The following is a 56401-nucleotide window of genomic DNA, read 5'->3' as shown; positions in this document are numbered from 1 at the left end:
AACAAGGCATTACTTAATGACAGTGTTTGCACGGCAACGACCTATAAGTCCCAAAAAGGGAACGATAGGTCCCTTTTGGGGACTTATCAAGATAACCCATCATCCAGAACCAACCCCGCCCCCACCAACAACTCTTCCAGCGCCAGCAAATCCGGGACTTTTGCCACGTGTTCGGCGACCTGTACCGCGGCGTGTTCCAGCGAGCACAGCGGCACGTCAACATAGCTCAATTGGCTATCGAGCTTGTAGGCGCGTGGAATGCCTTGCACCAGCAAGGCGATGAAGTTGGACCGCAAGGAGCCGTCGCGGCCGGTGAAGAATACCTCAGGCCGCGCTGCGATGTAGTTTCCATCCCCAGTTCGGTGCCAAAGCAATGCACGCTCTCGACTCAGCCGCTTTCAATAGCCGGAATCAGGGTTGGATGAGGATTGAGCGTCCAGTTGCGGCAGATCTTGCCTTTGAGACCGAGGGATTCGCCGTAGGTCGGCAGGATCAGTTCGATGGCCGCGGTGTTGAAACCGATGCCGTGATTCAGGGAATGAACGTTGTGTTTTTCGTAGATTGCGCGAATCGCCATCATTGCCATGAGCACGAGCACAGGTTTGATGTGCCGTGGGTCGCGGGTGAACAGCGGTTCGATGTGGAACGGCTTGTCCGCCACGATCATGTGCAAGTCATGCAGCTTCGCCGGGGCAGCCTTGACCGGCGAGCGGGACAGAAAATCGGCCTGCTTCTGGTTGTTGCCCTCCAGCACCACACGGTCGCCAGGCAGGATCAATGCCTCCAGCGCCGCAACGATCTTGTCGGTGGGCAACACCACAGCGTCGGCCAGCCCCTTGACCAACGCCAGACGCCGTTGCTTTTCGCTGCGCCGCCGCGTCCATCGCGAGTCGGGGGATATTGTTGTTGTCATGACCACTCCACGGGTTCGCTGTCGTGGGAGTCACCTTAGGAGTGTTGGGTGGGGGGTATCAATCAAGCAGAGTGGTGGATTATTACGGTTAGGGTAATGAATCTAATTTGCTCAATAATTTGATAGGCCCAAGATCTATCTCCTACAATATCTAAGAACTATCAGAGTCAAAATCGTAGCAACCTCACTCCCGCACCCTCGCATCTAATCTAAACGAATAAGGTGATGATGAATGTCTAGAATGTCCACGTCTGAGCTCAGCCAAAACGACTTCTAGCTTATAAACATGCACCTTATAGTGTGAAAACTTATTAGAACTATTGCCCACCTGAACATACATCTCGGTTAAGAGCGGACGCTCATCATATTTTTTGTCATAGAATTTAACTTTCGTCTTCTTAACTACCGGATGCGCTGAACTACGTTTTTGTCTGGGCAGTTTTTCAAAGGCTCGTTCCTGTAGAGTTTTAAAATCACTGGTTTCTTTTGCATGTTTGGGGGAGGATGCTTCGGAAAACGAAGGTAAATCTCCTACAGCAGATGATCGTCGATTAGGGACTGGTGGGTCCGGCAAATCAAACGGCGCATGATTTTTGGAAACGTGGTTCGTCTCAGGAAAAAGTGGCTGCCCCACTTCACGCGTAGCTTTCGACATTTTAGTCACTTGCCGGGTAGTCCATTGATGCCACGGAATATTTCCCGTTGGGTCACTAAAATTAACAGGATCCCCCGAACAATAGGCGTACGAATTTAACCCACCATCACCAAACGGACTCAAACTATCCGGACTATTAAACCTCATAAACACAGGATTAAACGCCCGATAACCATTACCCAACAAATAATGCCCCGTGATCGTATCCGGCCGCTCACCATTAAAACCCAGCAAACTGGTAAAACCACTTTCTGCGCGACGATGACCATAAGGTGAATAAGCAATCGCAAGCGAACTCCCACCAACTGTGTCCATCACTGAACGCTGCTGATCAGTGGCCAACAAAGCAGTTTCCAGTGAATCGCCCAAACGTTTCTGTTGTGCCAATAACTGATCACCCTGCTGCACGATCGAACAGCGCGCCAAACCCTGAATCTCCGTGGCCAACCGGCTCTTGCAGTAAAAACGCTGAAGAGTGTCCGGCTTGGCCGAATTCAAGCCAATCAGACGATCCAGCGGATCATAGTGATAACAGCAGAGTAAAGTCTTGTTCTGCGAAGGCATTGGCTGGGCTCCTGCTGGTCCTTGATGCACGACATCCAGACTCGTAGTTCGCGTTGAGCTTGTCTACTAGCAGAACTGCTAGGTAGGCGGTTCGACGCTTCCAGCTCGAGGTGTCGAACCGCCTACATGGGGATTAATCGTCTTGGCAGCCGCACAGAACTTGTGGCGAGGGAGCTTGCTCCCGCTGGACTGCAAAGCAGTCCCAAAAACCCGTACCGCATTTTTTCAGACAAATCCCATGAATCGGTTTACGACCGCTGCGCGGCCGAGCGGGAGCAAGCTCCCTCGCCACAATTGATCGGTCCGGTCTGGATATCTAGGTCGGCTGCTCGGCCGTCTTCGCGGGCAAGCCCGGTTCCCATAGAATTTGTGTCAATCACAGTAAAGTGTTTCAACTCGGGAAAAGTGGGCTTGCCCCCGAAGGCGCCTGAGATCCCTCTCGAACCAACCCCGCCCCCACCAACAATTCTTCCAGCGCCAGCAGATCCGGGACTTTCGCCACGTGTTCGGCGACCTGTACCGCGGCGTGTTCCAGCGAGCACAGCGGTACGTCGACATAGCTCAACTGGCTGTCGAGCTTGTAGGAGCGTGGAATGCCTTGCACCAGCAAGGCAATGAACTTGAGGTGCGGGCGCCCGCCGAGGGCGTTGAGGACGACGATACGTGCGCGGTCGCCGATCACGGTTTTGTTGCCGCAGGCCGCTTCGAAACTCAACAGCGGGATTTGCCGCTCGCGCCAGGTCACCTGGCCCAGGTACCAGGCCGGCGAATCGAGGTCAAAGGCACCGGGCTGATAGTCAATCAGCTCGGCGACGGCGACATTGGGCAGGATCAGGTTGCGATCGGCCAAGGGCAGCAGCAGCCCGGTAAGGTTGCTGGTGCGGTGCTCAAGCATGGGTTTTGCTCCACAAGGCGATGCTGTCGAGCAACACCGATTCCTGGTACGGCTTGCCGAGGTAGTCGTTCACGCCGATAGCCATCGCCCGGTCGCGATGTTTCTGGCCGGTGCGCGAGGTGATCATGATGATCGGCAGGTGCTGCAACCGTGGATTGTTGCGCACCTGCATGGCCACTTCAAAACCATCCATGCGCGGCATTTCGATGTCCAGCAGCATCAGGTCAGGCATGTGCTCTTCGAGCAACAGCATGGCGTCGACGCCGTCCTTGGCGGTCAGCACGTTCATGCCGTGGCGTTCGAGCAGGCGGCTGGTGACCTTGCGCACGGTGACCGAATCGTCGACCACCAGGACCAGCATCGAACGCCGCGGCTCGGCCTCCGTGGCCGACTCCTGAATGACCCGCTGCGGCGACACCTGCGTCTGCATGGCGCGGATATGCGTCAGCAGGTCGAGAATCAGCACCACCCGGCCATCGCCAAGAATGGTCGCGCCGGACAACCCCTGCACCGCCGCGAACTGTGGGCCGAGACTTTTCACCACGATTTCCCGGGTGCCGGTTGTCGCATCGACCTGCACCGCGATACGTCGCTCGTTGCACTGCACCAGCAACACCGGCAACGGCAGGCTCTGGCCCAGCAGTTTCGGGCGGACGCTGGTCTTCAGCAGTTCACCGAGATAGCACAATTCATAACGTTGCCCGGCGTATTCGTATAACGGCGGATCGAGCTGGTAATAACCTTCCAGCTCAAAGGGCAGCACGCACACGATGCCTTCGATGGTGTTCAGCGGGATCGCGTATTGATCCTCGGCACACTGCACCATCAGCGCGCGGTTGACCGACACGGTGAACGGCAGCCGAATGCGAAAGTGCACGCCTTGCCCAGGTACAGAGTCGATGACCATCGAGCCACCGAGTTGCCGCACTTCTTCGTGAACCACATCCATGCCGACGCCACGCCCGGAGATCTGGGTGATTTTCTCGGCAGTGGAAAACCCTGGCTGCAGAATGAACTGCAACACGTCGCGATCGCTCATGTCACTGTCGGGAGCAAGCAAACCGCGCTTGATCGCCTTGCGCCGCACCGCGTCCAGCGGTACGCCGGCACCGTCGTCGCGGATGTCGAAAATGATGTCGCCACCCTCACGGGACAGGTCCAGGGTGATTCGACCTTGCTCGGGTTTACCGACCGCACGGCGGACTTCGGCGGATTCCAGGCCGTGGTCGACAGCATTGCGCAGCATGTGCTCAAGCGGTGCCGCCATGCGTTCCAGCACATTGCGGTCCATCTCGCCTTCGGCGTTCCCGACAATGAACTCGACGTCCTTGCCCAACTCGCTGGAGACCTGACGAACGATACGCTTCAAGCGCGGCAGCATCCGTTCGAACGGCACCATGCGTGTGCGCATCAAGCCTTCTTGCAGTTCGGTGTTGATCCGGCCTTGCTGTTGCAGCAGATTCTCTGCGTCGTGGTTGCAGCGCTCGAGAGTTTCCTTAAGGTCGAGCAAGTCGGAAGCCGACTCGAACAACGCCCGCGACAACTGCTGCAACTGCGAGTGACGATCCATTTCCAGCGGATCGAACTCTTCGTAGCCCAGACGTTCGGCCTCAACCTGCTGCCGGCTGAGAATCCGGCCCTGGGTTTCGGTGTCGAGCCGGCGCAACTGATCGCGCATGCGCTCGATAGTGGTTTCCATCTCGCTCAGGGCGACTTGCGCATCGTTGACTTGCTGCTCGATGCGACCGCGGAAGATCGAGGTTTCCCCGGCCAGGTTGACCAGATCGTCCAGCAGCTCGGCCGAGACCTTGACCATATCGGCGCCAGCATCAGGTTGCAGCGCGGCGGCCTCAGGCTTGGCCACCGGTGCAACTTCAACCACCGGAGCCGGCGTCGGGGCCTTGTCAGCCGTTGGGTGAGTGAAGGCCTTGATCGCGTCGATCAGGCTATCCGCTGGCAGCACCGGCTGACCGGCGCGGGTCGCATCGAGCATCTGCGCCAACCGGTCATGGCTGCGTTGCAACAGATCGAACAACGCCGGTAAGGCGTGCAGCAAGCCCGTCGACAACCCTTCGTAAAGAAATTCCAGCTCATGGGCCAGGTCGCCAATCGGGGCGATTTCGACCATTCGCGCGCCGCCCTTGAGGGTGTGCAGATCGCGCAGCAGGGTTTCCATTTCCTGACGGTTCTGTGGGTCCGCCTGCCAGCGCGACAGCGCCGCGCCCGAGCTGTCGATGATGTCGAAACCTTCCTCGAGGAAGATCTCCAGCAGTTCCGGATCGCTGCTCGCCGCATCATGCGCAGCCGCCGCTTCGACCCCATCGGCCATGCTGCCAGTGCATTGCCGAAATTGCTGGATCGCCTCGATCAGCGCACCCGAATCGCTCAATGGCTGATGGTTTTGCAACTGTTCGAGCAACACCGCGAGGCGGTCGTGGCTCTGTTGCAGCAACCTTCCCAATGCTGGCGAATGACTGAAGCGCCCGTCGACCAGACCTTCATAAAGGCTTTCAAGTTCGTGGGCCAGATCGCCGACCGGCCCAACCTCGGCCATCCGCGCGCCGCCCTTGAGGGTGTGCAAGTCGCGCTGCAACGACGACAGCGGCGTAGCGTTCTCCGGATCATTGAGCCAACGCTGCAAGGCCTGCCCGGCACTTTCGAGGATATCCACCGCCTCTTCGAGAAAGATCGAAACGATTTCATCGTCAATCGTCAACGCCTGCGCCTGTGCCAGCTCGCTGGTAGCGCTGCCCAGTTCGGTAATGCTCAGCGTGCGGCTGCCATCGCTGCGAATCAGCCCCATGGCCGACGGATCAAGGCCCTCATTGAGCAAATCACGCAGGGCCCGCACCCGCGCCGGTTGCGAGCCGACTTCCTGACCGGCGGCCAGTTCGTCGAGCATGTTGATCAGCGCTTCGTGAGCGCTTTGGGCCTCGTGGAAGAACCGTTCGTTGACCGCCAGGCTGCTTTCTTCCACCGCGCCATAGAGGTCGAGCAAGGCTTCGCACAGCTCATCCACCGGATGCAAATCGGCCAGGTGCGCGTTCTCGCCCAGGGTCGTCAATTCATCCAGCAGTGCGCTGAGTTCCTGCCGCTCGCCGGGGTGTTGCTGCCAGCGCTGCAACAGGTTTTCGGCGTCCAGCAGGATGTCCATGCCCTGGGCCAGGAATGTGTTGATCAGTTGCGGATCACGCTTGATCCGCAGCCCCGTATTCGGTGCATTGAGGATGGCGTCCAGGCGCTCGGCAAGCAGCGCCTGAGTGCGCCCGATCAAGTCTTCGGCGCCCATGATCGGCGTCAGCGGATCACTGTTCACTTGCTTGAGCCCACGCCGCAACAGGTCGCCGGCTTCGAGTAGCAGTTCGACTTCGTCCAGGTCCAGCGCAATCTGGTGCGCCTTGTACTCGCGGGCCAGATGATCGAGCGGTGCCGCCAGTTCGGCAATCGGCAACACACCCGCCATCGACGCGCTGCCCTTGAGGGTGTGCAGCGCACGCTGCAACTCATCACTGACCTGCAACGGCACGTGCTCGGCGGCCTGATCGAGAAAGCGGTCGAGGCTCTGGAGGTGGCTTTCAGCTTCGTTGCGGAAGATCTCCAGCAACTGCGGATCAAGCATCTCGCCATCCTGCGGCGCAGCGTCCGGCAGGGTTTCGTCACTCTTCGCCAGGGCATGGGCGCGGGCGGCCAGGCGGTCGACATCTTCGCGCTGACGCTGGGTGTTGGCGGCGAACTCGGCGATCAGCTCAGGAAGCAGTTGCAGCACGTCATCCAGCAGTTGATAAACCGGTTGAGCCGGTTCGACACTGCGCTCCAGCACCCGGTTGAGCAGATTCTCCAGCGCCCACGCCAATTCGCCCAACACCAAAGCGCGGACCATTCGCCCGCTGCCTTTCAAGGTGTGGAAAGCGCGACGCAACTCGCTCAGGACCGAGGTGCTTTCGGGGCTGGCCACCCAGCGCGGCAAGTATTCGCGCAGGATATCCAGGACTTCATCGGTCTCCTCGAGAAAAACTTCGTGCAGCTCGGCATCCACTGGTTCTTCATCGGCCGGCGGCGGCAGCAGGCTGCCCGGCGTGATCAGCGCGGGCGGATTGACGGCACGGGCCGGGCCGGCCAACACCTCTGCCAGCGACTGGGCGATCTGCGGGTTATCCAGCGCCGGCAGATCCGGCAGATCCGGCATCACGAACGCCAAGCTTGGGCTCAGCCCGTCTTCGAGCAGCGGCACAGGCACCTCGCCGGGGAAGTAACCCAGTGCTGCCAGGCTTTGCTCAGCGACATCGAGGATCTTTTCACCGGGCGCCTCGGGGTCTTCGCTCAAACGCTCCAGGTAATACTCGATGCTGGTTATGGCGTCGGCCAGGCTGTCGAGTTGCGGCCAATCGGGACGCGTCTGGTCTGCCAGCAGATGCTCGCGAATGAAACCGTTGCAGGCTTCCAGCAGGCTCGCCGCGCGGCTCAACGGAATCATCGCCAATGCGCCACGCACCTGAGTCAGCACGGCTGGAAGCGGCTGCAAGACCTGACGATCCCAATCGCTGTCGATGTAGTCGACGATCATGTCCTTGGCCTGTTGCAGGCAGATCCGCGCTTCCTTGATGACGATCTGGTGGATCTGCGTCAGGTCGGTAGTCGGCAACCGGCTCTCTTCGCGGTTTTCCTCGACGGTGCCAACCATTCCCGCCAGGGTCGCCTCGACATAAAGCAGGGCACCGGCGACATCCATCAGGATCGCGTCGTTCGGCTCGCGCTGGCCTTGGGCCAGGCTCAGGACCACCGCCAGTTGATCGATGATCACCTTGCGCGGTTGGCCGAAGCCGAGCACCGCCAGGGTATCGGCGATTTGCCGCAGTGGCGCCAGCAGGCTATCGAGGTCCGAGACTTGTTGACGGTCGCTGCGCACGAACAGGTCGAGGCGCTCCTTGACCCGCACCAGTTCTTCGCAGAGCGCGGCCAGTACCGAGCGCATCGCGTCGCGATCCGGGCCGGCCAGACGGGCGCGTTCTTCATCGACCATTGCACTGTCCGGCAATGCGTCGTCCAGGGCATAACGCTCTTTCATGGCTTGCATCTGCGCAGTGGGATGTTGTGCCTTGGCAATGTAGAACAGCAGGCTTTTGAGCAACTCAGGCGGTGCCGGCTGATTGATTTGCGAGATGCCGTGTTCGAGCAGGCGCTTGAGTTCCTTGTCAGCGTCCTTGAACAGGCTGCGCAGCGCCGGACTGTTGGCGACACTGCCGCTGAGCATGCCTTCGACCAGCGCCGAAGCGACTTGCCACAGCGACCCCAATGGCGCGCCGTCACACAGCGTTTCGAGGCGCGCAAAGACGTTCGCCAGATAGCCGAGATTGGTGGTGTCGTCCTGTTCGCCAAGCAACCCTACCAGCCCCATCTGCAACATTTGCCGCAATTTGCGCAGCACATTCGGCAGCTCGGACGGCTCAAGCATCGCCAGCGTATCGTCGTCCAATGCGGGAAGCGCTTGCCACTGCGGGCTGAACAGACTGGTTTCCGACAACAGGCTTTCACCACGGGCGCTACGCAGGTCGTTGATCAGCGGCAACACCACCAACGGCAAGTCACGACGGGCGCTGTGCACGCGGTCGAGGTAAATCGGCAGTTGGCCGAGGGCTTGTTGCAGCAGGCGAATGGCTTCATCGCGGTGGCTGACGCGGTTGTGCTGCAACGCCGCCGCGAGCTGCTCCATCTCTTCGGCGAGCAACGCCGCGCCGTAGAATTCGACCATCTGCAAACTGCCGTGAACCTGATGTATCCCCGCCAGGCACTCCTCGATCGCGTGCGCCGTCTGCGGTTCTTCGACCCGGTTGTCGAGGGCCATGCTTTCAAGGGCAATAAACGCCTGTTTCAACGTTTCGGCAATTTCGCCCTTGACCCATTCAAGGGCCACATAGTCATGCCGATCACCCATAACCACTCCCATCAAAATGCTTTTCCAGCAGACATCGTTCAAGCCTTGTCGGCGCTGCGCTCAGGCTCGGCCGGCAAGGTGAAGCCAGACACCGAACGCCGCAGCTGGCTGGCCATCTTCGCCAGGTTGCCGATGCTCTCGGCGGTGGCCGTGGAGCCCGACGAGGTCTGCGTGGTGATCTGCTGGATCACGTTCATCGTCAAGGATATCTGACCCGCCGAAGACGTCTGTTGCTGCGCCGCGTTGGAAATACTCTGGATCAACGCCGCGAGCGTTTTCGATACGCCTTCGATTTCTTCCAGGGCCACCCCCGCATCCTGCGCCAGTCGCGCGCCACGCACCACTTCGGTGGTGGTCTGCTCCATGGAAATCACCGCTTCATTGGTGTCAGTCTGGATCGCCCGCACCAGGGTTTCAATTTGCCGGGTGGCCGCCGACGAACGTTCCGCCAGCCGCTGGACTTCATCGGCAACCACCGCGAAACCGCGTCCGGCGTCACCGGCCATGGAGGCCTGGATGGCGGCGTTCAGCGCGAGAATGTTGGTCTGGTCGGCAATGTCGTCGATCAGGCTGACGATGTCGCCGATTTCCTGGGACGACTCGCCCAGACGCTTGATCCGCTTGGCCGTGTCCTGAATCTGCTCGCGGATATTGTCCATGCCGTGAATGGTGTTGTGCACCACCTCGTTGCCCTTATTGGCGATCTCCACCGAGCGCTCGGCAACGGCGGACGATTCGGCGGCATTGGCCGAGACCTGATCGATGGACTGGGCCATCTCGTTGATCGCCGTCGAGGCTTCGCAAATCTGCTGCGCCTGATGCTCCGAGGCCTGGGCCAGGTGCATCGCGGTCGCCTGGGTTTCCTGCACCGCAGCAGCAACCTGGCCGGCGGTCAGGTTGATGGTCGCGACCAGATCGCGCAGCTGATCGACCGAGTAATTGATCGAGTCGGCGATGGTCCCGGTGAAGTCTTCGGTCACCGATGCCGTGACCGTCAGGTCGCCATCGGCAAGGTCTTCGATCTCGTCGAGCAAGCGCATGATCGCGTTCTGGTTACGTTCGTTCTTCTCGGCAGTTTCCCGCAACTGGCGATTGGTTTCACGGACCATCACCAGGCCGATCAGGATGATTGAAGTCAGCGCCAGCAAGCCCAGCACGTAACCGCCGATGGTATCGGTCGAACGCCCGCCCACCATGTTTTCGAAGCCGTTGGCCAGGTGCGAGGCTTCATCGAGCAAGGTCTGCGACAAGTTGAAGATGTTGCCCGCCGACTCGCGGACCTTCAACAGTTCAGGCGAAGTTTCGAGGATCTCGTCGACCGAGCCCGAAACGAATTCGAACAGCTCGGCAATCTCGGTCAGCCGGGCACGGGCGTCCTGGTCTTCGACCTGGCTGATTTTCATCAGCGGATTGCCTTGAAGCATGCCGTTGAGCACCTGACCGAAGCGCGCGGCATCACGGCCAAAGGCATCGGCAGCCTGTTGGGCATTTTCGTCGCCGGCGAGCACCGTGTTGACCGCGCCCAGGATCCGTTCGGCCAGCAACGACTGGCGCTGAGCCATGGCGACCTGAGTAGCAGGTGCGCCGCGCTGGAGCAGGATTTCGACGACTTTTTCGTACTCGACCTGCAACTGCGGCACGGTCTCGGCCAGGGTCGCGGCGACCTGATGCAGCGACAGTACAGTCTGTTCACTGGAAAGGATCGCATCGGTATTTTTCAGCAGGCGCTCCCAGTCCAGCTGCACCGCTCGCATTTGCGCGTGTACCTCGTGGGGGGCTGGTGGCAGACCGGTGGTCGGGTCGCCTTTTTTCAGGTAACCCCAACGTTGGGCGAAGTCGTTACGCGAATCACTCAGCAGCTTGAACGCCGCCGCTTTGCCGGCCGCCGCTTCAGTGGCGTTTTTGGCAATGCGCTGGGACAGCACGCGCAGCTCTCCGGCGTGCCCAATGTATTGCTTGTCGTAGGAGGCCTGGGTATTGAGGTAGGCGAAGTTGGCGAACAGCAACACGATGAACACGATCAGCGCCATGAACAGCACAATGATCTGTGCACGACTGCGCGACCCTTCCGTAGCCTTGCCTGTATTTGCTTTTATCATCGATCCTCGCCCGTTCTGCCCAATTCAACTCTCGCCCTTGTAGGAGCAAGGCTTGCCCGCGATAGGAACGACGCGGTTTTGCAGGCTCACCGCGTAATCGTTCATCGCGGGCAAGCCTTGCTCCTACAGGGCTACACCGCTACATCCATGAACCGTGGGGACTGTGCCAGGGCAAACGGGCTGAAGACCTGCCAACGCTGCTCACGCTCGAACTGTCCCTTTATGAAAGCCCCCGCCGGGCCGTTCTGCGCGTCCAGTGACGCCGGCTCGAAACTGGCCTGGTTAAAGTGCTGCATGCCCAGCACCTCCTCGACCATCAATCCGACGAACACCTCTTTATACTCAACGACCAGTACACGCCGCTGCTTGCGCGGCGCAGACAATTCAACCCCGAGGAAACCGCACAGATCCATGACCGGCAACAGTCGTCCGCGCAGGTTGGCCACGCCCCTGACCCACGACTTGACCCCCGGCAGCTGAGTCAGTCGCGGCTCGTGCAACACCTCGCTGACCTCGCCCATCGGCGCCACGTACCAGCACTCGCCGAGGCGAAAGCCGATCCCGCTCCAGCCGTGGTTGCGGGTTTGCTGCGAAGGCAGGTCAGCCGCCAGCAGACGGCAGCGCTGATCGATCTGCAGCAGCAGTTCGAAGGCAGTCAGCGATTCGGCCATGGGTCGGCCGTCAGCCTGCCAGCACGTTGTTCAGGGTCTTGATCAGGGTGTCTTCTTCCACCGGCTTGGTGAGGTAGTCCCTGGCGCCCTGGCGGGTGCCCCAGACCTTGTCGGTTTCCTGATCCTTGGTGGTGATGATGATCACCGGGATGTGCCCGGTTTCCGGGTCTTTGGTCAGCTGGCGGGTGGCCTGGAAACCGTTGAGGCCGGGCATGACGATGTCCATCAGCACCGCGTCGGGTTTTTCCTGACGGGCCAGTGCCACGCCGTCTGCGCCGTTTTCGGCTTTCAACACTTCGTGACCGTGCTTTTCCAGCATGCCAGTCAGTTTGTACATTTCGGTCGGCGAATCATCGACGATCAGAATACGTGCCATGGTCTTCCCCATTCTTGTAGACGCCGGGCCCGCTGGCCGAGCGTCACTGTGCGTGTCTTACTGCGGCGAAACAACGGCAAAGCCCGGTACATGGGCCTGGATCGCGTTCAGCAGTTCTTCCTTGCTGAAAGGTTTGGTCAAAAACTGGTCGGAGCCGACGATGCGCCCCTTGGCCTTGTCGAACAACCCGTCCTTGGACGACAGCATAATCACTGGCGTGGACTTGAACGCGCTGTTGTTCTTGATCAAGGCGCAGGTCTGATAGCCATCCAGACGCGGCATCATGATGTCGACAAAGATGATGCCGGGATGATTGTCGGCAATCTTGGCCAGGGCATCGAAACCATCAATGGCCGTGATGACCTCACAGCCCACGTTTTTCAACAACGTTTCGGCGGTACGGCGAATCGTTTTCGAATCGTCGATCACCATGACCTTCAAGGCGCTGGAATGCTGTTCCATATCTGCTCTACCGTCGCCTTTGCGAATCAAATTGTCCGTTTGCAGCTTACCAAGGGCTCGAAACCCTTGATGTTCAAGGGCCAGAACGATATGGCAGCCTTTTTAGCACAGTCTCCAAATCCAATCTATCGAGCAACCCTCAAGGTGGTTTTTCCTTGACCGGGAACACACTCAGCGCCACTCTGACGCCACTTTTTCATGTCGCTTCGACCACCCAAATTTCGAGGAAAAACCCATGAGCGTTCGCGTCGGGATTGTCATGGACCCTATTGCCAGCATTTCCTATAAAAAGGATAGCTCGCTGGCCATGCTGTTGGCTGCCCAGGCGCGCGGCTGGACGCTGTTCTATATGGAACAGCGTGATCTGTACCAGGCCGAAGGTGAAGCCCGGGCGCGGATGCGTCCTTTGAAAGTCTTCGCCAACCCGCAAAAATGGTTTGAGCTGGAAGCCGAAACCGATGTGCCACTGAGCGATCTGGACGTGATCCTGATGCGCAAGGACCCGCCGTTCGACATGGAGTTCGTCTACTCCACCTACCTGCTGGAGCAAGCCGAGCGCGCTGGCGTACTGGTAGTCAACAAACCGCAGAGCCTGCGCGACTGCAACGAAAAACTGTTCGCCACGCTGTTCCCGCAGTGCACGCCGCCGACCGTAGTCAGCCGCCGTCCCGATGTATTGCGCGATTTCGCCGATCATCACGGCGATGTGATTCTCAAGCCGCTGGACGGCATGGGTGGTGCTTCGATCTTCCGTCACACCAAAGGCCATCCGAACCTCTCGGTCATCCTCGAAACCCTGACCCAGCACGGCAAACAGCAGATCATGGCCCAGGGTTACCTGCCGGCGATCAAGGACGGCGACAAGCGCATCCTGATGATCGATGGCGAACCGGTGGATTACTGCCTGGCGCGGATTCCCGCCGCTGGCGAAACTCGTGGCAACCTGGCCGCCGGTGGCCGTGGCGAAGCACGCCCGCTGACCGACAAGGACCGCTGGATCGCCGCACAGGTCGGCCCGACCCTGCGTGAAAAGGGCTTGCTGTTCGTCGGCCTCGACGTAATCGGCGAGCACCTGACCGAAATCAACGTCACCAGTCCGACCTGCATCCGCGAGATCGACAACGCTTTTGGCACGAACATCGGCGAAATGCTGATGGCTGCCATCGATCAGAAGCTTAAAGCGCGTTGATATAGAACACCCAAGTCACCACCAACATTGCGTTATCATGCGCGGCCTGTGAAAAACGCGATGTTGGTTTTCTTGTTATGACACTTCCGTCCGATCTGCCTCCCGAACTCGCCCACCGCGGCGTGCGCCCGGCCGATCGCCTCGGTTTTACCCTGTTTCTCGCGGCGCTGATTCACCTGGCCTTGCTGTTGGGCGTCGGGTTCACCTTTGTCGAACCCAAGCAGATCAGCAAAACCCTGGAAATCACCCTCGCTACCTTCAAAAGCGAAAAAAAGCCTGCCAAAGCCGACTTCCTCGCCCAGGAAAACCAGCAAGGCAGCGGCACCCTGGATAAGAAGGCGATCCCCAAGACCACCGAGATCGCACCATTCCAGGACAACAAGGTGCAAAAGGTCTCGCCCCCGCCGGCGGTCAAACCCCAGGTAGAGGAAGCCGCGCCGAAGGCCGCCGTGACGACCATCGCACCCGCGCCGAAGAAAGCCGCGACCAGGAAGCAAGAGGTCAAGGCCGAGCCGACGCCCAAGGCGGCGACACCGACATTCGACAGCTCGCAGCTGTCCAGCGACATCGCCAGTCTGGAAGCGGAACTGGCCAACGAACAACAGCTGTATGCCAAGCGCCCGCGTATCCACCGCCTGAGCGCCGCCTCGACCATGCGCGACAAGGGCGCCTGGTATAAGGACGAATGGCGCAAGAAGGTCGAGCGTATCGGCAACCTGAATTACCCGGAAGAAGCCCGGCGCAAGCAGATCTACGGCAATTTGCGACTGATGGTCTCGATCAACCACGACGGGTCGCTGTATGAAGTGCTGGTGCTGGAATCTTCCGGCCAGCCGCTGCTGGATCAAGCCGCGCAGCGCATCGTCCGCCTGGCCGCACCGTTTGCGCCGTTTACCGGCGACCTGTCGGATATCGACCGGCTGGAAATCATTCGCACGTGGAAATTTGCGCGCGGAGACAAGCTCTCCAGTAACTGACCGACGGATATCTATTGATTGATCCGACGCCATCGCGGGCAAGCCTTGCTCCTACAGGTCACCCTTGGACATGAAACCGTGCTCGCCCTGTAGGAGCAAGGCTTGCCCACGATGAGGCCCACAAGCGAACCCCTATCAAAAAGACGCCCACGCAACCATTTCCTACGCATCCCCAGCTTGTCAGTTTGCCCCTCCAACGCCACACTAGCGCCTATGAAGAACGTCAGCCCGAGCTACCTCAAGCATCACTTCCTGATCGCCATGCCTCACATGGCCGACCCGAACTTTGCGCACACCTTGACCTACATCGTCGAGCACACGGCCAATGGTGCCATGGGGTTGATCATCAACCGCCCACAAGACCTGAGCCTGGCGGACATTCTCGAGCAATTGCGCCCCGACATCGAACCCTCGCCGCTGTGCCAGCACGTGCCGATTTTCACTGGCGGCCCGGTGCAGACCGATCGCGGCTTTGTCCTGCACCCGATCGGCTCGACGTATCAGGCCACGGTCGAACTGGATGGCCTGGCGCTGTCCACTTCCCAGGACGTGCTGTTTGCCATCGCGGACGGTGTTGGCCCGAGCAAAAGCCTGATCGCCCTCGGTTACGCCGGCTGGGAAGCCGGGCAGCTGGAGACCGAGCTGGCCGACAATGCCTGGCTGACCTGCCCGTTCGATGCCGACATCCTGTTCAACACCAGCAGCGAACTGCGCCTGGAAGCAGCCGCCAAGCGCCTGGGCATCAACCTCAGCCTGCTAACCAGTCAGGCGGGACACGCCTGATGGCCCTGCGTCTGATTCTGGGTTTTGACTACGGCACCAAACAGATCGGCGTTGCGGTCGGCCAGGTGATTACCGGCCAGGCCCGTGAGCTCTGCACCTTGAAGGCGCAAAACGGCATTCCTGACTGGAATCAGGTCGAAGCCCTGATCAAGGAATGGAAACCCGACGCTGTGGTGGTCGGCCTCCCGCTGAACATGGATGGCACACCCAGTGACATGTGCTTGCGGGCCGAGAAGTTCGCCCGCCGCCTGAATGGCCGCTACAACCTGCCCTTCTATACCCACGATGAACGCCTGACCACCTTTGAGGCCAAAGGTGAACGGCGGGCACAGGGCGGGCAGAAAGGCAGTTACCGCGACAACCCGGTCGACGCCATCGCCGCCGCCCTGCTGCTGCAAGGCTGGCTCGACGAAAACGGGGCGTTGTTCGAATCCTGAAACAGCCGAATCCTGAAGAGGCGCCGCAGTGCCTCTCTTCGCTACAACCCGAGCCGCACTGTGCACGCAGCGTGCTCGGGCCCATGAAGGAGCAACCATGAGCCTGCCCAATCCCGCCGAACTGATCAGCCAAATGGCGGTCCGTCTTGACACCTATCTGGCCAAACGGGGCATCAGTGAACCGCGCTACATCGGCATTCGCACCGGTGGTGTATGGGTCGCCCAGGCCTTGCTCGAAGAGCTTGGCAGCGACGCGCCACTGGGCACGCTGGACGTTTCCTTCTACCGCGACGACTTCAGCCAGAGCGGCCTGCACCCGCAGGTTCGCCCTTCGGCGCTGCCGTTCGAAATCGAAGGCCAGCATCTGGTGCTGATCGACGACGTACTGATGAGCGGTCGGACCATCCGCGCCGCCATGAACGAACTCTTCGACTATGGCCGCCCGGCCAGCATCACCCTCGTGTGCTTGCTCGATCTGGATGCCGGCGAGCTGCCGATTCGTCCGAACGTGGTGGGCGCCACCCTGTCGCTGGCGGCCCACGAACGGGTCAAGCTGACCGGCCCCGACCCGCTGCAACTCGAACTGCAAGACCTCGCCCTTTAATTCGCCCTTTTAAAGAGTCCATTGCGATGACGCCTTTAGACACCAAGCGCCCGCTGCAGCTCAATGATCAGGGCCAGCTGCGCCACTTCCTCTCGCTCGACGGTCTGCGCCGCGAGCTGCTGACGGAAATCCTCGACACCGCCGACTCGTTCCTTGAAGTCGGCGCCCGGGCGGTCAAGAAAGTCCCGCTGCTGCGCGGCAAGACCGTGTGCAACGTGTTCTTCGAAAATTCCACCCGCACCCGTACCACCTTCGAACTGGCGGCCCAGCGGCTGTCGGCAGACGTGATCACCCTGAACGTGTCGACGTCGTCGGCGAGCAAGGGCGAAACCCTGCTCGACACCCTGCGCAACCTTGAAGCCATGGCCGCCGACATGTTCGTCGTGCGCCACGGCGACTCTGGCGCTGCGCACTTCATCGCCGAACATGTGTGCCCGCAGGTGGCGATCATCAACGGTGGTGACGGCCGTCACGCCCACCCGACCCAGGGCATGCTCGACATGCTGACCATCCGTCGGCACAAAGGCAGCTTTGAAAACCTTTCGGTGGCCATCGTCGGCGACATCCTGCACTCGCGGGTTGCACGCTCGAACATGCTCGCGCTGAAAACCCTCGGCTGCCCGGACATCCGCGTGATTGCGCCGAAAACCCTGCTGCCGATCGGTATCGAGCAGTACGGCGTGAAGGTCTACACCGACATGACCGAAGGCCTGAAGGACGTCGACGTGGTGATCATGCTGCGCCTGCAGCGTGAACGCATGACCGGCGGCCTGCTGCCGAGCGAGGGCGAGTTCTATCGCCTGTTCGGCCTGACCACTGCGCGCCTGGCCGGTGCCAAACCGGATGCCATCGTCATGCACCCGGGCCCGATAAACCGGGGCGTGGAGATCGAATCGGCGGTGGCCGACGGTCCGCACTCGGTGATTCTCAATCAGGTGACCTACGGGATCGCCATTCGTATGGCCGTGTTGTCCATGGCCATGAGCGGGCAGACTGCCCAGCGCCAATTCGAGCAGGAGAAGGCCCAGTGAAGCTCAGCATTCTCGGCGCCCGCGTCATCGATCCGAGCAGCGGTCTGGATCAAGTCACCGATATTCACATCGAAGCCTGCAAGATCGTCGCCATTGGCGCCGCTCCAGCCGGTTTCGTCGCTGTCGAGACCATTGAAGCCAAAGGTCTGGTGGTCGCTCCCGGCCTCGTCGACCTGAACGTCGCTCTGCGCGAGCCGGGTTACAGCCGCAAAGGCACGATTACCAGCGAAACCCGCGCCGCTGCGGCGGGCGGCGTCACCAGCCTGTGCTGCCCGCCACGGACCAAACCGGTGCTGGACACCTCTGCCGTGGCCGAACTGATCCTCGACCGCGCCCGCGAAGCCGGCAATGCCAAGGTCTTCCCGATTGGCGCCCTGAGCAAAGGTCTGGACGGCGAACAGCTGGCCGAGCTGATTGCCCTGCGCGATGCCGGTTGCATTGCTTTCGGCAACGGTCTGGAGAGTTTCCGCAACACCCGCACCCTGTGCCGGGCGCTGGAATACGCGGCAACATTCGACCTGACGGTGATCTTCCATTCGCAAGATCATGACCTGGCCGAAGGTGGCCTGGCTCACGAAGGCCCGACCGCGAGTTTCCTCGGCTTGCCGGGAATTCCCGAAACTGCTGAAACCGTGGCCCTGGCCCGCGACCTGCTGCTGGTCGAACAATCCGGCGTGCGGGCGCACTTCAGCCAGCTCACCAGCGCCCGTGGCGTGGCATTGATCGCTCAGGCTCAGGCCCGTGGCCTGCCGGTGACGGCCGATGTGGCGCTGTATCAGCTGATTCTCACCGACGAGGCGCTGATCGACTTCAACAGCCTGTATCACATCCAGCCGCCACTGCGCACCCGCGCTGACCGCGATGGCCTGCGTGCCGCCGTGAAGTCCGGGGTGGTTCAAGCCATCTCCAGCCATCATCAACCGCACGAGCGCGACGCCAAGCTGGCACCGTTCGGCGCAACCGAGCCGGGCATCAGCAGCGTTGAACTGCTACTGCCGCTGGCCTTGACGCTGGTGGAAGACGGCTTGCTCGATCTGCCAACGCTGCTGGCACGCCTGAGTGCCGGCCCGGCCGACGCCCTGCGCCTGCCAGTGGGCAAGCTGGCGGTGGGCGCTCCGGCGGACCTGGTGGTGTTCGATCCAGCCGCCTCCACCGTAGCCGGTGAGCACTGGCTGTCGAAGGGCGAAAACTGCCCGTTCCTCGGCCATAGCCTGCCAGGCGTGGTGCGCTACACCCTGATGGACGGACGGATCACCCACCAGGCGTGAGGCGCGTCACCTGTGGCGAGGGGGCTTGCCCCCGTCGGCCGGTCCGCGCTCGGGCGCAGCAGTCGCAAAACCAGCTAGTGGGTTCTATCTGAAAGAACTCGGCTGCTGATTTGGGGCTGCTTCGCAGCCCAACGGGGGAAAGCCCCCCCTCACCACATATTCAGCGGCTCTGCGCGTTACGAATCGAAATCTGGTCATTCAACGTCCAGAAGTCATACAGCCCCTCCCAACATCGCGAACCCACCCATCACCCCGTACACCCCCCGCCCTGAGCTACATGCCCTGATACAGGCAGATGCAAATAGCTCTGCCAACTAATACATCTCCGTAAGCCACTTCCTTAAACCCTGAGGAAATAGCCATCCAACAATCAGGGAAGCGCGGCATTCATGCAGATTGCCTGAAGGGAAACTCTGAAAAAGACTTCCAACTCTGGTGAAATACCCCCTCACACGAATCGACCGGTTGAGCCCCGATGAAACAGATGTCCTTCGCCGATGCCGAGTATGCCGGCAAACGTAAGCAAACCCGCCGTGAGCGCTTCCTGATCGAGATGGATCAAGTCGTGCCCTGGAAGGGGTTGATTGCCTTGATCGAACCGCATTATCCAAAGGGTGAAGGCGGTCGTCCGGCGTATCCGTTGCTGGCCATGTTGCGGGTTCATCTGATGCAGAACTGGTTCGGCTACAGCGATCCGGCGATGGAGGAATCGCTGTATGAAACGATGATCCTGCGTCAGTTTGCAGGGCTGCATCTGGATCGAATTCCTGACGAAACCACGATCCTCAACTTCCGCCGCTTGCTGGAGAAGCATGACCTGGCGGGCGGGATTTTGCAGGTTATCAACGGTTATCTGGGTGAGCGTGGATTGATGTTGCGCCACGGAACGATAGTGGATGCGACGATCATTCATGCCCCCAGCTCAACCAAGAATAAAGACAAGAAACGCGATCCCGAGATGCATCAGACCAAGAAAGGAAATCAGTACTATTTTGGAATGAAATCCCACATTGGCGTCGATGCGGATTCGGGCTTGGTTCATAGCGTGGTCGGTACTCCTGCCAACGTGGCGGACGTGACACAAGTGGATCAACTGCTTCATGGGGAAGAGGTTCACGTCTGTGGCGATGCCGGTTACACCGGGGTGCAGAAGCGCCCGGAACATCAGGATCGCAAGATGATCTGGTCGATTTCTGCACGGCCCAGTTCGTACAAAGAGCATGGCAAAGACACGGTGATCGGCAGTGCGCTACGCGGAATTGAGTATGCGAAAGCGCAAGTCAGAGCCAAGGTTGAGCACCCATTTCGAGTGATCAAGCGCCAGTTTGGCTATACGAAAGTGCGCTTTCGTGGTCTGACGAAAAACATCGCTCAACAGACGACGTTGTTCGCCTTGTCGAACTTGTGGATGGTGCGAAAACGATTGTTGAATGCAGGAGAGGTGCGCCTGTAATGCGGGCTAATCGCCCTGAAACAGCGCGATTAGAGGAAAAATCATGAATTAAAGAGTGGAAAGGTCTGCTTTTCGACCAAATCAGCGTTTTTTGAACCTCACGCAGAGAAGGCATCAAAAATCGGTGGGTACTTCAGAACTTCCGAAGCGGGCTTCATCACAAGCAGAAACAACCCACAAGGTTATTAGACGCAGATTTACAACTCATCAGTTAGTATTAAACCAGCAAAAGGAAAGCCAACTAAATACTGCCCTGAAAGCAGAGACTATAAAATGGAGTAACACATGAGAAACGGACTGACACTGCCTCCAATCGTCACCATGGGCACTACCGGAAATTCAGGTGGCTTTACTGTTGACCCCGGATTCCAATGGGGCAAGTTTGCAATAGCTGATTGGCAGGGAGTCGGAGAGGCCATCATCACCAGTGACGGCATGACTTACTCATTGCCACTATGCGATGGCTCCGCCATTTCCCCAGCTGAAATGGATATGTTTCACGCATGGCTAGAAATGAAAAGCGGCATAAAAGCTTTCACGTACGAATTAACAATGTTAGACAAAGCAATCAATAACAACGACGCTTTCAGCGCCATAAAAGACCTTTGGAAAATCACAGAGAGTGACAACTACCTATTAAACAAAGCGCCGAGCATCACTCATGCGTATTTTAAAAACAAACTCATGAATTTCAGCCTCGCCGACGCCTTTGCGGCACAACAGAAACTGAGTAACAAAGAAGCACTGATCAGGGCAGCGTCTACCGACCTATACGGCCTAATATACAAGAAATTGACTCCCGAGCTTTCGGGCGGAACATTCACACCAGTAAAGGCATTCACGCACTACCTATGGGGAGACGGTTCGAAACTCAGCGTTAACATCAACAATATCGGCCTGAACATAAGAGCCCATGAAATCCCGCTATTAGCTAACACAATAGCCAGCACGCGAGAGGCTGGAAGCTACCGCCTATCAGATCCAAAAGTAGCCTATGACACGCGACATGACAGTGCAATCACTGCTGCTTACTTAGGCCGAATAACTCTAAAAGCCGAAGGGGATTTTACGAGACACACAAACGGGTCCTGGACGTTTGACGGTGTTTTGAACGCTTATAATGATATTTATGATTTCAACGAAAGCAACCGTTCGACACTACTGGAGACCTTGACTTCGGCAGGCAGGGTACTTTCAGGAACAAGTTATGAAATTGAAATACCGGGCGAATACAGAATCCACTTAAGCGGAACTGGTTTTCAACCCAACTAATTCAAAACAAGCATACTATGCCACTTGCTTCCAGCACTCAAGAAGCCATTAACATGAACAAAAACCAAAATCACTTAAACTACATCTACCCGCTTCTTGTCCTGGTAACATCTGGCGCAGGCATAGCCACTATCATAAACAATCTTTCAGCAGGTGTTTATCCTATCCACCAAGACTCAATAGGCCTACCAATCGGCGCAATAATCCTTGTATGCCTGACGCTGGGAACAATGCACCTTCTACAACTACCCCACCGCATAAAAATGAAAAACGGCCACCCCGCAGGCGCTAGACTAAAAACACTTTCATTTATTTCAGGAGCAATATCCTTCCTCCTTCTAGCAGGCAGCATTGATTATTGGTACATGCCCGACCACATCATCATTGCACTATTTTACAGTTTCACCGCAATGGCCTATTTTGCTCTTCAAATACAATTATTGAAAAAACATCATCCGGCTTAAGCCGGAAAGATCGCAGCCTGCGGCAGCTACGCGCATCCTGTAGCTGGCGAAGCCTGCGATCTTTTGACGTGCTTAACGGCTCTGCGCGTTACGTACGGAAATCTGGTCATTCAACGTCCAGAAGTCATACAGCACCCCCAGAAAGAACAACCCGCCGGTCACCAGGTACAGCAGGCCCGTCAGCCACTTGCCTTGGTACATGCGGTGCAGACCGAACACGCCCAGGAAGGTCAGCAGGATCCAGGCAACGTTGTACTCGATAGGGCCGGCGGTAAAACGCAGGTCCGCTTCACGGTCCATGGCTGGGATCAGGAACAGGTCGATCAGCCAGCCAATGCCCAGCAACCCGAAGGTGAAAAACCAGATCGTACCGGTGACCGGTTTGCCGTAATAGAAGCGGTGAGAGCCGGTAAAACCGAAAATCCACAGCAGGTAACCGATCACCTTGCTGTGGGTGTCCTGGTGTGAAACATCCTGACGATAGGTGTTCATGGGTTCCCTCATTTGCCTCGATAGATAAATATTCTTGAATTCTTTGTGACTTTTTTACAGGCGACCGACGTGTGGCAAATGCTACCTCACCTCCCGTCAAAGCCTTGTAACACCTGACTTCTGTCCGACAATTGAGTCCATTTGCCGCTTCTTTGCTGCAGTTGACCCCCGGGTTGAATCGACCAACGGCCTCGGAAAGGACAAAAAAGCTGTTATAAAGTTGCGCGCTTACCTACATAGAGCCTTGCCTAATGCGTCCATTTTTCAAGACATGGCTAACCATTTGCCTATTAATGCCACTGGCCGCCCACGCCACCAATCGTGAGCAACGTCTTCCGAACGTTAATGGTTACACCCCAAAATCTCATGTTTCTGCCGTTACCAGCAAAAACAAACACCCGGTAAAAGGCCTGACTCATCTGAGCAAGGCCGACAGCAAACCGGTCCCGCCGATGGGGGCCAAACAAAGCAGCAATGTACTGAGCCGTGCGGTAAACGTGCTTGGCACTCCTTATCGTTGGGGCGGCAGCAGCCCAAGTAAAGGCTTCGATTGCAGCGGTCTGGTGAAATACGCCTTCAATGGCGTGGGTGCAGCTGATCTGCCACGTACCTCGAATGCCATGGCTGCCGGTCACGGACAGAAAGTCGATCGCAAGGACTTGAAGCCGGGCGACCTGATTTTCTTCAACATCAAGAGCCGCAAGGTCAACCACGTCGCCATTTACCTGGGCAACGACCGCTTCATCCACGCACCGCGTCGTGGCAAGTCGGTGACCATCGACACCCTGAAGAAACCGTACTGGGAAAGCCATTACGTGGTTGCCAAGCGGGTTGAAACGAAAGAATCGAAAGCCCTGCGCCTCGCTCAGCGCTGATCCGAAGCAAGTTCATTGTGGTGAGGGGGCAAGCCCCCTCACCACAGACCTGCACTCCCCCCTCAGAAATTATCCGGTGACCGTGCCCTCTCCCGCGCATGCTCACGACTGATCAGGCCTTTGTTCACCAGATCCCTCAAGCTCATATCCAGCGTCTGCATCCCCAACGAACCCCCGGTCTGAATCGATGAGTACATCTGCGCAATCTTGTCTTCGCGGATCAGGTTACGGATCGCCGAGGTGCCAAGCATGATTTCGTGGGCCGCCACCCGGCCACCGCCGATTTTCTTGATCAGCGTTTGGGAAATCACCGCCTGCAACGACTCCGAGAGCATCGAGCGCACCATCGACTTCTCATCGCCTGGAAACACGTCTACCACCCGGTCAATGGTTTTCGCCGCCGAGTTGGTGTGCAGGGTGCCGAAAACCAGATGCCCGGTCTCTGCCGCCGTCAGCGCCAGGCGGATGGTTTCCAGATCGCGCATCTCCCCCACCAGGATCACGTCTGGGTCCTCGCGCAATGCCGAACGCAATGCCGTAGCGAAACTGCGCGTATCGCGGTGCACTTCACGCTGATTGATCAGGCATTTGCGTGATTCATGGAGGAATTCGATGGGGTCTTCGATGGTGAGGATATGGTGATGCCGGTGGTTATTCAGGTAATCGATCATCGCCGCCTGGGTGGTCGACTTACCGGAACCTGTCGGCCCGGTGACCAGCACCAGCCCGCGCGAGACCTCGGCAATACGGCGAAACACATTCCCCATCCCCAGATCTTCCATGCTCTGGATTTTCGAGGGGATGGTCCGGAACACCGCGCCCGGACCGCGGTACTGATTGAACGCATTGACCCGAAAACGCGCCACACCCGGCGCCTCGAAGGAAAAGTCGGTCTCCAGCGCCTGCTCGAACTCCACCCGCTGCTTGTCGTTCATGATCGCGTAGATCAACTCGCGCACCTGCTTGTCATCCAGCGCTGGCAGGTTGATCCGCCGCACATCGCCATCCACCCGGATCATCGGCGGCAGTCCCGCCGACAGGTGCAAGTCGGAAGCCCCTTGTTTGGCGCTGAACGCCAGCAGTTCAGTGATATCCATAGCACTCCCCAATTCCAGTAGAATGCCGCGAACCTCAGACTGCCGGCGGCAAGTATCCCGGCCTGAAAAGTCGCCGAGCGATGATCAGGCAAGGCAAAAGTCGAGGAAGAAGCGGAGTTGACGTTAGTCAATGAGCATTCTGAGTTGACTTTTAACGCAGCATGATCGAGCACAGGCACTTTTAAGGCGGGATTGAATGTCCACGATAGCAGACAACATTGCGCAGGTAGCTGCGCGTATCCGCGCAGCGGAGCAAGCCGCGCAACGTGCCGAGCACAGCGTCCGCCTGCTGGCCGTGAGCAAGACCAAGCCCAGCGATGCCGTGCGTGAAGCCTACGCCGCCGGTGTGCACGACTTTGGCGAGAACTATCTGCAGGAGGCCTTGGGCAAACAGCTCGAGTTGACCGACCTGCCCTTGATCTGGCACTTCATTGGCCCCATTCAATCGAACAAGACGCGTGCTATCGCCGAGAACTTCGCTTGGGTGCATTCCGTGGATCGCTTGAAAATCGCACAACGCCTGTCCGAACAGCGTCCGGCCGAGCTGCCGCCCTTGAACATCTGCATTCAGGTCAATGTCAGCGGTGAAGCGAGCAAATCCGGTTGCACCCCGGCCGACCTGCCGGCGCTGGCCAGCGCTATCAGTGCGTTGCCACGGTTGAAACTGCGCGGATTGATGGCAATTCCCGAGCCGACCGAAGATCGCGCCGCTCAGGATGCGGCCTTTGCGACCGTGCAAAAGCTACAAGCCAGCCTGAATCTGCCACTCGACACACTTTCCATGGGCATGAGCCACGACCTGGAGTCGGCCATTGCCATGGGCGCCACCTGGGTTCGTATCGGTACGGCCCTGTTTGGTGCCCGCGACTACGGTCAGCCGTAACGTGGCTGACTTACCTCTCTATAAGGACCTGACATGAGCAAGACACGAATTGCCTTTATCGGTGCCGGAAACATGGCCGCCAGCCTGATCGGCGGCCTGCGCGCCAAAGGTCTGGACGCTGCACAGATCCGCGCCAGCGACCCGGGTGCTGAAACCCGCGCACGGGTAACTGCCGAACACGGTATCGAAACGTTCGCCGACAACGCCGACGCCATTCAAGGCGCAGACGTGGTCGTACTGGCGGTCAAACCCCAGGCGATGAAAGCCGTGTGTGAAGCACTGCGCCCAAGCCTGGCGCCGAATCAACTGGTGGTGTCGATTGCCGCGGGGATCACCTGCGCCAGCATGAACAACTGGCTCGGCGCTCAGCCGATCGTGCGTTGCATGCCCAACACCCCGGCGCTGCTGCGTCAGGGCGTCAGCGGTTTGTACGCCACGGCCCAAGTGACTGCCGAACAGCGTCAGCAGGCCCAGGAACTGCTGTCAGCCGTTGGCATCGCCCTGTGGCTGAACGAAGAACAGCAACTGGACGCAGTCACCGCCGTTTCAGGCAGTGGCCCCGCGTATTTCTTCCTGCTGATCGAAGCCATGACTGCTGCGGGCGAGAAACTTGGCCTGCCACGGGACATCGCCGCCCAGCTGACCCTGCAAACCGCGCTGGGCGCCGCGCACATGGCCGTCGCCAGTGACGTCGACGCCGCCGAGTTGCGCCGTCGCGTGACCTCGCCAGCAGGCACCACCGAAGCTGCGATCAAGACTTTCCAGGCCGGTGGCTTTGAAGCCCTGGTCGAAAAAGCATTGGGTGCTGCCGCACACCGCTCTGCCGAGATGGCCGAGCAACTGGGTCGCTAATCAGCTCTTACAAAGGAATCCATAATGCTCGGACTCAATGACGCTGCCATTTTCATCATTAAAACCTTGGGCAGCCTGTACCTGCTGATCGTGCTGCTGCGTTTTATCCTGCAATTGGTTCGGGCGAACTTTTACAACCCGCTCTGCCAGTTCATCGTGAAAGCCACTCAACCGCTGCTCAAGCCTCTGCGCCGGGTAATCCCGAGCATGTTCGGGCTGGACATGTCGTCACTGGTACTGGCGCTGATCGTGCAGATGCTGCTGATAGCCGTCATCCTGCTGCTCAAAGGCTTCCTGGTCGACGTGCTGCTGTTGGTGCCTTGGGCGCTGATCGCCATCTTCTCGCTGTTTTTGAATATTCTGTTCTACGCGATGATCATCAGCGTGATTCTGTCCTGGGTCGCCCCGGGGAGCCACAATCCGGGCGCAGAACTGGTCGCTCAGATTACTGAACCGGTACTCGCCCCATTCCGCCGTATCGTGCCGAACCTGGGTGGCCTCGATATCTCGCCAATCTTTGCGTTTATCGTGATCCAGTTGCTGCAAAGCTGGCTGATCCCACGCCTTGCGTACTTTGCCCTCATGCCGCAGGGACTGCTCGGGCTCATCTGATGAGCTACTTTCGCTGGGACGGGGATGATCTGATCCTCGACTGTCACCTGCAACCGGCGGCCCGCAGCGATGATTTCTGCGGGCTGCATGGCGATCGGCTGAAGATCCGTCTGACCGCCCCGCCGGTCGAAGGCAAGGCCAATGCCTATCTGATTGCGTTTCTGGCCAAGGCGTTTGGCGTGTCCAAGAGCCAGGTGAGCCTGATCAGCGGTGAGCTGAACCGGCAGAAGCGGGTTCGGATCAGCTCGCCGAAGAAGCTGCCGGAGTTGCCGGGGTTGCTGCGTCCAGCAGGCTGACCGCGTCATCGTTCATCGCGAGCAAGCTTTGCTCCTACGGGTCACGGGCTGTATGCAAATCCGCGACCGACACAAACGCTGTAGGAGCAAGGCTTGCCCGCGATGGCAGCACCTCGGTAGAACTGAATGAAATCAGGCCCGGCCTTTGCTTGCCGCTGGGGGCCCTGCTCATTAGACTTACGCCTCATTTCAACGAGAGCAGGGTCGATGCCAACTGCCTTTCCCGCCGATTCTGTTGGTCTGGTGACGCCGCAAGTGGCGCACTTCAGCGAGCCCCTGGCCCTTGCCTGCGGCCGCTCATTGCCAGCCTATGACCTGATCTATGAAACCTACGGCACGCTGAACGCCACGGCGACTAACGCCGTGCTGATTTGTCATGCCTTGTCCGGTCACCATCACGCTGCCGGTTATCACAGTCCCGAAGACCGCAAACCCGGTTGGTGGGACAGCTGTATCGGCCCGGGCAAACCGATCGACACTAACAAGTTCTTCGTGGTCAGCCTGAACAACCTCGGCGGCTGCAACGGCTCCACCGGCCCGAGCAGCATCAACCCGGACACCGGCAAACCGTTCGGCGCCGACTTCCCGGTGCTGACCGTGGAAGACTGGGTTCACAGCCAGGCGCGTCTGGCGGACCGGATCGGCATCAACCAGTGGGCCGCCGTGATCGGCGGCAGCCTGGGCGGCATGCAGGCGATGCAGTGGAGCATCACTTACCCTGATCGCATCCGTCACTGCCTGGCCATTGCCTCGGCGCCGAAACTGTCGGCGCAGAACATCGCCTTCAACGAAGTGGCGCGCCAGGCGATCCTCACCGACCCGGATTTCCATGGCGGTTCGTTCCAGGAAGCGGGCGTGATCCCCAAGCGCGGGCTGATGCTGGCGCGGATGGTCGGGCACATCACCTACCTGTCGGACGATTCCATGGGCGAGAAATTCGGCCGTGGCCTGAAGAGCGAAAAGCTCAACTACGACTTCCACAGCGTCGAGTTCCAGGTCGAAAGCTACCTGCGTTATCAGGGCGAAGAGTTCTCCGGGCGTTTTGATGCCAACACCTACCTGCTGATGACCAAAGCGCTGGACTACTTCGATCCGGCAGCGAACTTCGACGATAACCTGGCGAAAACCTTCGCCGGTGCCAAGGCCAAGTTCTGCGTGATGTCCTTCACCACCGACTGGCGCTTCTCCCCGGCCCGCTCGCGGGAACTGGTCGATGCGTTGATGGCGGCCAAGAAAGACGTTTGCTACCTGGAGATCGATGCTCCGCAAGGCCACGACGCCTTCCTGATTCCGATCCCGCGCTACTTGCAGGCGTTTCGCAATTACATGAACCGAATTTCGCTTTGAGGAAGACATGAGAGCCGATCTGGAAATCATCCAGGAATGGATCCCCGCCGGCAGCCGCGTGCTCGACCTCGGCTGCGGTGACGGCGAGCTGCTGACTTGGCTGCGCGATAACAAGCAAGTGACGGGCTACGGGCTGGAAAACGATGCGGACAACATCGCCGAATGCGTGGCCAAGGGCATCAACGTCATCGAGCAGGACCTGGACAAGGGCCTGGGCAACTTTGCCAGCAACAGTTTCGACATCGTGGTGATGACCCAGGCCCTGCAAGCCGTGCATTACCCGGACAAGATCCTCGACGAAATGCTGCGGGTCGGTCGCCAGTGCATCATCACCTTCCCCAACTTCGGTCACTGGCGCTGCCGCTGGTACCTGGCGAGCAAGGGCCGGATGCCGGTTTCGGAGTTTTTGCCGTACACCTGGTACAACACGCCGAACATCCACTTCTGCACCTTTGCAGACTTTGAGGCGCTGTGCCACGAACGTGAAGCCAAGGTCATCGATCGACTTGCCGTCGATCAACAACACCGACACGGGTGGGCCAGTAAGCTATGGCCTAATCTATTAGGTGAGATTGGCATCTACCGCGTCAGCAGTCCTGGCCTGCAGGATCACCAGGTAGCGGTTTAACGAGGTTTTTCGAGGAGAGCGATCATGGGTCGTCTAGCCCTGTTTCTATTAACAGCCTGCCTGAGCGTCAGCGCCATGGCCGCCGAAGCCATCAAAGGCGAGCGCCAGGAAATTTTCGGTGACGTGACGGTGCACTACAACACCTTCAATTCCACCTACCTGACGCCGGACATCGCCAAAAACGCCCAACTGATCCGCAGCAAGAATCAGGGCGTGATCAATGTGTCGGTGATCAAGGCCGGCCAACCGCTGATCGCCAATGTGACAGGCACAGTGAAAGACCTGACCAGCCAAAGCGTCCCGCTGAAGTTCAAACAGATCACCGAAACAGGTGCGATCTACTACATCGCCCAGTTCCCGGTGGATCAGCAGGAAGTCCGCACCTTCGAGATCAAGGTGCAGACCGGCGACAAGATCAACACCATCAATTTCAACCAAGAGCTCTTCCCCGGCGAATGATCAATTTCACGCAACTCGTATTGGCCAGCCATAACGCCGGCAAACTCAAAGAACTCCAGGCCATGCTCGGCGACTCGGTGCACCTGCGCTCGATTGGCGAGTTCAGCAGCGTCGAGCCTGAAGAAACCGGCCTGTCGTTCGTCGAAAACGCCATCCTCAAGGCCCGCAATGCCTCGCGCATTTCCGGTCTGCCGGCACTGGCCGATGATTCGGGGCTGGCGGTGGACTTCCTCGGTGGTGCGCCGGGTATCTACTCGGCGCGCTATGCCGATGGCCAAGGCGACACGGCGAACAACGCCAAGCTGCTCGACGTGCTGAAAGGCGTCCCCGAAGCTGAACGCAGTGCGCAGTTTGTGTGCGTGCTGGCGCTGGTACGCCACGCCGATGATCCGCTGCCGATTCTCTGCGAAGGCCTGTGGCACGGGCGCATCCTGACCGAAGCCAGCGGTGAACACGGTTTTGGCTACGATCCGCTGTTCTGGGTGCCGGAGCGCGAGTGCTCCAGTGCAGAATTGAGCCCGGCCGAAAAAAACCAGCTCAGCCACCGCGCCCGTGCAATGGATTTGCTGCGCCAACGCCTGAGCCTGAAATGACCCATGACTCATCCGCGTCGCCGCTGATATACGGCGGCGCGCAATCGCCTCGGGTGGCCCTGCCCGTGCTGCCGCCCCTGGCGCTGTACATCCACATTCCGTGGTGCGTACGCAAATGCCCTTATTGCGACTTCAACTCCCACACCGCAAGCCCCGTGCTGCCGGAAGAGGAGTACGTGGACGCCCTGCTGGCTGACCTCGATCAAGACTTGCACGCGGTTTACGGCCGCGAACTGAGCTCGATCTTCTTCGGTGGCGGCACGCCGAGCCTGTTCAGCGCGCAAGCGTTGGGCCGTTTGCTCAAAGGTGTGGAACAGAGAATCCCGTTTGCCAGCGATATCGAAATCACCCTGGAAGCCAACCCCGGGACCTTCGAACAGGAAAAGTTCGTCGCTTACCGCGCCCTGGGCATCAATCGCCTGTCGATCGGCATCCAGAGCTTCCAGCAAGAGAAGCTCAAGGCCCTGGGCCGGATCCACAACGGCGATGAAGCGATTCGTGCGGCTGGCATGGCCCGACAGGCCGGGTTCGATAACTTCAACCTGGACCTGATGCACGGTTTGCCCGATCAGTCCCTGGACGATGCACTGGACGACCTGCGTCAGGCCATCGCGCTGAAACCGACTCATCTGTCCTGGTATCAGCTGACGCTGGAGCCGAACACAGTGTTCTGGAACCAGCCACCGACTCTGCCGGAAGACGACACCCTGTGGGATATTCAGGAAGCCGGTCAGGCGCTGTTGGCCGAACACGGTTACGCCCAATACGAAGTGTCGGCCTATGCCCAACCTGGTCGCCCGGCGCGGCATAACCTCAATTACTGGAGCTTCGGCGACTTCATCGGCATCGGCGCCGGGGCTCACGGCAAGCTCAGCCATCCGGACGGACGCATTGTCCGCACCTGGAAGACCCGCTTGCCGAAGGACTACCTCAACCCGGCAAAAAGCTTTCAGGCGGGTGAGAAAGCCCTGACCAATGAAGAGCTGCCGTTCGAGTTTCTGATGAATGCCCTGCGTCTGACCGAGGGTGTCGAGGCGCGCCTGTATCCGGAACGCACCGGACTGACACTGGAAAGCCTTGCACAAGGCCGCCGTGAGGCCGAACAAAGTGGCTTGTTGCAGGTCGAACCGTCACGTCTGGCGGCGACGATGCGCGGACAACTATTCCTCAATGACTTGCTGCAGAATTTTCTGACTTAAGGAAATCGAATGGATTTGGTACTCGATCTGCTTGCCACCGTGTCCCGCTGGAGCCGTAGCAACCTGTCGGAAATCGCCTTGGCGCTGGTGGGCTGCCTGCTGGTGCTGTTTGGCGCCGATATCAAAGGCTGGATCGATCAACGCCTGGGCAGCATCGCCGGCGCCTTGCGCGTCCCGTTGATGGCCCTGGTGTGCATGATCGGCAGCGGCGCCGCACTGCTCTACGCCACGCCGTGGATTGTTCGCGGCCTGAGCCAGTTCAACAACTACAGCCTGGCGCCGGTGTTGCTGGTGGTGCTGGTGTTGATCGGCGTCGTCGCCGACCGCCGCTGACATTGCGTCAAGCACCAATCCTGTAGGAGCAAGGCTTGCCCGCGATGAACGATGACGCGGTGTACCTGTTACACCGCGGCGTATCCATCGCGGGCAAGCCTTGCTCCTACGGAGGCGTAGGTCAATCAGGACAGCTTTTCGAACTTCAAATCCCACACGCCATGCCCAAGACGTTCGCCGCGGCGTTCGAACTTGGTGATCGGACGCTCGGCCGGGCGCGGCACGCACTTGCCGTCTTCGGCGAGGTTGCGATAGCCCGGCGCGACGTTCATCACTTCCAGCATGTATTCAGCATACGGCTCCCAGTCGGTGGCCATATGCAGCACACCGCCGACTTTCAACTTGCTGCGTACCAACTCCGCGAACGACGCCTGAACAATGCGACGCTTGTGGTGACGACTCTTGTGCCACGGGTCCGGGAAAAACAGCATCAGGCGATCGAGGCTGTTATCGGCCACGCAACGGTTGAGCACTTCGATCGCATCGCAATCGTAGACCCGCAGATTGGTCAGGCCTTGAGTCAGTACGCCATTGAGCAACGCGCCGACACCTGGACGGTGTACTTCAACGCCAATGAAATCCTGATCCGGCGAAGCCGCGGCCATTTCCAGCAGCGAATGGCCCATGCCAAAACCGATTTCCAGCGAGCGCGGTGCCGAGCGACCGAACACCTGGTCAAAGTCCACCGGCGCGTCGGCCAACGGCAGGACGAACAGCGGCGTGCCTTGGTCCAGGCCGCGCTGCTGGCCTTCAGTCATGCGCCCGGCGCGCATCACGAAACTCTTGATGCGGCGGTGTTGGCGCTCTTCGCCTGCTTCCGTCTGGATAGGCGTGTCGTTCGATTCAGTCATCAATGGCTCTTACTTGATCAGACCATCCAGCGGCGAGGAAGCGCTGGCATAGAGTTTTTTCGGCATGCGCCCGGCGAGGTACGCCAGACGACCTGCAACAATGGCGTGTTTCATCGCTTCAGCCATCATGATCGGCTGTTGCGCGTGGGCGATGGCCGAGTTCATCAGCACCGCTTCGCAACCCAGTTCCATGGCAATGGTCGCGTCGGATGCCGTACCGACACCAGCATCCACCAGCACCGGGATCTTGGCTTCTTCGAGGATGATCTGCAGGTTGTACGGGTTGCAGATCCCCAGGCCCGTGCCGATCAGACCGGCCAGTGGCATGACGGCGATGCAGCCGATTTCCGCCAGTTGACGGGCAATGATCGGGTCATCGCTGGTGTAGACCATCACGTCGAAACCTTCCTTGACCAGCACTTCGGCGGCCTTGAGGGTTTCGATCACGTTAGGGAACAGGGTTTTCTGGTCCGCCAACACTTCCAGCTTCACCAGGTTGTGGCCGCCGAGCAGTTCACGGGCCAGGCGGCAAGTGCGCACAGCCTCGGTAGCGTCGAAGCACCCGGCAGTGTTCGGCAGGAAGGTGTAGCGATCCGGCGACAGGACTTCGAGCAGGTTCGGTTCGCCCGGGTTCTGGCCGAGGTTGGTGCGGCGCACGGCGAAGGTGACGATCTCGGCACCCGAGGCTTCGATGGCCAGGCGGGTTTCTTCCATGTCACGGTACTTGCCGGTACCTACCAGCAAACGCGACTGGTAAGTACGACCGGCCAGGACGAAAGGCTTGTCGCTGCGAACGTTGCTCATCGGAAATCCTCTGTTGGGGTGAGGCTCTTGCAGAATGCGTGTGGGGCGCGGAAATCGCCTGTGGGCTACTAGCCGCCGCCGATGGCGTGAACGACTTCGACCGAATCGCCGTCGTTCAGCGTTGTTTCAGCATGCTGGCTGCGCGGGACGATATCCAGGTTGAGTTCAACCGCCACCCGGCGTCCGGTCAGCTCCAGACGGGTCAGCAGGGCCGCAACGGTTTCACCGTCGGGCAGTTCAAGGGATTCGCCGTTCAACTGAATGCGCATGCCGAATGCCGCCATCATTTTTAGGGGCCAGCATTCTAGCCCGATCAGTCAGGTCGACCCAAGCCATTCGTCTTGAAATGGACCCTTAAGTCAGCTCAAGCGCCAGGCGGCTATCCCAAGGCACAGCCAACCCACGAGGAACGCCAGTCCGCCGAACGGCGTCACGATGCCCAGCTTGCTGACACCGGTCAGGGTCAGCAGGTACAGGCTGCCGGAAAACAACAGGATGCCGATGGCAAATGATACGCCGGCCCAGATGATCAAACGCCCGGGAATCTGCGCGGCCAGCAGTGCTACGCCCAACAGCGCCAGGGTGTGCACCAGTTGGTAGGTGACGCCGGTGTGGAAAATCGCCAGGTATTCGGCACTCAGGCGGTCTTTCAGGCCATGAGCGGCAAACGCGCCCAGCCCCACGCCGGTGAAGCCGAAGAAAGCGGCCAGCATCAGAAAGCCACGCAGCATGAGGAACTCCAGTCAGAATCATCGGGCAGGGTCTGTATAATGGCCCGCTCGACGGGTTCGGCCAAGCCATCTCTATGCTGCGTTTATTGTTCCGACGTTTTACAAAAGCCCTGCTCTGGTTCGCCGGTGGCAGCGTGTTGCTGGTGCTGGTGTTTCGCGTCGTTCCGCCTCCGGGGACGGCGCTGATGGTCGAGCGCAAGATCGAATCCTGGGTGGATGGCGAGCCTATCGACGTGCAGCGCAACTGGCAGCCGTGGGAAAACATTTCCGATGACCTGAAGGTCGCGGTAATGGCTGGCGAAGACCAGAAATTCCCCGAGCACTGGGGTTTTGACTTCGGCGCGATTCAGGCTGCACTGGCGCACAACGAACTTGGCGGCTCGGTCCGCGGCGCCAGCACCTTGAGCCAGCAAGTGTCGAAGAACCTGTTCCTGTGGTCCGGTCGTAGCTGGCTGCGCAAAGGGCTGGAGGCCTGGTTTACCGGTCTGATCGAAGTGTTCTGGCCCAAACAGCGGATTCTTGAGGTGTACCTCAACAGCGTGGAATGGGATGACGGCGTGTTTGGCGCCGAAGCGGCTGCACGGCATCACTTTGGCGTGAGCGCCCGGTCGCTGAGCCGTCAGCAAGCCAGTTTGCTGGCCGCCGTACTGCCAAACCCGCGAGTCTGGAGCGCCGGCCATCCGAGCCCTTATGTATTGCGACGCGCAAGCTGGATTCGGCAGCAAATGAGCCAGTTGGGTGGCGACAGCTACCTGACCGGACTCAACGCTTCGCGCCGGGCACCGTGGAACCAGTAGTCGATCACGACATCCTGAACACTGAAGCCTCCCCCTGTGGGAGCGAGCCTGCTCGCGATGACGGCTGATCATTTAACATCGATATCGACTGATCCGACGCTTTCGCGAGCAGGCTCGCTCCCACAGGGGCCGGTGTAAGGCAGGAATATAGGGCACAAACAAAAACGCCCCGATCAATGATCGGGGCGTTTTTTATTGCGTTACCGCTTAAGCAGCAATCGACAGCTTGAGCTTGTTCATCGCGCTCTTTTCGAGCTGGCGAATACGCTCGGCCGACACGTTGTACTTCTGCGCCAGGTCGTGCAGCGTGGCTTTTTCTTCTGCCAGCCAGCGCTGGTAGAGGATGTCGCGGCTGCGGTCGTCCAGCACTTCCAGCGCTTCGTGCAGGTTGTGGGTGGAGTTGTCAGTCCAGTCGGCATCTTCCAGTTGACGGGCCGGGTCGTACCGGTGGTCTTCCAGATAGTTGGCCGGCGACTGGAAAGCGCTGTCGTCGTCCGCTTCGGCGGCCGGGTCGAAGGCCATGTCGTGGCCGGTCAGGCGGCTTTCCATCTCGCGAACTTCCCGCGGCTCTACGCCGAGGCTTTCAGCTACGCGATGGACTTCCTCGTTGTTCAGCCACGCCAGACGTTTTTTCTGGCTGCGCAGGTTGAAGAACAGTTTGCGCTGGGCCTTGGTCGTGGCGACCTTGACGATGCGCCAGTTGCGCAGGATGAATTCGTGTATTTCAGCCTTGATCCAGTGCACCGCAAAGGACACCAGACGCACGCCCATTTCCGGGTTGAAACGCTTGACCGCTTTCATCAGGCCAACGTTGCCTTCCTGAATCAGGTCAGCCTGGGCCAGGCCGTAGCCGGAATAGCTACGGGCAATATGTACAACAAAACGCAGGTGGGCGAGCACCATCTGCCGAGCCGCCCCCAAATCCTGCTCATAGTAGAGACTCTCGGCCAGTTCACGCTCCTGCTCCGGTGTCAGCAATGGAATGCTGTTCACCGTGTGCACATAAGCCTCCAGGTTCGCGCCTGGGACCAGAGCATACGCAGGTTGCAAAGAAGTGGTCATACGAAAAAACCTCCGACGCACATAACTCGTGCAGTTCAGCACTGCGAAAAATTGACCGGGGACCGAAGGACAAGTTCCCCTACACGCTGAAAGGTCATACAAACAATAAGACACTACTTCGGTGCGAGTTCTCTCAAATGACGCGCTACCGCAATCCAAGCACCGATATACCCCAACAGCACTGCACCTAGCAAGAGTGACAGACCATCGGCAACCGGCACCCCGGCCAACGCGAAATTACTGCCATACAAGCCGGCCAGCCCAACCACTGCGTCGTTCAGCCAATTCAGGCCAAACGCCAGAACACCCCAGGAAAGAATCCCCGCACCGAAGCCATATAGCGCGCCCATGTACAGAAAAGGCCTGCGCACATAGCTGTCAGTGCCGCCGACCAGTTTAATCACTTCTATCTCTGTGCGGCGGTTTTCAATATGAAGACGAATGGTATTGCCTATCACCAAAAGTAATGCAGAAACCAGCAACACGGTCAGGCCGAAGACAAACCGCTCGCCCAGTTTGAGGATGGCCGCCAAACGCTCGACCCAGACTAGATCAAGTTGTGCCTGTTGTACCTTCGGCAATTCGGAAAGTTTTTGTCTTAATGCTTCAAGGGTCGCCTTGTCGACTTCCTTCGGAGTGACCAGCACCACACCAGGCAACGGATTCTGCGGCAGCTCCTTGAGCGCCTCGCCCAGACCGGACTGCTGCTGGAACTCTTCCAGCGCCTGTTCGCGGCTGATGTATTCGGCATCGGCTACACCCGGCATGCCTTTGATCTGTTCGCGCAGTTGCTCGCCTTCGTTGGCGCTGACATCGATCTGCAGGTACAGCGAGATCTGCGCCGCACGCTGCCAGGAGCCCCCCAGACGTTCGACGTTGTTCAGCAGCAACGACAGGCCCATCGGCAAACTCAGGGCAACCGCCATCACCAGACAGGTGAAGAAGCTGCCGATGGGCTGCTTGCCCAGACGCCGCAGGCTGTCCAGCAAACTGGCGCGGTGACTTTCGACCCAGGCGCGCAGCAAGGTGCCGAAATCCGGACCATCATCTTCGTCGCGCTTTTTCTTCTGTGGTTGCGGATCGGCGGCCTTCGGGGCCACGCGTTCGGAAACCTTCGGACTGCGTGTTGCACTCATACCCCGGCCTCCCCGTCGCCGATCAATCGGCCACGTTGCAAAGTCAGCATGCGATGACGCATGCGGGCGATCAGCGCCAAATCGTGACTGGCGATCAGCACGCTGGTGCCCAGACGATTGATGTCTTCGAAAACACCCATGATTTCTGCCGCCAGACGCGGGTCGAGGTTACCGGTCGGCTCGTCCGCCAGCAGCAAGGCCGGGCGATGGACGATGGCGCGGGCGATGCCGACGCGCTGTTGCTGACCGGTGGACAGATCGCCCGGATAGAGGTCGGTCTTGTCCGAGAGCGCCACGCGCTCCAGGGCCGAATCCACGCGCTTGGCGATTTCAGCCTTGGACAAGCCGAGAATCTGCAACGGCAAGGCGACGTTGTTGAACACCGTACGGTCGAACAGCAACTGGTGGTTCTGGAACACCACACCGATCTGCCGGCGCAGGTACGGGATCTGCGCGTTGCTGATGGTCGCCAGGTCCTGTCCGGCCAGCAGCAGTTTGCCGGTGGTCGGACGCTCCATCGCGAGCAACAGCCGCAGCAGGGTACTTTTACCGGCACCGGAGTGACCGGTGACAAACAAGAACTCGCCCCGACGGACTCGAAAGCTCAGCTCATGCAAGCCGACGTGACCGTTCGGATAGCGCTTACCGACCTGTTCGAAACGAATCATGAACGCTCCCGCTCGGCAAACAATGCCTGGACAAAGGGTTCTGCTTCAAAGGTACGCAAGTCATCGATGCCTTCACCGACACCGATGTAGCGAATCGGCAGACCAAACTGCTTGGCCAGGGCGAAAATCACCCCGCCCTTGGCCGTGCCATCGAGTTTGGTCAGGGCCAGGCCGGTCAGTTCGACCGTCTGGTTGAATTGCTTGGCCTGGTTGATGGCGTTCTGGCCAGTACCGGCGTCGAGCACCAGCAGCACCTCATGCGGCGCATCGGCGTCGAGTTTGCTGATCACCCGGCGAACCTTTTTCAGTTCTTCCATCAGGTTGTCTTTGGTGTGCAGGCGACCGGCGGTATCGGCGATCAACACGTCAATCCCACGGGCCTTGGCGGCCTGTACCGCATCGAAGATAACCGAAGCCGAGTCGGCGCCGGTGTGCTGAGCGATCACCGGGATCTTGTTGCGCTCGCCCCAGACCTGCAATTGCTCGACCGCCGCGGCACGGAAGGTATCACCGGCCGCGAGCATGACTTTCTTGCCTTCAAGTTGCAGCTTCTTCGCCAACTTACCAATGGTGGTGGTTTTGCCAGCGCCGTTGACGCCGACCACCAGAATCACGAACGGCTTGTTTTGCGAGGTGATTTTCAGCGGTTGCTCGACAGGCTTGAGCATGCTGGCAAGCTCGACCTGCAAGGATTTGTACAACGCATCGGCGTCGGCCAACTGCTTGCGCGCGACCTTCTGGGTCAGGCTCTGGATGATCACCGATGTAGCTTCGACGCCAACGTCAGCGGTCAGCAGGCGGGTTTCGATGTCTTCGAGCAGTTCGTCATCGATGATCTTCTTGCCGAGGAACAGGCTGGCCATGCCCTCGCCGATGCTGGCGCTGGTTTTTGACAGGCCTTGCTTGAGGCGGGCAAAGAAGCCGGCTTTGGTTTCTTCGGTGCGAGCCGGTTCGACTGCAACCGGTGCTGGCGGCGTTACCGGTGCCGCGACAACGGGTGCCGGCGCTGGGGCAGGCACAGGTTCTGGTGCCACAAATGCAGCAATCACCGGCTGAGGCAGATCAGGCTCATCAACCATCAGCTGTTCAGCCGTCGGATCGATGACCGGGACCGGCTCGACCACCAGCAGTTCTACCGCTTGCTGGACCACTGTCGGCGCTGGAATCGGTGGCGTGACATGCGGCGCCAGCTCGTTTTCGACCAGGGCCACCGGCTCTTCCGCCACCGGCAACGTCAACCACGGTTTGTGTACGACTTCTGGCGCGCGCGGAACTTCAGCGACTGGCGCAGGCGCTGGCTCGACAACCGGCTGCACTATCGGCTCGGCTGTCGGCAATGCGGCGGCGGCCGGCGCTTGCGCAACGGGCGCAGCTTCTATGACCGGCTCAGGCGCAACCTCAGGACGTGGCTGTGGCTGTTCGACGGCGGGTTCCTGCGGCTTTTTGCGCAGCCATCCGAACAGGCTTTTCTTCTCGCCAGCCGCAGCTGGGGTCTTCTTGTCGTCGTTGGAACCAAACATGGAGGACGGCTATCTCACGGTAGCGACGCGCCAATGGCGCCTCGGCAAATAAATATTCGATGCAGAACAGACTGCGTTTCACCCAGCTTGTTCACGCGCAACATTTTGTCGAAGTGCTCAACAGCACCTCAAGGATCGATTTCACGAAGGACTGAACTGGCAAAATCGGCGAAAAAGCGGAGTTTAGCTGATAAACAGAGGCTTTCCGCCGTGAACCCATACAACCTGATCAAGCACAAATGCCTGATAGGCGTGGCCGCCAGCAAAACGGACCGTTATCCTAGCACCCTCTCGCCCGCCGACGCTAAGACCAAGCGGGCAGCCCAACAGGTTTAAAAACGAATGAATGCTCTAGCCCGCCGCGCTGCAGGCCTGCTGCTCAGCACAGTTTGTCTGCCCCTTTCAGCTTTGGCTTCCGCCCCCCAACCGACCCACGAATTCACCCTCGACAACGGTCTCAAGGTCGTTGTGCGCGAGGATCATCGGGCACCCGTGGTGGTTTCCCAGATCTGGTACAAGGTTGGCTCCAGCTACGAAACCCCGGGCCAGACCGGTTTGTCCCACGCCCTGGAACACATGATGTTCAAGGGCAGCGAGAAAGTCGGCCCCGGCGAAGCGTCGTTGATCCTGCGCGACCTCGGCGCCGAAGAGAACGCCTTCACCAGTGACGACTACACCGCGTATTACCAGGTGCTGGCCCGTGATCGCCTGGGCGTGGCCTTTGAACTGGAAGCCGACCGCATGGCCAACCTGCGCCTGCCGGCCGACGAGTTCAGCCGCGAGATCGAAGTGATCAAGGAAGAGCGCCGCATGCGCACCGACGACAAGCCGATGGCCAAGGCTTACGAGCGCTTCAAGGCCATGGCCTACCCGGCCAGCGGCTACCACACGCCGACCATCGGCTGGATGGCCGACCTGGACCGCATGAAGGTCGAAGAACTGCGCCACTGGTACAAATCCTGGTACGTGCCGAACAACGCCACGCTGGTAGTGGTCGGTGACGTAACGTCGGACGAAGTCAAAGCCCTGGCTCAACGCTACTTCGGGCCGATCCCGAAGCGCGACGTGCCGCCAGCGAAAATCCCACTGGAACTGGCCGAGCCCGGCGAGCGCCAGATCACCCTGCATGTACAGACGCAATTGCCGAGCTTGATGCTGGCCTTCAACGTGCCAAGCATTGCCACCGCGCAAGACAAACGCTCGGTCAATGCCCTGCGGTTGATCGCGGCGTTGCTTGATGGCGGCTACAGCGCACGCATCTCGGCACAACTGGAGCGCGGCGAAGAACTGGTCTCCGGTGGTTCATCGAGCTACGACGCCTACACCCGCGGTGACAGCCTGTTTACCTTGTCGGCATCACCGAACACCCAGAAACACAAAACCATGGCCCAGGTCGAAGCCGGCCTGTGGAAACTGCTCGACCAACTGAAAACCACCGCGCCATCGGCTGATGAAGTTGAACGCGTACGCGCGCAAGTGATCGCCGGCCTGGTCTACCAGCGTGACTCGATCACCAGCCAGGCCACTGCCATTGGTCAGCTGGAAACCGTCGGTCTGTCATGGAAGTTGATGGACACCGAACTCGCCGAGCTGCAAAGCGTGACCCCGCAAGATATCCAGAACGCTGCCCGCACCTATTTCACTCGCGAACGTCTCAGCGTTGCGCATGTACTGCCACTGCCCGAGGAGACCGCTCATGAGTGAGAGTAAAAAACCACGCCTGGTCCTGATCGGCCTGGTACTCGTCGCACTGCTCGCTTCGCTCGGCTTTTACTTCAGCCGTTCGACCGATACCCATGCCAGCGAAGCCCTCGAGCAGGCCAAGGCCAGCAAAAAGCTGCAATCACTGGCCGAACTCGACGGTAAAGCGCCGAGCCACCGCTCGCTGGACGTGCAAACCTGGAAAACCGCCGAAGGCTCCAAGGTGCTGTTCGTCGCAGCCCCGGAGCTGCCGATGTTCGACATGCGCCTGATCTTCGCCGCCGGCAGCAGCCAGGACGGTGATACGCCAGGGCTGGCCGTACTGACCAATGCCATGCTCAACGAAGGCATCGCCGGCAAAGATGTCGGCAAGATCGCTGAAGGTTTCGAAAGCCTGGGCGCCGACTTCGGCAACGGCGCTTACAAGGACATGGCCGTCGCCTCGTTGCGCAGCCTGAGTGCTGTGGATAAACGCGAACCTGCGCTGAAGCTGTTCGCTGAAGTGGTCGGCAAACCGACGTTCCCGACCGACTCACTGGCGCGGATCAAGAACCAGTTGCTCGCCGGCTTCGAATACCAGAAACAGAACCCCGGCAAACTGGCGAACCTGGAGCTGATGAAGCGCCTGTATGGCAGCCACCCTTACGCGCACTCAAGCGACGGCAACGCGCAAAGTGTCCCACCGATTACCGTGGCGCAACTGCGGGCCTTCCACGAGAAAGCCTATGCAGCGGGCAACGTGGTGATTGCACTGGTGGGCGACTTGTCACGCAGCGAAGCCGAAGCGATTGCCGCACAGGTTTCTGCTGCACTGCCAAAAGGCCCGGCACTGGCGAAAATCGAGCAACCGGTTGAACCGAAAGCCAGCATCGGTCACATCGAGTTTCCGTCCAAGCAAACCAACCTGATGCTCGCGCAACTGGGCATCGACCGTGGCGATCCGGACTATGCAGCTATCTCCTTGGGCAACCAGATCCTCGGCGGCGGCGGCTTCGGCACCCGGCTGATGAGTGAAGTACGTGAAAAACGCGGCCTGACCTATGGCGTTTACTCCGGTTTCACACCGATGCAGGTCCGTGGCCCGTTCATGATCAACCTGCAAACCCGCGCCGAAATGAGCGAAGGCACCCTCAAACTGGTGCAGGACGTGCTCGCCGACTACTTGAAAACCGGCCCGACCCAGAAAGAACTCGACGACGCCAAGCGTGAACTGGCCGGCAGCTTCCCGCTGTCCAATGCCAGCAATGCCGATATCGTCGGCCAACTGGGTGCCATGGGCTTCTATGACTTGCCGCTGAGTTACCTTGAAGACTTCATGCGGCAGTCGCAAAGCCTGACCGTCGAGCAGGTCACCGCGGCAATGAACAAACACCTGAGCACGGACAAAATGGTCATCGTTTCTGCTGGCCCGACCGTACCGCAAAAGCCGTTACCGGCCCCCACTGACAAACCATCCGAGCAACCGCTCGGGGTTCCGGAGCATTAATGGCCAGTCCATCGCGTCCCAAGAAACCTGTTCATAACGTGCATAACGGCGTGAACCAATTGCGCATCATCGGCGGCGAATGGCGCAGCCGGCGCCTGAGCTTCCCGGACGCTCCGGGCCTGCGCCCGACGCCCGACCGCGTGCGTGAAACCCTGTTCAACTGGCTCGCACCATATGTGGCCGGGGCCAAAGTGCTCGACCCGTTTGCCGGCAGCGGCGCGCTGTTTCTTGAAGCGCTGTCCCGAGGCGCCGCCATGGGCCAGGCGCTGGACGCCAGCAGCCTGGCGGTTTCCAGCCTGAAGGAACATTTGGGAACGCTGCGTTGCACCGTCGGCCAGGTGCAAACCGCCGATGCCTTGCGCTACCTGGAAACCCAGCCAGCGATCGCCTACGACCTGGTGTTCCTCGACCCGCCGTTCAACCAGAACCTGTTGCCCGCCGTTTGCACGCTGCTTGAAGAACGCCAATGGCTCGCCGACAACGCGTGGATCTACACTGAAAGTGAAACCGCGCCATCGACCCTCGGTCTGCCAGGGGGGTGGCGCCTGCACCGGGAGCAAAAGTCCGGGCGGGTCTACTATGCGCTGTGGCACCGTATGGCAGAGATTGCCGGTTAATCCACCGGCCTGAACAAGGTACGTGCCGGGATCAACAACCCCAGGCACGCACCGCTGCATCGAGAACTACCGTGCCTACACCGCCTGATCGTTTCACCCCCGCCTTCGGCCTTGGCAACCCGCATCTGCAAACCTTGTGGGGACCGCTGTGGCGCAAAACCACTCATCTGGATCGACAACGCGAACGTCTGTGGCTCGACGACGGCGACTTCCTCGACCTCGACTGGCACGGGCCGCACAGCGCCGATGCACCCTTGGTGCTGGTGTTGCACGGCTTGACCGGTTCTTCGAACTCGCCCTATGTCGCCGGCCTGCAAAAAGCCCTGTTCGCCCGGGGTTGGGCCAGCGTGGCGCTGAACTGGCGCGGCTGTTCGGGCGAGCCGAATCTGTTGCCGCGCAGCTATCACTCCGGCGCCAGCGAAGACCTTGCGGCGGCGATCAACCATCTGCGAGCCACCCGCCCGTCGGCGCCGCTGTACGCGGTCGGCTATTCGCTGGGCGGCAATGTGCTGCTCAAGCACCTGGGGGAAACCGGCAGTGGCAGTCAGTTGCAGGCCGCGGTGGCGGTCTCGGTACCCTTTCGCCTGGATCAATGCGCCGACCGCATCGGCCAGGGACTCTCGAGGATCTATCAAGCGCACTTCATGCGCGAAATGCTCGCCTACATCAAGACCAAGCAACAGAAGTTTCTGCACGACGGCCACCACGAGGGCCTGGAGACCCTGGCCAGACTCGGGTCACTGGAGAACCTGCGCACTTTCTGGGATTTCGATGGCCGGGTAACTGCGCCACTGAACGGCTTCAAGGACGCACATGACTATTATCGCCGAGCCTCCAGCCGTTATTTTCTCGGTGAGATCCGCACGCCGACCCTGATCATTCAAGCGGCCGACGATCCTTTCGTATTTCTCCACAGCTTGCCGCACGCCAGCGAGTTATCGGACTCCACGCAGTTCGAGTTGCAGGCCAAGGGCGGGCATGTCGGCTTTGTCGACGGCACATTCCGCAACCCCGGCTACTACCTGGAACGACGCATCCCGCACTGGCTGACCAACACAGGCCGCGAGTAAGGTCATGGAGGCCACCCAATACCCATGTGGGAGCGAGCCTGCTCGCGATGGCGGACTGTCAGTCAACATCATTTGTGAATCTGACGGCCTCATCGTCGGAGCGCCGCCCGGAGCAGGCTCGCTCCCACAGGGGATTTGCGATTAGTCGCCGGTCGCGACGGCCCGCGCAGGATCGGTAATCCATTCGCTCCACGACCCGGCGTACAGCGAACCCAATGGATAACCGGCCAGGCACAGCGCAAACAGGTTATGGCACGCGGTCACGCCCGAGCCGCAATACGCCACCAGCTCGGTCGGCGAACGATCGCCCAGTTTCGCGGCAAAGCGCTGCTTGAGCTGATCGGCGGGAAGGAAACGCCCGTCGGCGCCCAGGTTGTCGGTGAACGCCGCGCATTGCGCGCCGGGAATGTGCCCGGCGACCGGGTCAATCGGCTCGACCTCGCCACGAAAACGCGGCAGACCCCGGGCATCAAGTAAGGTCAGGGTCGGTTGACCGAGGCGCTGTTGCAGTTTTTCGGCACTCACTAACAAGGTGTGGTCCGGCGCGCCGGTGAAGGAGCCACGGGTGATTGCCGGAGCATCCAGGCTCAGCGGTAAACCCGCCGCGTGCCAGGCCTTGAGGCCACCGTCGAGAATGAACACGCCGTCGCGCTTGCCCAGCCACGCCAGCAACCACCAGGCCCGCGCGGCATACATGCCGGGACCGTCGTCATACAAAACGATTTCGCTGTCGCTATTGATCCCCCAATCCTGCAAACGCTGAATCAAGTGGTGCGGCGTCGGCAATGGATGGCGACCGGTGACACCCTTGACCACGGGTCCGCTGAGGTCACGTTCGAGGTCCGCAAACGAGGCACCCTCGATATGCCCCAGGGCATAGCTGCGCTGGCCGTAATCCGGGTCTTCGAGGGCAAAACGACAATCCAGAATCACCAACCCGGCCTGAGCCTTTTTCTGGTCCAGGGCGTTCGGGCTGATCAGTTGCGCAATGGGCATAGCGGGCTCCTTTATGTCTTTGATCAATCCTACTGCACTTCTTCCAGGGCCTGGGCCAACGGCACGTAAAACTCCTCGAACAAGGCATTGACCGCCTCACGCGCTTGTTCCGTGACAAATCCTGCTTCCAGCACCAGCACCTGATACACGCCACGTTTAATGGCTTGCTCGCTGAGATGGTTGGAATTTTCCCGTGTGGTGCACAGAAAACGCACCCAGGACGTGAGGATGATCCAGGCATTGAGCGTCAGGGATTCGATCTGGACCTTGTCCATGCACAGGATGCCGGCGTCGACGAAGCCTGCGTAAATCGCCGTGCCCTGGATCAGGCAACGCTGGGAAAAACGCCGGTAGCGGGCAGCCAGTTCCACATCGTTGTCGAGCAAGTGCTCGAGGTCGCGGTGCAAAAACCGGTAACGCCACATGGCCGACAGCAGTTCCTGCAAGTAGAAGCGCTTGTCTTCAACGGTCGCGGCGCGGCCCTGGGGTGGGCGCAGGAAACTCTCTACCAGGGCTTCGTACTCATTGAACAACACGGCGATGATCGCCTGCTTGTTGGGGAAGTGGTAGTACAGGTTGCCCGGAGAAATCTCCATGTGCGCAGCGATATGGTTGGTACTGATGCTGCGTTCACCCTGTTGATTGAACAGCTCCAGGCTGTTCTGCACGATGCGCTCGCTGGTTTTTATTCGTGGGGCCATGGCTTGAGCTTTAATTCTTCAGTGCGTTGCCGGGCATCTTACGACCTATCCGCTGGCGGATAAATCATCGCTTCCCGAGGATGTCATTTGACTTTATAGAGCATAGACTCTAAAAACTTCCTCATTCTAAAAAAAACCGGAGCTACCATGCCCGCCGACATTGCCTACCTGCAAAGCTCCCAACAGCCATTGAGTGAGCTTCACGATCTGTTTGCCGCCCAGCGTCAGGCCTATGCAGCCCACCCGATGCCGCCGGCCGCGCAACGCCAGCAATGGCTCAAGGCACTGCGTGAGCTGTTGAGTGACGAGCGGCAGGCCTTGATCGACGCGATCAGCCAGGATTTCAGCAACCGTAGCGCCGATGAAACCCTGCTCGCCGAGCTGATGCCGAGCCTGCACGGCATTCAATACGCCAGCAAACACCTCAAAGGCTGGATGAAAGCGTCCCCGCGCAAGGTCGGCATCGCCTTTCAGCCGGCGGCGGCCAAGGTGGTTTATCAGCCGCTGGGCGTGGTCGGGGTCATCGTGCCGTGGAACTACCCGCTGTACCTGGCCATCGGCCCATTGGTCGGCGCGTTGTCGGCGGGCAACCGGGTGATGCTCAAACTCAGCGAATCCACCCCGGCCACCGGGCAACTGCTAAAAACGTTGCTGGCCAAAGTGTTCCCCGAAGACCTGGTGTGCGTGGTGTTGGGCGAAGCCGAAGTCGGCATGGCCTTTTCCAGGTTGCCCTTCGATCACCTGTTGTTCACTGGCGCCACCAGCATCGGCAAACATGTCATGCGTGCGGCGGCAGAGAACCTGACGCCGGTGACACTGGAATTGGGTGGCAAGTCTCCGGCAATCGTTTCCCACGATGTACCGCTCAAGGACGCCGCCGAACGTATTGCCTTCGGTAAAACCCTGAATGCCGGACAAACCTGTGTCGCGCCGGACTACGTGCTGGTGCCGGAAGAACGGGTCGGCTCCTTCGTCGAAGCCTATCGTCAGGCGGTTCGCGGGTTTTACCCGACACTCGCGGACAACCCGGACTACACCGCGATCATCAATGAGCGCCAATTGGCCCGGCTGCGCAGCTACCTCAGCGACGCCACCAGCAAGGGCGCGCTGCTGATCCCGGTCTTCGAGCAGGATCAGGACCGACGTATGAGCCATAGCCTGCTGCTGAATGTCAGCGACGAGATGATCGTGATGCAGGACGAAATCTTCGGCCCGGTGCTGCCGATCGTGCCTTACAAAAATCTGGACCAGGCGTTTGCCTACATCAACCAGCGGCCACGTCCGCTGGCGCTGTATTTCTTCGGCTACAACAAGGCCGAACAAAACCGCGTCCTCAACGAAACCCATTCCGGTGGCGTGTGCCTGAACGACACCTTGCTGCATGTTGCGCAAGACGACATGCCGTTTGGTGGCATCGGCGCTTCAGGCATGGGCCATTACCACGGCCACGAAGGCTTCCTGACGTTCAGCAAAGCCAAAGGCGTGCTGATCAAGCAGCGCTTCAACGCGGCGAAGCTGATTTATCCGCCTTACGGCAAGTCGATCCAGAAGCTGATTCAGAAGCTGTTCATCCGCTGACGCCTCATGACCGGGTAATCACAATAATGAACCCACGCCTGTCCGAATCCCCCGCGCTGACACGGCGCGGCCTGCTCAAATTCAGTCTCTGCGCCAGCGCCTTCCTGACCACAGCAGGCCTCGGCGCCAGCCTCAGCGGTTGCTCGGCCAGCACCCCGGCCAGCGGCTTCGCCATTTTGCGTGGCGGTGATTTGCCGTTCTTGCGTGCGCTGATCCCGGTGATGCTCGACGGCGCTGTGGCCGTCGAAAAACTCCCGGCCGCCCTCGAAGGCACTCTGCAATCGCTGGACCATGATCTCAATCACCTGTCGCCGGAAATGCTCAAGCTGACCCGACAACTGTTCGACGTGCTCGGCATGGCTATCACTCGCGGGCCACTGACCGGCATCTGGGGCCACTGGGAAAACGCCAGCAGCGACGACATTCGCCACTTCCTCCAGCGCTGGCAAAACAGCTCGCTGAGCCTGTTGCGCATGGGCCACAGCTCGATCCTGCAACTGGTGATGATGGCCTGGTACAAACGCGCTGAATCATGGACACGTTGCGGGTATCCAGGACCGCCCACCGTTTGAGACCGAGGTGCCCCTATCGCGAGCAGGCTCGCTCCCACAGGGGTTTGGCGATTCATGTGGGAGCAGCCGGGCGGCGTTCCGTTTGCTCGCGAAGGCGGTAGCCGCATCACCACCGATTCCAAAACAACAAGAGACCCCAAAGATGCCCGTACCCGATCCGTTCCGCGAAGGCCTGGCCCGTGGCTGGAAAACCTACAACGGCTCGCAACTGGCCAATGATCTGACACTGGAAGCCGACATTGCGATCATCGGCAGTGGCGCGGGTGGTGGCACTACCGCCGAAATCCTCAGCGCTGCCGGCTACAAGGTGCTGCTGATCGAAGAAGGCCCGCTCAAGACCAGCAGCGACTTCAAGATGCTCGAAGACCAGGCCTATTCCAGCCTTTATCAGGAAGGCATCGGCCGCATGAGCAAGGACGGCGCGATCACCATTCTGCAAGGCCGCGCAGTCGGCGGCACGACGCTGGTCAACTGGACCTCAAGTTTTCGCACCCCCGAGCCGACCCTCGAACACTGGGCCAGGGAACACGACGTCAAGGGCCACAGCCCGGCGGAAATGGCGCCCTGGTTCGAAAAAATGGAGCAGCGCCTCGGTGTCGCCCCGTGGATGGTGCCGCCCAATGCCAACAACGACGTGATCAAAAAAGGCTGTGAACAGCTCGGCTACAGCTGGCACGTGATCCCGCGCAACGTTCGCGGTTGCTGGAACCTCGGCTATTGCGGCATGGGCTGCCCGACCAACGCCAAGCAATCGATGATGGTCACCACCATTCCTGCGACCCTGGAAAAAGGCGGCGAGCTGCTCTATCTGGCCCGCGCCGAACACCTGCTGATCAAGGATGACAACGTCACCGGCCTGCACTGCGTGGCAATGGATGAGCGCTGCGTGGCGCCGACCGGGCGCAGCATCACCGTCAAGGCGCGGCACTATGTGCTGGCCGGCGGTGGCATCAACAGTCCGGCGCTGTTGCTGCGCTCAAACGCCCCGGATCCCCATGAACGCCTTGGCAAGCGGACCTTTCTGCATCTGGTGAACATGTCCGCCGGGCTGTTCGACAACGTGATCAATCCGTTTTACGGCGCGCCGCAGTCGATTTACTCCGACCACTTTCAATGGCTGGACGGCACCACCGGCAAAATGTCCTACAAGCTGGAAGTACCGCCGCTACACCCGGCGCTGGCAGCGACCTTGCTCGGTGGCTTTGGTGAAGAGAACGCTCGGCACATGCAACAATTGCCGCACACCCACGCGATGCTGGCCCTGCTGCGTGACGGCTTTCACCCGGACAGCCCTGGCGGCAGCGTCGAATTACGCGGCGATGGCTCACCGGTGCTCGATTACCAGGTTTCAGCCTATGCCTGGGATGGCATACGTCGAGCGTTCCACAGCATGGCCGAGATCCAGTTTGCCGGAGGCGCCAACGCGGTCATGCCGATGCACGCCGATGCGCGCTACGTGAAAACCCTCGCCGAGACACGCGCGCTGATCGACGGCCTGAGCCTTGAGCTTTACCGAACACGACTGGGCAGCGCCCATGTGATGGGCGGATGTGCCATGGGTGAAGACCCGAAAAACGCCGTCACCGACAGTCTCGGCCGTCATCATCAATTGAGTAATCTGTCGATCCATGATGGTTCCCTGTTCCCCACCAGCATTGGCGCCAACCCGCAATTGTCGGTCTATGGACTGACCGCGCAACTGGCGACAGCGCTGGCCATGCGTTTAAAAAAACCATGAAAAAACCCATAATTCGCATCGTCTATAGTGCTTTCTTTCCCCAAAGGCGACTTGGCCGACCGGGAAGGCTGCGATACCATCCGACTCCCCAACGGACTCCCGCCAGGACGACGCGATGAACCGAGTGTTGTACCCAGGTACCTTCGACCCTATTACCAAGGGCCATGGCGATCTGGTCGAACGCGCCTCGCGCCTGTTCGATCACGTGATCATCGCCGTCGCCGCCAGCCCGAAGAAAAACCCGCTATTCCCCCTGGAACAGCGTGTGGAGCTGGCCCGCGAGGTCACTAAACATCTACCGAACGTCGAAGTTGTCGGATTTTCGACGCTGCTGGCGCACTTTGCCAAAGAGCAGAACGCCAACGTGTTCCTGCGTGGCCTGCGTGCGGTGTCGGACTTCGAATATGAATTCCAGCTGGCCAACATGAACCGCCAGTTGGCCCCGGACGTGGAAAGCCTGTTTCTTACGCCGTCCGAGCGTTATTCGTTCATTTCTTCGACATTGGTCCGTGAAATTGCCGCCCTGGGCGGTGATATCGCCAAGTTCGTCCACCCTGTCGTGGCCGACGCGCTGACCCTGCGCTTCAAGAAGTAGGCGCGGCCGCAGATTCGGGCCGCGTTCGGACGATCTCTTGCAGTCCATCGCGGCCGCGTGCACTGCGCGCCTCAATACGGCACAATTGTATGCATTAGTTTTCAGATGCCTGGGCAGACTACCCCGGCAGGAGTCCCAATGTCCCTGATCATCACCGACGATTGCATCAACTGCGACGTCTGCGAACCCGAGTGCCCGAACGCCGCTATCTCCCAGGGCGAAGAAATCTATGTGATCGACCCGAACCTCTGCACCCAGTGCGTCGGCCACTACGACGAGCCACAGTGCCAGCAGGTTTGCCCGGTGGATTGCATACCGCTGGACGAAGCGCATCCAGAGACTCAAGAGCAGTTGATGGAGAAGTACCGCAAGCTTACCGGCAAGGCTTAAGTATTCGGTGTCCTTAAGGACGCCATCGCGGGCAAGCCTTGCTCCTACGGGTACGTGTGATCTGTAGGAGCAAGGCTTGCCCGCGATGCTTTTAAGCTACTGCTGCTGTTCAAACCCCTCCCCCGTACACCCCAGGCAGCGGACGAACGCCGCTTTCGCCGGATCGACCACCAGCGCCTGCCCCGCATCGCCTACCCCGCCACCCAGCGCGGTAAAGGGCAAGGACACGATAAACACCCCCGCACCAATCACCGTCGCCGCCACCAGCAACGGGCGGGCGATCAGCAGATCGCCGATCATTGCGTAGGCCGGTGGGTTGTGGATGCTGTAACTGGGGTCGCCACTGCCGCCGTCGGACGCCTGGGCAGATAAGCCGATGCTCAACAGCAGCGCGGCAGCAAGGGTTCGAATCGATGTCATGGCACGGTCCTTCGGCTAGGCAGTCAGACCACTAACTATAGACCGTAGGAATTCTCAGCTCTGACAACGCGGGCAAAAGACGCTGGCGCGCTGCCCGAGGCGAACTTCACGCAATTCGGTACCACAGACCTTGCACGGTTCACCGCCACGGCCATACACGAACAGCTCTTGCTGGAAGTAGCCCGGCTGGCCGTCACCGCCAATGAAGTCGCGCAGCGTGGTGCCGCCGCGTTCGATTGCGGCGGCCAGAATGCGTTTGATCTCGATTGCCAACTTCAGATAGCGCGCCCGGGAAATTCCCTTGGCCTCGCGGCGCGGGTCGATCCCGGCAGCAAACAGCGCTTCGGTCGCATAAATGTTGCCAACCCCGACCACCACCGCGTTGTCCATGATGAACGGCTTGACCGCCATCGAACGCCCGCGTGACAGCTGGAACAGCCGCTCGCCATCGAACAGATCAGTCAGTGGCTCCGGCCCCAGACGAACCAGCAGCTCGTGATTCAGTGGATCGAGGCTCCAGAGCATCGCGCCAAAACGTCGCGGGTCGGTATATCGCAGGGCCAGGCCGGACTCGAGTTCGATGTCCACATGCTCGTGCTTGAGCGCTGGCAAGCCGACCTCCACCAGGCGCAAATTTCCCGACATGCCCAAATGACTGATCAACGTGCCGACCTCGGCGTTGATCAGCAAATACTTGGCACGTCGCTCCACCAACACGATGCGCTGCCCGGACAGCCGCACATCGAGGTCCTCGGGGATTGGCCAGCGCAGACGCCGATCACGCACGATCACGCGACTGACGCGCTGCCCTTCAAGAAACGGGGCAATACCGCGACGGGTGGTTTCAACTTCTGGTAGTTCAGGCATGGTGTTCCCGGATCAGTTGAAAACCGACACTCAATGGTGAGCACCGAGCTCGCGGATCGTCTGTTTGAGGTTTTCGAATTCGTAGTCCGAGAGGCCGACATAATCGAGCACCAGTTCCCCGATGTTATTCCATTCGTGGTCTTCGGTCTGATTGCCCAGCACCCGATACGACGCGCAAATGTGTTCAGCCATCTTCAGGATCGCCAGCAAGTTCTTCAACTCGCTGTTACTGGATGATTCGTCGCTGAAAATCGCCAGCGCATTGTGATGATTGGCAATAGCGTTGGTCACATGCTCCGGCAGGCGCCAGGACTTCGCGGTGTAGTAACCGACCACGGCGTGGTTGGTGTTGAGTACGCGGTTTTCGGTATCAACCACCCGGCACTCGGCGCTGGCACCGGCGTAGGCTTCTTCCAGCACCGGCATATAGTTGGGGAAACGCTTGAGCATCAACGGCACACCACAATCGTGGAACAGGCCTAACGCATAAGCCTCGTCCACGGCTTGCGAACCAATGCGCTTGGCCAGGCTCAGACTGGTCATCGCCACGTCCTGGGCGGTGTCCCAGAATCGGTTCAAGGTGATGATAGTGTCGTCATTCATCTCGCCCTTGATCGACTGTGCGTTGATCAGGTTGATGACCGAACGACTGCCCAGCAGGTTCACCGCGCGCTGGATCGAGGCGATCTTGTTGCTCAAACCGTAATACGGTGAGTTGACGATTTTCAACAAGGCACCAGAGAGGCCGGGGTCTTGGGAGATCAACTTCGCGATCACTTCCAGGTCCGGGTCCGGCATGTACTGCTCCATCTGCAAATCCACCATGATTTGCGGTTGAGGCGGCACGCTGATGCCTTGCAGGGCCTGTTGAATCTGTTCGGAAGATAGCTCTTGGGACATAAGTACTCACTCTGGGCCAAGGGGCGATTCTAGCGGAAAAAAACCGCCACATGGGCGATCTGTCCGACGCAACGCCCAGAAACAACCGCGCTGCGACTCCCATCTAGCGCTATAATCCCGCTCTTTTTTTTCACCTGGAGCGACGTCATGTCCCTGCCAAGCTTGCGCCTCAAAGCCAACGCCGACCGTCGCCTGCGCGCCGGTCACCTGTGGGTCTACAGTAACGAAATCGACGTAGCCGCCACCCCACTGCACGGCTTCAAGGCTGGCGATCAAGCGATTCTCGAAGCTGCCGGCGGCAAGCCGCTGGGCATTGTCGCCATGAGCCCAAACAACCTGATCTGCGCTCGCCTGCTGTCGCGCGACATCAAGTTACCGCTCGACAAGTCGCTGCTGGTGCACCGCCTCAACGTTGCGCTGTCCCTGCGCGAGCGCCTGTTCGACAAGCCGTTCTACCGCCTGGTCTACGGCGACTCCGACCTGCTGCCGGGCCTGGTAGTCGACCGTTTCGGCGACATCCTGGTGGTGCAGATCGCTTCGGCGACCATGGAAGCCCACAAAGAAGACGTGATCGCCGCACTGACCCAAGTGCTCAAGCCAAGCGGCATTCTGTTCAAGAATGACTCCGCGGCCCGTGACGCCGAAGGCCTCAACCGTTACGTCGAAACCGTGTTCGGCCTGGTGCCGGAGTGGGTTGCCCTGGAAGAGAACGGCGTGAAGTTCGAAGCGCCGGTCATCCAGGGACAGAAAACCGGCTGGTTCTACGACCACCGCATGAACCGCGCGCGCCTGGCACCTTATGCCAAAGGTAAACGCGTGCTGGACCTGTACAGCTACATCGGCGGTTGGGGCGTGCAAGCTGCCGCTTTCGGTGCCAGTGAAGTGTTCTGCGTCGATGCCTCGTCCTTCGCCCTCGACGGTGTCGAGCGTAACGCCGCACTGAACGGTTTCGCCGACAAAATGACCTGCATTGAAGGCGACGTGTTCGAAGCCCTGAAAGAGCTGAAAGCCAGCGAAGAACGATTCGACGTTATCGTGGCCGACCCTCCGGCGTTCATCAAACGCAAGAAAGACATGAAGAACGGCGAAGGCGCCTACCGTCGCCTGAACGAGCAAGCCATGCGCCTGCTCAACAAGGACGGCATCCTGGTCAGCGCTTCGTGCTCGATGCACCTGCCCGAAGACGATCTGCAGAACATCCTGCTCACCAGCGCCCGTCACCTGGACCGCAACATCCAGCTGCTGGAACGTGGTGGTCAGGGTCCGGACCATCCGGTACACCCGGCTATCGCTGAAACCCGCTACATCAAGAGCATCACCTGCCGGTTGCTGCCTAACAGCTAACCGCTCACTGTTGCAGGAGCGACTCAGCTCGCTCCTACAACAGCTTCAGAATAGTCCCGCACCAGTCGCATTGACTTGTCCCCTCATCAATTCAATCCTCGTCTCCCCCGTACGGATCGAGAGCGTAGTTTGATGACTTACATCACACACTCCAACGAAAAGTCCTCAATCATCCTGCTGCTGATGACCATGACGCTGCTGGCGGTCTTCCCTCTCGACGTGCTCCTACCCTCTTTCCCTGCCCTCTCTGACCACTTCAGTACCTCGACCTCCGATATCGCCCTGTCCGTCAGCATCTTTGCCATCGGTCTGGCATTTTCACTGCTGCTGATTGGGCCATTGTCCGACATGTTCGGCCGCAAGAAGCTGCTGTTGAGTGGCATTGCACTGGCCGCGGTGGGTGCAACCGGTTGTCTGTTGGCCAGCGACTATGTCTGGTTCCTGGGCTTTCGTGTTGTTCAGGCAATGGGCTGTGGGGCGTTTGCCTTGTCTCAGGCGCTGCTCCAGGATCTGTTCGCCGGCCAAGAGCTGGAGCGCCTGCGGATCTGGATGGCGACTGCCGGCGGGATTTTCATTTCCTGTTCGCCACTGATGGGCACCTGGCTGCAGTTGTACCTGGGCTGGCGGGGCAGTTTTTATGCATTCATCACCTTGGCGATTATTGTATGGCTCAGATCCTGGTTCCTGCTCAAGGAAACTCGCAGCAGCAGCCCGTTGCCCAGGCGATTTTTCGCTACCTATTGGTTGCTCTGTTCCGACATTCGTTTTATCGGTTACTGGCTCATTTCCGCGCTGGCCTTCGCCTGCCATTTCTCGTTTATCGTAATTTCGCCGATCGTTTTCATGGAACACCTGAACCTTTCGACTTACCAGTTCGCCTGGGCGCTGTCCCTGTATGGCGTGGCCTATATCGTCGGCGGGATTATTGCCCGCATCTTGCACCGCCGGCTGGAAGGCGACACACAGATCATCATCGGTCTGAGTGTGATCGCGCTGTCAGGGCTGGGGATGATGTGGTTGGTCTGGCTGTTCGGCCTTTCCGTCGCTACGGTCCTGATCCCCATGCTTATCTGCACCGCCGGCACCACCATCTGCCGACCCATCGCCAATTCCAGGGCGATGAGCCTCTACCCACAACACGCCGGCACCGCGACCTCTGCCGGCAGCCTGTTGATTTTCATGTGTGGGGGCCTGATCAGCGTAGTGATCAATTTCGCGTCCGAAGGCCTGATCACGGCTCTGTCCTTGTGTTTTTTGACCTTGAGTGCCGCAGGTCTTGGCATGAATGCGTTGATCACACGCCGACATCAGGCACTGACCAGCGGCTGATACCTGCCAATCGTCATCCCGCACGCTCCGTGAGCACTGGATCAACACTTCCCGGCATTCCTTCCTGACGCCAGCGGTGTAGAATCGAACGATTCATCGCCAGTCATCCCCCGGCGGGTTTATGAGCTCAGGCTGAGGCGCGCGGCGATCCCGCAAAGTCATCGGCAACTTTCGGACACACGGCCATTTCTGAGTGTTCCCGAGGTCAATAGAAGCTCACTCCCCTTTTGATACCTGCTTAGCCGCCCGGAGTGCTCCATGCCTGATTACCGCTCGAAAACATCCACCCATGGCCGCAACATGGCCGGCGCCCGTGCACTGTGGCGCGCCACGGGGATGAAAGATGACGACTTCAAAAAGCCGATCATCGCCATTGCCAACTCGTTCACCCAATTCGTACCGGGCCACGTCCACCTCAAGGACCTCGGCCAACTGGTCGCACGCGAGATCGAACGTGCTGGCGGCGTCGCCAAGGAATTCAACACCATCGCGGTCGATGACGGCATCGCCATGGGCCATGACGGCATGCTGTATTCGCTGCCGAGCCGCGAGATCATCGCCGACTCCGTCGAGTACATGGTCAACGCCCACTGCGCCGACGCCATCGTGTGCATCTCCAACTGCGACAAGATCACCCCTGGCATGCTGATGGCCGCCCTGCGCCTGAACATTCCGGTGATCTTCGTCTCCGGCGGTCCGATGGAAGCCGGCAAGACCAAACTCGCCAGCCACGGCCTCGACCTGGTCGACGCCATGGTCATCGCCGCCGACTCCAGCGCCTCTGACGAGAAAGTCGCCGAGTACGAGCGCAGCGCCT

General features: G+C 59.5%; 57 protein-coding genes and 1 pseudogene (2 of these 58 cut by a window edge). 34 read left to right on the top strand and 24 right to left on the bottom strand.

The window, feature by feature from the left end:
• From HK44_RS24375 to pilG, 9 genes and pseudogenes are all read right to left on the bottom strand, one after another.
• Nucleotides 1-32, bottom strand: partial view of a nucleotidyltransferase domain-containing protein gene (locus HK44_RS24375; protein ID WP_024265154.1) — the 5' end (the start) only. The gene continues 583 nt to the left of window position 1, outside the view; only the first 32 of its 615 coding nucleotides appear in the window; the start codon lies at nucleotides 30-32; the stop codon falls past the left edge of the window.
• Between the two features lie 252 nt (nucleotides 33-284).
• A pseudogene (locus HK44_RS24365) lies at nucleotides 285-913 on the bottom strand (malonate decarboxylase subunit alpha); the annotation flags it as partial.
• Nucleotides 914-1097: 184 nt separating this feature from the next.
• Entirely contained in the window at nucleotides 1098-2132 is a 1035-nt protein-coding gene (locus HK44_RS24360) for an RHS repeat-associated core domain-containing protein (protein WP_080690675.1), read from the bottom strand.
• 391 nt (nucleotides 2133-2523) lie between these two features.
• Nucleotides 2524-3027: a chemotaxis protein CheW gene (locus tag HK44_RS24355; protein WP_019694063.1), complete on the bottom strand. Its 504-nt coding sequence runs from the start codon at nucleotides 3025-3027 to the stop codon at nucleotides 2524-2526.
• Nucleotides 3020-8959 carry an Hpt domain-containing protein gene (locus HK44_RS24350; RefSeq protein WP_019694064.1) on the bottom strand — a complete coding sequence of 1980 codons (5940 nt, stop codon included), beginning with the start codon at nucleotides 8957-8959 and terminating at the stop codon, nucleotides 3020-3022. The genes HK44_RS24355 and HK44_RS24350 overlap by 8 nt, the downstream gene beginning before the upstream one ends.
• Nucleotides 8960-8997: 38 nt before the next feature.
• Entirely contained in the window at nucleotides 8998-11058 is a 2061-nt protein-coding gene (locus HK44_RS24345) for a methyl-accepting chemotaxis protein (protein ID WP_019694065.1), read from the bottom strand.
• 131 nt (nucleotides 11059-11189) lie between these two features.
• Entirely contained in the window at nucleotides 11190-11729 is a 540-nt protein-coding gene (locus HK44_RS24340; RefSeq protein WP_019694066.1) for a chemotaxis protein CheW, read from the bottom strand.
• A gap of 10 nt (nucleotides 11730-11739) precedes the next feature.
• Complete coding sequence (pilH, locus tag HK44_RS24335; protein WP_019694067.1) at nucleotides 11740-12105, bottom strand: twitching motility response regulator PilH; 366 nt, start codon at nucleotides 12103-12105, stop codon at nucleotides 11740-11742.
• 57 nt (nucleotides 12106-12162) lie between these two features.
• Complete coding sequence (gene pilG, locus HK44_RS24330; RefSeq protein ID WP_019694068.1) at nucleotides 12163-12567, bottom strand: twitching motility response regulator PilG; 405 nt, start codon at nucleotides 12565-12567, stop codon at nucleotides 12163-12165.
• 235 nt (nucleotides 12568-12802) lie between these two features.
• Between pilG and gshB the strand changes: the two genes are divergently transcribed.
• From gshB to HK44_RS24280, 10 genes are all read left to right on the top strand, one after another.
• The gene (gene gshB / locus HK44_RS24325) at nucleotides 12803-13756 is read left to right on the top strand and encodes a glutathione synthase (RefSeq protein WP_019694069.1); all 954 of its coding nucleotides are present in this window, start codon (nucleotides 12803-12805) and stop codon (nucleotides 13754-13756) included.
• A 77-nt stretch (nucleotides 13757-13833) separates the two neighbouring features.
• Nucleotides 13834-14733, top strand: coding sequence for an energy transducer TonB (locus HK44_RS24320; protein WP_019694070.1), 900 nt, complete (start codon nucleotides 13834-13836; stop codon nucleotides 14731-14733).
• A 213-nt stretch (nucleotides 14734-14946) separates the two neighbouring features.
• Complete coding sequence (locus HK44_RS24315) at nucleotides 14947-15516, top strand: YqgE/AlgH family protein (RefSeq protein ID WP_019694071.1); 570 nt, start codon at nucleotides 14947-14949, stop codon at nucleotides 15514-15516.
• On the top strand, nucleotides 15516-15953 hold the full coding sequence (gene ruvX / locus HK44_RS24310; RefSeq protein WP_019694072.1) for a Holliday junction resolvase RuvX: 438 nt from the start codon (nucleotides 15516-15518) through the stop codon (nucleotides 15951-15953). Before HK44_RS24315 ends, ruvX begins: the two co-directional genes overlap by 1 nt.
• A 97-nt stretch (nucleotides 15954-16050) precedes the next feature.
• The gene (gene pyrR, locus HK44_RS24305; RefSeq protein WP_019694073.1) at nucleotides 16051-16557 is read left to right on the top strand and encodes a bifunctional pyr operon transcriptional regulator/uracil phosphoribosyltransferase PyrR; all 507 of its coding nucleotides are present in this window, start codon (nucleotides 16051-16053) and stop codon (nucleotides 16555-16557) included.
• 26 nt (nucleotides 16558-16583) lie between these two features.
• On the top strand, nucleotides 16584-17588 hold the full coding sequence (locus HK44_RS24300) for an aspartate carbamoyltransferase catalytic subunit (protein WP_019694074.1): 1005 nt from the start codon (nucleotides 16584-16586) through the stop codon (nucleotides 17586-17588).
• Nucleotides 17585-18856, top strand: coding sequence for a dihydroorotase (locus tag HK44_RS24295; RefSeq protein WP_019694075.1), 1272 nt, complete (start codon nucleotides 17585-17587; stop codon nucleotides 18854-18856). Before HK44_RS24300 ends, HK44_RS24295 begins: the two co-directional genes overlap by 4 nt.
• 475 nt (nucleotides 18857-19331) lie before the next feature.
• Complete coding sequence (locus HK44_RS24290) at nucleotides 19332-20309, top strand: IS5 family transposase (RefSeq protein WP_024264756.1); 978 nt, start codon at nucleotides 19332-19334, stop codon at nucleotides 20307-20309.
• Between the two features lie 285 nt (nucleotides 20310-20594).
• Nucleotides 20595-21581 carry a lipid II-degrading bacteriocin gene (locus tag HK44_RS24285; protein ID WP_019694076.1) on the top strand — a complete coding sequence of 329 codons (987 nt, stop codon included), beginning with the start codon at nucleotides 20595-20597 and terminating at the stop codon, nucleotides 21579-21581.
• A gap of 53 nt (nucleotides 21582-21634) precedes the next feature.
• On the top strand, nucleotides 21635-22045 hold the full coding sequence (locus HK44_RS24280; protein WP_019694077.1) for a hypothetical protein: 411 nt from the start codon (nucleotides 21635-21637) through the stop codon (nucleotides 22043-22045).
• Nucleotides 22046-22117: 72 nt separating this feature from the next.
• Here HK44_RS24280 and HK44_RS24275 read toward each other — a convergent pair whose 3' ends face one another.
• Nucleotides 22118-22537, bottom strand: coding sequence for an NINE protein (locus HK44_RS24275; protein WP_019694078.1), 420 nt, complete (start codon nucleotides 22535-22537; stop codon nucleotides 22118-22120).
• A 251-nt stretch (nucleotides 22538-22788) separates the two neighbouring features.
• On the opposite strand from HK44_RS24275, the gene HK44_RS24270 reads away from it, so the two are divergent.
• Nucleotides 22789-23412, top strand: coding sequence for a C40 family peptidase (locus tag HK44_RS24270; protein ID WP_019694079.1), 624 nt, complete (start codon nucleotides 22789-22791; stop codon nucleotides 23410-23412).
• Between the two features lie 62 nt (nucleotides 23413-23474).
• Here HK44_RS24270 and HK44_RS24265 read toward each other — a convergent pair whose 3' ends face one another.
• The gene (locus HK44_RS24265; protein ID WP_019694080.1) at nucleotides 23475-24509 is read right to left on the bottom strand and encodes a type IV pilus twitching motility protein PilT; all 1035 of its coding nucleotides are present in this window, start codon (nucleotides 24507-24509) and stop codon (nucleotides 23475-23477) included.
• Between the two features lie 196 nt (nucleotides 24510-24705).
• On the opposite strand from HK44_RS24265, the gene HK44_RS24260 reads away from it, so the two are divergent.
• The 10 genes from HK44_RS24260 to HK44_RS24215 all read left to right on the top strand — a co-directional run bounded on the left by HK44_RS24260 (nucleotide 24706) and on the right by HK44_RS24215 (nucleotide 31711).
• Nucleotides 24706-25392 (top strand): YggS family pyridoxal phosphate-dependent enzyme, encoded by a 687-nt coding sequence (locus HK44_RS24260; protein ID WP_019694081.1) that lies wholly within the window; start codon nucleotides 24706-24708, stop codon nucleotides 25390-25392.
• A 33-nt stretch (nucleotides 25393-25425) separates the two neighbouring features.
• Nucleotides 25426-26244, top strand: a complete 819-nt coding sequence (gene proC, locus HK44_RS24255) for a pyrroline-5-carboxylate reductase (protein ID WP_019694082.1) — start codon at nucleotides 25426-25428, stop codon at nucleotides 26242-26244.
• 24 nt (nucleotides 26245-26268) lie between these two features.
• On the top strand, nucleotides 26269-26856 hold the full coding sequence (locus HK44_RS24250) for a YggT family protein (RefSeq protein WP_019694083.1): 588 nt from the start codon (nucleotides 26269-26271) through the stop codon (nucleotides 26854-26856).
• Nucleotides 26856-27152 carry a DUF167 domain-containing protein gene (locus tag HK44_RS24245; protein WP_019694084.1) on the top strand — a complete coding sequence of 99 codons (297 nt, stop codon included), beginning with the start codon at nucleotides 26856-26858 and terminating at the stop codon, nucleotides 27150-27152. The genes HK44_RS24250 and HK44_RS24245 overlap by 1 nt, the downstream gene beginning before the upstream one ends.
• Nucleotides 27153-27359: 207 nt before the next feature.
• Nucleotides 27360-28499: a homoserine O-succinyltransferase MetX gene (gene metX, locus HK44_RS24240; RefSeq protein ID WP_019694085.1), complete on the top strand. Its 1140-nt coding sequence runs from the start codon at nucleotides 27360-27362 to the stop codon at nucleotides 28497-28499.
• A 7-nt stretch (nucleotides 28500-28506) separates the two neighbouring features.
• A complete protein-coding gene (gene metW, locus HK44_RS24235) occupies nucleotides 28507-29127 on the top strand; it encodes a methionine biosynthesis protein MetW (protein WP_019694086.1) in 621 nt (206 codons plus the stop codon).
• A gap of 24 nt (nucleotides 29128-29151) precedes the next feature.
• Nucleotides 29152-29586: a DUF4426 domain-containing protein gene (locus tag HK44_RS24230; RefSeq protein WP_019694087.1), complete on the top strand. Its 435-nt coding sequence runs from the start codon at nucleotides 29152-29154 to the stop codon at nucleotides 29584-29586.
• Nucleotides 29583-30179, top strand: a complete 597-nt coding sequence (rdgB, locus tag HK44_RS24225) for an RdgB/HAM1 family non-canonical purine NTP pyrophosphatase (protein WP_019694088.1) — start codon at nucleotides 29583-29585, stop codon at nucleotides 30177-30179. Before HK44_RS24230 ends, rdgB begins: the two co-directional genes overlap by 4 nt.
• Entirely contained in the window at nucleotides 30176-31378 is a 1203-nt protein-coding gene (gene hemW, locus HK44_RS24220; protein ID WP_019694089.1) for a radical SAM family heme chaperone HemW, read from the top strand. Before rdgB ends, hemW begins: the two co-directional genes overlap by 4 nt.
• Nucleotides 31379-31387: 9 nt before the next feature.
• A complete protein-coding gene (locus tag HK44_RS24215; protein ID WP_019694090.1) occupies nucleotides 31388-31711 on the top strand; it encodes a DUF3392 domain-containing protein in 324 nt (107 codons plus the stop codon).
• 125 nt (nucleotides 31712-31836) lie between these two features.
• Here the strand turns inward: HK44_RS24215 and trmB are convergent, their stop codons facing one another.
• From trmB to HK44_RS24195, 4 genes are all read right to left on the bottom strand, one after another.
• The gene (trmB, locus tag HK44_RS24210; RefSeq protein WP_019694091.1) at nucleotides 31837-32562 is read right to left on the bottom strand and encodes a tRNA (guanosine(46)-N7)-methyltransferase TrmB; all 726 of its coding nucleotides are present in this window, start codon (nucleotides 32560-32562) and stop codon (nucleotides 31837-31839) included.
• Nucleotides 32563-32571: 9 nt separating this feature from the next.
• A complete protein-coding gene (locus HK44_RS24205) occupies nucleotides 32572-33366 on the bottom strand; it encodes a thiazole synthase (RefSeq protein WP_019694092.1) in 795 nt (264 codons plus the stop codon).
• Between the two features lie 68 nt (nucleotides 33367-33434).
• The gene (gene thiS, locus HK44_RS24200; protein WP_007897898.1) at nucleotides 33435-33635 is read right to left on the bottom strand and encodes a sulfur carrier protein ThiS; all 201 of its coding nucleotides are present in this window, start codon (nucleotides 33633-33635) and stop codon (nucleotides 33435-33437) included.
• A 90-nt stretch (nucleotides 33636-33725) separates the two neighbouring features.
• A complete protein-coding gene (locus HK44_RS24195) occupies nucleotides 33726-34097 on the bottom strand; it encodes a DUF423 domain-containing protein (protein WP_019694093.1) in 372 nt (123 codons plus the stop codon).
• A gap of 74 nt (nucleotides 34098-34171) precedes the next feature.
• Between HK44_RS24195 and mtgA the strand changes: the two genes are divergently transcribed.
• Nucleotides 34172-34894 carry a monofunctional biosynthetic peptidoglycan transglycosylase gene (gene mtgA / locus HK44_RS24190; RefSeq protein ID WP_019694094.1) on the top strand — a complete coding sequence of 241 codons (723 nt, stop codon included), beginning with the start codon at nucleotides 34172-34174 and terminating at the stop codon, nucleotides 34892-34894.
• A gap of 207 nt (nucleotides 34895-35101) precedes the next feature.
• Here mtgA and rpoH read toward each other — a convergent pair whose 3' ends face one another.
• The 4 genes from rpoH to ftsY form a co-directional block, all read right to left on the bottom strand.
• On the bottom strand, nucleotides 35102-35956 hold the full coding sequence (gene rpoH / locus HK44_RS24185; protein WP_019694095.1) for an RNA polymerase sigma factor RpoH: 855 nt from the start codon (nucleotides 35954-35956) through the stop codon (nucleotides 35102-35104).
• Between the two features lie 113 nt (nucleotides 35957-36069).
• Complete coding sequence (gene ftsX, locus HK44_RS24180; protein ID WP_019694096.1) at nucleotides 36070-37092, bottom strand: permease-like cell division protein FtsX; 1023 nt, start codon at nucleotides 37090-37092, stop codon at nucleotides 36070-36072.
• A complete protein-coding gene (gene ftsE / locus HK44_RS24175; protein WP_019694097.1) occupies nucleotides 37089-37760 on the bottom strand; it encodes a cell division ATP-binding protein FtsE in 672 nt (223 codons plus the stop codon). Before ftsE ends, ftsX begins: the two co-directional genes overlap by 4 nt.
• Nucleotides 37757-39280 carry a signal recognition particle-docking protein FtsY gene (ftsY, locus tag HK44_RS24170; RefSeq protein WP_019694098.1) on the bottom strand — a complete coding sequence of 508 codons (1524 nt, stop codon included), beginning with the start codon at nucleotides 39278-39280 and terminating at the stop codon, nucleotides 37757-37759. The genes ftsE and ftsY overlap by 4 nt, the downstream gene beginning before the upstream one ends.
• Nucleotides 39281-39622: 342 nt before the next feature.
• Here ftsY and HK44_RS24165 point away from each other — a divergent pair, with 342 nt between their 5' ends.
• From HK44_RS24165 to HK44_RS24150, 4 genes are all read left to right on the top strand, one after another.
• On the top strand, nucleotides 39623-40984 hold the full coding sequence (locus HK44_RS24165; RefSeq protein WP_019694099.1) for a M16 family metallopeptidase: 1362 nt from the start codon (nucleotides 39623-39625) through the stop codon (nucleotides 40982-40984).
• On the top strand, nucleotides 40977-42467 hold the full coding sequence (locus tag HK44_RS24160; RefSeq protein ID WP_019694100.1) for a M16 family metallopeptidase: 1491 nt from the start codon (nucleotides 40977-40979) through the stop codon (nucleotides 42465-42467). Before HK44_RS24165 ends, HK44_RS24160 begins: the two co-directional genes overlap by 8 nt.
• A complete protein-coding gene (gene rsmD, locus HK44_RS24155) occupies nucleotides 42467-43084 on the top strand; it encodes a 16S rRNA (guanine(966)-N(2))-methyltransferase RsmD (RefSeq protein ID WP_019694101.1) in 618 nt (205 codons plus the stop codon). Before HK44_RS24160 ends, rsmD begins: the two co-directional genes overlap by 1 nt.
• 71 nt (nucleotides 43085-43155) lie before the next feature.
• Nucleotides 43156-44154 (top strand): hydrolase, encoded by a 999-nt coding sequence (locus HK44_RS24150; protein WP_019694102.1) that lies wholly within the window; start codon nucleotides 43156-43158, stop codon nucleotides 44152-44154.
• A gap of 141 nt (nucleotides 44155-44295) precedes the next feature.
• On the opposite strand, the gene HK44_RS24145 is transcribed toward HK44_RS24150, so the two are convergent.
• Complete coding sequence (locus HK44_RS24145) at nucleotides 44296-45150, bottom strand: sulfurtransferase (protein WP_019694103.1); 855 nt, start codon at nucleotides 45148-45150, stop codon at nucleotides 44296-44298.
• 29 nt (nucleotides 45151-45179) lie between these two features.
• Nucleotides 45180-45851 (bottom strand): TetR/AcrR family transcriptional regulator, encoded by a 672-nt coding sequence (locus HK44_RS24140; protein WP_019694104.1) that lies wholly within the window; start codon nucleotides 45849-45851, stop codon nucleotides 45180-45182.
• Nucleotides 45852-45998: 147 nt separating this feature from the next.
• On the opposite strand from HK44_RS24140, the gene HK44_RS24135 reads away from it, so the two are divergent.
• From HK44_RS24135 to HK44_RS24115, 5 genes are all read left to right on the top strand, one after another.
• Complete coding sequence (locus tag HK44_RS24135) at nucleotides 45999-47429, top strand: coniferyl aldehyde dehydrogenase (RefSeq protein WP_019694105.1); 1431 nt, start codon at nucleotides 45999-46001, stop codon at nucleotides 47427-47429.
• 26 nt (nucleotides 47430-47455) lie between these two features.
• Complete coding sequence (locus tag HK44_RS24130; protein ID WP_019694106.1) at nucleotides 47456-48001, top strand: hypothetical protein; 546 nt, start codon at nucleotides 47456-47458, stop codon at nucleotides 47999-48001.
• 142 nt (nucleotides 48002-48143) lie between these two features.
• Nucleotides 48144-49739, top strand: a complete 1596-nt coding sequence (locus HK44_RS24125) for a GMC family oxidoreductase (RefSeq protein ID WP_019694107.1) — start codon at nucleotides 48144-48146, stop codon at nucleotides 49737-49739.
• A 115-nt stretch (nucleotides 49740-49854) separates the two neighbouring features.
• Nucleotides 49855-50334: a pantetheine-phosphate adenylyltransferase gene (gene coaD / locus HK44_RS24120; RefSeq protein ID WP_019694108.1), complete on the top strand. Its 480-nt coding sequence runs from the start codon at nucleotides 49855-49857 to the stop codon at nucleotides 50332-50334.
• 138 nt (nucleotides 50335-50472) lie between these two features.
• Nucleotides 50473-50724 carry a YfhL family 4Fe-4S dicluster ferredoxin gene (locus HK44_RS24115; protein WP_019694109.1) on the top strand — a complete coding sequence of 84 codons (252 nt, stop codon included), beginning with the start codon at nucleotides 50473-50475 and terminating at the stop codon, nucleotides 50722-50724.
• A 96-nt stretch (nucleotides 50725-50820) separates the two neighbouring features.
• Here HK44_RS24115 and HK44_RS24110 read toward each other — a convergent pair whose 3' ends face one another.
• From HK44_RS24110 to HK44_RS24100, 3 genes are read right to left on the bottom strand one after another with little or no spacing between them, the layout of a single operon-like run.
• Nucleotides 50821-51144: a hypothetical protein gene (locus HK44_RS24110; RefSeq protein ID WP_019694110.1), complete on the bottom strand. Its 324-nt coding sequence runs from the start codon at nucleotides 51142-51144 to the stop codon at nucleotides 50821-50823.
• Nucleotides 51145-51198: 54 nt separating this feature from the next.
• A complete protein-coding gene (mutM, locus tag HK44_RS24105) occupies nucleotides 51199-52011 on the bottom strand; it encodes a bifunctional DNA-formamidopyrimidine glycosylase/DNA-(apurinic or apyrimidinic site) lyase (protein WP_019694111.1) in 813 nt (270 codons plus the stop codon).
• Between the two features lie 30 nt (nucleotides 52012-52041).
• A complete protein-coding gene (locus HK44_RS24100) occupies nucleotides 52042-52857 on the bottom strand; it encodes an HDOD domain-containing protein (protein WP_187682507.1) in 816 nt (271 codons plus the stop codon).
• Nucleotides 52858-53058: 201 nt separating this feature from the next.
• Between HK44_RS24100 and HK44_RS24095 the strand changes: the two genes are divergently transcribed.
• The 3 genes from HK44_RS24095 to ilvD all read left to right on the top strand — a co-directional run.
• Nucleotides 53059-54255, top strand: a complete 1197-nt coding sequence (locus HK44_RS24095) for a class I SAM-dependent rRNA methyltransferase (RefSeq protein WP_019694113.1) — start codon at nucleotides 53059-53061, stop codon at nucleotides 54253-54255.
• Nucleotides 54256-54387: 132 nt separating this feature from the next.
• Complete coding sequence (locus tag HK44_RS24090; RefSeq protein ID WP_019694114.1) at nucleotides 54388-55584, top strand: MFS transporter; 1197 nt, start codon at nucleotides 54388-54390, stop codon at nucleotides 55582-55584.
• A gap of 258 nt (nucleotides 55585-55842) precedes the next feature.
• On the top strand, nucleotides 55843-56401 hold the beginning of the coding sequence (gene ilvD / locus HK44_RS24085; RefSeq protein WP_019694115.1) for a dihydroxy-acid dehydratase. The gene runs 1283 nt beyond the window's last position; 559 of the gene's 1842 nt are visible here — the first part of the coding sequence; its start codon is at nucleotides 55843-55845; its stop codon lies off the right edge, out of view.

Origin of the sequence: Pseudomonas fluorescens HK44 (assembly GCF_000217955.3) — a bacterium.
Lineage (GTDB): Bacteria > Pseudomonadota > Gammaproteobacteria > Pseudomonadales > Pseudomonadaceae > Aquipseudomonas > Aquipseudomonas fluorescens_AQ.
This window is presented reverse-complemented; position numbering and strand designations above follow the sequence as displayed.

Excerpts from the sequence above, each read along its gene's own strand:
- HK44_RS24360 (WP_080690675.1), bottom strand. The coding sequence starts at position 2,132 with ATGCCTTCGCAGAACAAGACTTTACTCTGCTGTTATCACTATGATCCG.
- HK44_RS24355 (WP_019694063.1), bottom strand. The coding sequence starts at position 3,027 with ATGCTTGAGCACCGCACCAGCAACCTTACCGGGCTGCTGCTGCCCTTG.
- HK44_RS24350 (WP_019694064.1), bottom strand. The coding sequence starts at position 8,959 with ATGGGTGATCGGCATGACTATGTGGCCCTTGAATGGGTCAAGGGCGAA.
- HK44_RS24345 (WP_019694065.1), bottom strand. The coding sequence starts at position 11,058 with ATGATAAAAGCAAATACAGGCAAGGCTACGGAAGGGTCGCGCAGTCGT.
- HK44_RS24340 (WP_019694066.1), bottom strand. The coding sequence starts at position 11,729 with ATGGCCGAATCGCTGACTGCCTTCGAACTGCTGCTGCAGATCGATCAG.
- pilH (WP_019694067.1), bottom strand. The coding sequence starts at position 12,105 with ATGGCACGTATTCTGATCGTCGATGATTCGCCGACCGAAATGTACAAA.
- pilG (WP_019694068.1), bottom strand. The coding sequence starts at position 12,567 with ATGGAACAGCATTCCAGCGCCTTGAAGGTCATGGTGATCGACGATTCG.
- gshB (WP_019694069.1), top strand. The coding sequence starts at position 12,803 with ATGAGCGTTCGCGTCGGGATTGTCATGGACCCTATTGCCAGCATTTCC.
- HK44_RS24320 (WP_019694070.1), top strand. The coding sequence starts at position 13,834 with ATGACACTTCCGTCCGATCTGCCTCCCGAACTCGCCCACCGCGGCGTG.
- HK44_RS24315 (WP_019694071.1), top strand. The coding sequence starts at position 14,947 with ATGAAGAACGTCAGCCCGAGCTACCTCAAGCATCACTTCCTGATCGCC.
- ruvX (WP_019694072.1), top strand. The coding sequence starts at position 15,516 with ATGGCCCTGCGTCTGATTCTGGGTTTTGACTACGGCACCAAACAGATC.
- pyrR (WP_019694073.1), top strand. The coding sequence starts at position 16,051 with ATGAGCCTGCCCAATCCCGCCGAACTGATCAGCCAAATGGCGGTCCGT.
- HK44_RS24300 (WP_019694074.1), top strand. The coding sequence starts at position 16,584 with ATGACGCCTTTAGACACCAAGCGCCCGCTGCAGCTCAATGATCAGGGC.
- HK44_RS24290 (WP_024264756.1), top strand. The coding sequence starts at position 19,332 with ATGAAACAGATGTCCTTCGCCGATGCCGAGTATGCCGGCAAACGTAAG.
- HK44_RS24285 (WP_019694076.1), top strand. The coding sequence starts at position 20,595 with ATGAGAAACGGACTGACACTGCCTCCAATCGTCACCATGGGCACTACC.
- HK44_RS24280 (WP_019694077.1), top strand. The coding sequence starts at position 21,635 with ATGAACAAAAACCAAAATCACTTAAACTACATCTACCCGCTTCTTGTC.
- HK44_RS24275 (WP_019694078.1), bottom strand. The coding sequence starts at position 22,537 with ATGAACACCTATCGTCAGGATGTTTCACACCAGGACACCCACAGCAAG.
- HK44_RS24270 (WP_019694079.1), top strand. The coding sequence starts at position 22,789 with ATGCGTCCATTTTTCAAGACATGGCTAACCATTTGCCTATTAATGCCA.
- HK44_RS24265 (WP_019694080.1), bottom strand. The coding sequence starts at position 24,509 with ATGGATATCACTGAACTGCTGGCGTTCAGCGCCAAACAAGGGGCTTCC.
- HK44_RS24260 (WP_019694081.1), top strand. The coding sequence starts at position 24,706 with ATGTCCACGATAGCAGACAACATTGCGCAGGTAGCTGCGCGTATCCGC.
- proC (WP_019694082.1), top strand. The coding sequence starts at position 25,426 with ATGAGCAAGACACGAATTGCCTTTATCGGTGCCGGAAACATGGCCGCC.
- HK44_RS24250 (WP_019694083.1), top strand. The coding sequence starts at position 26,269 with ATGCTCGGACTCAATGACGCTGCCATTTTCATCATTAAAACCTTGGGC.
- HK44_RS24245 (WP_019694084.1), top strand. The coding sequence starts at position 26,856 with ATGAGCTACTTTCGCTGGGACGGGGATGATCTGATCCTCGACTGTCAC.
- metX (WP_019694085.1), top strand. The coding sequence starts at position 27,360 with ATGCCAACTGCCTTTCCCGCCGATTCTGTTGGTCTGGTGACGCCGCAA.
- metW (WP_019694086.1), top strand. The coding sequence starts at position 28,507 with ATGAGAGCCGATCTGGAAATCATCCAGGAATGGATCCCCGCCGGCAGC.
- HK44_RS24230 (WP_019694087.1), top strand. The coding sequence starts at position 29,152 with ATGGGTCGTCTAGCCCTGTTTCTATTAACAGCCTGCCTGAGCGTCAGC.
- rdgB (WP_019694088.1), top strand. The coding sequence starts at position 29,583 with ATGATCAATTTCACGCAACTCGTATTGGCCAGCCATAACGCCGGCAAA.
- hemW (WP_019694089.1), top strand. The coding sequence starts at position 30,176 with ATGACCCATGACTCATCCGCGTCGCCGCTGATATACGGCGGCGCGCAA.
- HK44_RS24215 (WP_019694090.1), top strand. The coding sequence starts at position 31,388 with ATGGATTTGGTACTCGATCTGCTTGCCACCGTGTCCCGCTGGAGCCGT.
- trmB (WP_019694091.1), bottom strand. The coding sequence starts at position 32,562 with ATGACTGAATCGAACGACACGCCTATCCAGACGGAAGCAGGCGAAGAG.
- HK44_RS24205 (WP_019694092.1), bottom strand. The coding sequence starts at position 33,366 with ATGAGCAACGTTCGCAGCGACAAGCCTTTCGTCCTGGCCGGTCGTACT.
- thiS (WP_007897898.1), bottom strand. The coding sequence starts at position 33,635 with ATGCGCATTCAGTTGAACGGCGAATCCCTTGAACTGCCCGACGGTGAA.
- HK44_RS24195 (WP_019694093.1), bottom strand. The coding sequence starts at position 34,097 with ATGCTGCGTGGCTTTCTGATGCTGGCCGCTTTCTTCGGCTTCACCGGC.
- mtgA (WP_019694094.1), top strand. The coding sequence starts at position 34,172 with ATGCTGCGTTTATTGTTCCGACGTTTTACAAAAGCCCTGCTCTGGTTC.
- rpoH (WP_019694095.1), bottom strand. The coding sequence starts at position 35,956 with ATGACCACTTCTTTGCAACCTGCGTATGCTCTGGTCCCAGGCGCGAAC.
- ftsX (WP_019694096.1), bottom strand. The coding sequence starts at position 37,092 with ATGAGTGCAACACGCAGTCCGAAGGTTTCCGAACGCGTGGCCCCGAAG.
- ftsE (WP_019694097.1), bottom strand. The coding sequence starts at position 37,760 with ATGATTCGTTTCGAACAGGTCGGTAAGCGCTATCCGAACGGTCACGTC.
- ftsY (WP_019694098.1), bottom strand. The coding sequence starts at position 39,280 with ATGTTTGGTTCCAACGACGACAAGAAGACCCCAGCTGCGGCTGGCGAG.
- HK44_RS24165 (WP_019694099.1), top strand. The coding sequence starts at position 39,623 with ATGAATGCTCTAGCCCGCCGCGCTGCAGGCCTGCTGCTCAGCACAGTT.
- HK44_RS24160 (WP_019694100.1), top strand. The coding sequence starts at position 40,977 with ATGAGTGAGAGTAAAAAACCACGCCTGGTCCTGATCGGCCTGGTACTC.
- rsmD (WP_019694101.1), top strand. The coding sequence starts at position 42,467 with ATGGCCAGTCCATCGCGTCCCAAGAAACCTGTTCATAACGTGCATAAC.
- HK44_RS24145 (WP_019694103.1), bottom strand. The coding sequence starts at position 45,150 with ATGCCCATTGCGCAACTGATCAGCCCGAACGCCCTGGACCAGAAAAAG.
- HK44_RS24140 (WP_019694104.1), bottom strand. The coding sequence starts at position 45,851 with ATGGCCCCACGAATAAAAACCAGCGAGCGCATCGTGCAGAACAGCCTG.
- HK44_RS24135 (WP_019694105.1), top strand. The coding sequence starts at position 45,999 with ATGCCCGCCGACATTGCCTACCTGCAAAGCTCCCAACAGCCATTGAGT.
- HK44_RS24130 (WP_019694106.1), top strand. The coding sequence starts at position 47,456 with ATGAACCCACGCCTGTCCGAATCCCCCGCGCTGACACGGCGCGGCCTG.
- HK44_RS24125 (WP_019694107.1), top strand. The coding sequence starts at position 48,144 with ATGCCCGTACCCGATCCGTTCCGCGAAGGCCTGGCCCGTGGCTGGAAA.
- coaD (WP_019694108.1), top strand. The coding sequence starts at position 49,855 with ATGAACCGAGTGTTGTACCCAGGTACCTTCGACCCTATTACCAAGGGC.
- HK44_RS24115 (WP_019694109.1), top strand. The coding sequence starts at position 50,473 with ATGTCCCTGATCATCACCGACGATTGCATCAACTGCGACGTCTGCGAA.
- HK44_RS24110 (WP_019694110.1), bottom strand. The coding sequence starts at position 51,144 with ATGACATCGATTCGAACCCTTGCTGCCGCGCTGCTGTTGAGCATCGGC.
- mutM (WP_019694111.1), bottom strand. The coding sequence starts at position 52,011 with ATGCCTGAACTACCAGAAGTTGAAACCACCCGTCGCGGTATTGCCCCG.
- HK44_RS24095 (WP_019694113.1), top strand. The coding sequence starts at position 53,059 with ATGTCCCTGCCAAGCTTGCGCCTCAAAGCCAACGCCGACCGTCGCCTG.
- HK44_RS24090 (WP_019694114.1), top strand. The coding sequence starts at position 54,388 with ATGACTTACATCACACACTCCAACGAAAAGTCCTCAATCATCCTGCTG.